Consider the following 56,621-nt stretch of genomic DNA (forward strand, 5'->3'; position numbering starts at 1 on the left):
AGCCGCCCCTCGTGCGTCTCGGCCGGATACGGGATGACCGTCGGCTCGTGCGCGTCCTGGTCGGGCACCAGCCACACCAGCGCCGCGTCCAATCGCTCGGCCAGCGCGGCCGCGGCGATCAGCTTCGCGAGGATGCCCGCGTGCCAGAGTTCGGCCTGGTGCCCCGACATGACGATCGGGCGGTCCGTCGGCAACCCCACCTCGGCCCGCGCCGCCGCGAGCGCGGCCCGCGGCGGCTCCAGCATCGCTGGCAGAGGCTCGATGGCCGACACCTCGATCGAGGCGACGTCGCCAGCGGCGCCCTCGGCGTGCAACTCCGTCATGCCCTCGGTCGCATCCGGTAGCATGGGCCGCTCCGTCCCTCGATCCGCGTGTGGATCAGCGCCGGGCTCACGCCGAACACGAGCAGCCCTGTGGCAGGCGATCCGCGCACCGCTCCAGCTCGGCGTGCAGCACCTCGCGGTAGTGCGCCAGCCGGTGGTCGCGATCGTCCAGCGGGCCGCCGAAGGACCGCGTCGCGTCGTTGTAGATCAGCCGCACCGGCACCTCGCCGATCCGCAGCCCCGCCGCCACCGCCTGCACCCAGAACTGCATCGGAAAGGCGTACCCGCTGACGTCCAGCGTGAGCCGTTGCAACGCCGACACGCGGTAGGCCTTGAAGCCGCAGAAGGCATCGGTCAGCGACAGGCCCAGCCGCCGGTTCAGTTCCTCGGTGATCGTCAGGTTGATGGCCCGGCGATCCGCCGGCGGCGCGTCGTTCTCGGGGTGCGCATCGAGGTACCGCGAGCCGCTGATCACGTCCAGATCGTCCCGCTCGATGGCCCGCAGGAAGTCCGGGATCGCCGCCGGCTCGTGCTGCTCGTCGCAGTCCATCGTGATGACCCAGTCGAAGCCGTCGACCGCCGCCCACCGGAAGGCATCCAGCAGCGAGTTGCCGTAACCCCGGTTGTGCGCGTGCCGGATGACCTCGACGGGATGCTCGGCCAGCATCGTCGGCGTCGCGTCCTGCGAGCCGTCGTCGATCACCAGCACGTCGGGCACCCGCTCCAGCACCCGCGAGAGCACCCGCCGCAGGTACTTCTCTTCGTTGTACACGGGGATTGCAAGCAGCGTGCGCACGTCTTCGCCTCCTCGCATCCGGCGTCCGTGCACCGATCGTCGCCGCGGGCCGCACACCGTCGATCGCGCCGCTAGGGCGACGCGGGGTAGTACGGGTCCTCGCTCTCCTGCCGCTCCCGCTCGTTGCGGGCCAGCGAGGTGTAGGCCTCGAAGCCGAACGGCAGATCGTCCTTGCTCTCGGTCGAGCCGCTCGGCCGACGCCGCGCCTGCTGCTGTGCGCGGCCCGCCGCCTCGATCTGCGCCATCAGCTCGGGCGTCAGCGCGTGGAACGCGCGGATCTCCGACACCGGCAGCGTGTACAGCTCGCCCGGCGGCGTGCGGATCTGGAAGATGCTGCACTCCACCGCCTGCGAGATCGCCCGCGCCGTCGGATCGCTGTTGATGCCGCACGCCAGCATCGGGTACACCTGGCCGATGGGGATCCGCTCGCCCCCGTGCGTCAGGATCGCCATCCGGCCGTCGAACAGCTCCGGCGCGGGCGGCGCCGCAGTGCCCACCGACGTCACGATCTGCTGGCCCGAGGGCAGCGTGTTGTTCGCCGCTTCCGCCCGACGCAGCCCCTCGATCGACAGCGTCGTCAGGATCTCGCGGCAGATGTCGTGCCAGAACGCATCACGCAGCAGCGAGGCACGCTCGAGCGACGGCGGACCCGGCCGAGGCCGGGGTGCCTCCGCCGGCGCGGGGGCGTTCGTGGGCGGCGCTGCTGGGGTCTCCGGCGACATAAGCGCAGCGTAGCGACCTGTCGCTTCGCGGGCCCGCCCGGTCGAGCATCCCCGATAGTCCCAAGTTCTTGGTTCGGCGGCGGGTCCTACAGGTCCGCCTCGGCCCGGGCCCGCGCATCGGCCAGCGATCGCCGCAGCGACTCGATCGCTCGCCGCCACGCGTCCCCTGCGTCGGCCTCCACGCCCGGTAGGTCGGCCTGATCGGGCGCCCGCGTCCGCAGCAACTCGGGCGTCCGCCTCGCGAGTTCCTCGAGCGCCCGCACCGCCGCCTCGCCCTCGGCGATGGGCCCCAGCGCCCGCCGCGCCCGCTCCACCCGCGCCCGCCGGTACGCGGCATCGCCCAGCCCGCTTCCAAGCCGCCGGCGGAGCGCCGCCGCCGCCCCCGCCTCCGCCGCCCGGGCCGACCCCAGCAGCGCACGACCGCGATCGAGGGCGTCCGCCAGCCCGTTCTCGATCGTGATCCGCCGAGTCCGCCGGGCGCGATCGACGTCGCCGGCGAGCGCCTGCCGGATGGCGTCGCGGGCGTGCCGCGCCTCGCCGTCGACGAGCTTCAGCGCGATCGCCATCTCGCAATCCACCCGGCCCGCAGACCCGCCGCCCGCCAGCGGCTCGATGAGCGTCACCATCACCTCGGCGTCCTGCGGCGCCACCGGCCCGACCACCAGCCTCGACGAACCGCCCAGCACGCGGGTCGCCCGGATCGTGCCCGAGGGCCTCAGCAGCGCATTGGCGGCCTGCTCGTCGGCCCCCCGCCGCTGCAGCGCCACCCACAGCCCCGAGTAGCGCTCCCGCAGCACCCGCTCGCCGTCCAGGTCCGCCGGCGCCAGCGGCTCGCACGCCGCCGGCCCCTCCCAGGCGGCGGCGACCGCGCCGGCCATCCACGCGGCGTCGGCACGCACCGCCAGCTCGAGCTGGCCCGCGCCCACCTCGTTATCGCCCCCGCCGGCCAGGAACACCCACACCGGCACGTCGGCCTCGTCCATCGACGAGCCCAGCCGCCACGCCAGATCCGACCGCACCGCGTTGCCCGAGAGCTCCAGCAGCACGCCGGCGGCGTGCTCCCCGCCCGCAACGCGGATCGCCTCCTCGATGCCCTCGGCCATCGCCGTCGTCTCGATGTCGTCCGCCACCCGGACGTGCACCACCAGACCCCGGCCCGGGCCCGGGTCTCGGCTTGTCCCTGCCCCACCCAGCACGGCCACCAGCGCGAGGGCTCCGAGAACCAAAACCGCTAACGCCTTGCTGCGTATGGACTTCTCGGACATGCTGGCACCGTCGTCCACGGGGAGGCCCTCTCGCCGGCGACCAGCATACCGGACGCGGCATGGTTCTGCGCGCGTTTTGCTCCGCGGCGGGTTGGCCCATGCCCTCACAACCCGGAGCGGTCCGCACGCGTCCACGCGAAATCGCGCCCACGAGCGAAGTCCGCCCCGTCGTCGGCCGATGCTACCGGCGGTGTGGAAGCCGGAGGTGTGGCCATGGCTGGCAACGAGCAGGGATTCGAGGATCTACGCCAGATCCTCCACAAGCTGGATCGATCGCTCGACGAGGCGCAACGCAAGCGGACCCATGGCCCGGGCGACGAGCCCGAGCCCCGCACCGCCCCCGAACCCACACCCGCCCTGACCGAGGATGCGCAGTCCGGCGCCTCCAACGGACGGCTCAAGGCCCGCCCGCTCCGCCGCGCCCGCCCGGAGAACTCCGGTTGGGTGCGATAGGGCGGCCAACCTCCCCGCCGGAGAGTCCACCATGCTGTCCCGCCTGTTTCGCAAGGATCCCAACGCCAAGAGGTCAAGCATGGACGCCGCGGATCTCGAAGCACTCGCCGCGCAGGTGGACCCCAACGACGGGCTCGCCTCCTTCGACCGCTTCGGCTCCACCATCGTCGCCACGCTCAAGGCCCGCACGCTCTCGGGCCAGGAAGCCGCCGCCCTCGTCGTTGCGCTCACCGACCGCATCACCGACGCCGACCCGCCCTGCCACCACGTCGTGCTCGACCTGCAGAACGTCGACTACATGGACTCGGCCTGCATCGGCGTGCTCGTCGAGTTGCTGACGCGCCTCCAGAAGGCCGGCGGCCGCGTCGCACTGGTCAACGCCGCCACCAACGTCGAGTGCCTCTTCAAGCTCACCCGCCTCGACCGCCTCTTCCCCATCTGCCGCGACGTCATGCGCGCCATCGAGGCCGTCGAACGCCACGCCGCCTGAGGACCTGGGTCGCGCAACGAACGTGGCCGGGCGAGCGCCCGGCCACGAGTACGATCTTCGAATCGTGCGCTCCGGGGGCGAACGCTCAGCGGCTGTCGGTCCAACCGGTGCCACCGGACTGCGTCGGTTTGCGGCTGCCGTCGCGGCCCGCGTACGTGACCGAGCCCTTTATGGCCCGCACGAGCTTCACGCCCAAGTCGGACTTGATGCAGTCCACGAGCTGCTGCCCGGCAGCCCCGTCGCCGACGTTGCACCCGATGATGCAGATTTCGGTGTTCGAGTCGACCTTGCCCTGGTCCTTCAGCCCATCGATGAAGTCCATGTAGTCGCCCAGCTTGGCGCCGGTCGCCGACTTGCCGATGGCCTTCTCGCCGTCGAATCCGTCGCCGTGGTTGCCGTTGCCGACCGAGATCAGCCCGTCAGCGCCGTGATTGGCAATGATGATCTTCTTGAGCGGCTTCGGATCGACGTCGCAGATCTCCTGGATCGCGTCGGCGACGTCGTCAACCTCAACAATGTTCTGGCCGGCCGATTCGTAGTAGTTCCAGCGCTGCCGCCAGGTCGAGTCCTTGTCTGAGATCACGATGTCGGCCTCGTGGATGTCGAAGGTACGCGTAGTCCCCGTGTCGGCGGCGTCATCGCCCTTCTTGAATTCTTCGATCTCGACGCCCGCCAGCACGGCCTTGATGCCCGGGCCGGTGGCCGTGTCCTCGAAGATGTGGTAAATGCCCGGGAAGTTGATCTCGACGACCCACTCGCCGGTGTCGTTGCAGAAGAAGATCGAGTAGTCGCTGCCGTACTGGTATGGATCGTCGTCGTCGATCGGCGACTGGATCTGCACGAAGAACGAATCGAGCGCGAACTGGACGGGCAGCTCGGGCAGTTCGATTCGGGGGTACTCATTCAGCGGGATCTCCGGGAAGTAGCGAGCTTCAAACTCGTCGATCAGCTGGAGGTCCGAGCACAGCGGTGGTTCGCAACCCGCGAGAAAGTCATTCTGGAAGGCCAAGAAATCGAAGATGTTGAGCGTGCCGTCGCCGTCCCAATCGGCCAGCGGGTCGCCCAGGTCGAAGAGCGATTGGAACTGCAGGAAGTCGAAGATGGTCAGCACGCCGTCGCCATCGAGGTCGGCGCGGCAGCCGGTTGGCTGGGCCTGGGCGGTCGTCGCAGCCGCCATGACGGCGCCCGCGATGCCCGCGAGCGCGAGCCGTCCCCACGAGTTCGTTCTACCCAGCATGACTTGCTCCTTCCGAATGTGAAGCTGGATCCAGCCTGCGGGTGGCCCATGCGGTGCATGCACTCTCCCGGGACCTCTGTTAGGAGGAGCGGGCTTGGCGGCGCCTACTCACGCCGAATCGAGTCGAAAATAAGGAAAAACCCGGCTTCGGCGCCGGGCTTCTCGATGATCATGCGTGGTGGGTCGCCAGCGCCCCGGCGGGGCGGGCCAGCTCAGGACTCGAATAGGTTCTGGAACTCGAGGAAGTCGAACAGCGTGAACGCGCCGTCGCCGTCCAGGTCGGCCCTCGGGTCGCCGTCCTCCCACAGGTTCTGGAACAGCAGGAAGTCGAACAGCGTCAACTCCCCGTCGAGGTCCAGGTCGGCCGGGTGCGGCGTGCAGCCCTCGATCTCGATCGAAACGTCGTCGACGCCCGCCTCGACCAGCGAGCCCGTCCGCGTGTCGTACGCGATCACCAGCAGCCGCATCTGGTCGGTCGGAGCAACGAAGTCGGCGATGCGGTACCGCTTCTGCTCCCATCCGACGGTCGGGCCGCGCAGGCGATCGATCTGCTCGAAGGTCGTGCCGTCGTCGTTGCTCAGGAACACGAGCAGCTCATCGTTGAGCGGGCCGCCCCCCTTGTCGTTGCTGTACCAGAAGTGCGCGGTCAGGTAGGCCTCGGCGTCCAGCAGCCCGAGGTCGGGCGCCGCATCGAGCAGCGGGCTGAGCAGCGACGTCGCGCCGTCGTCCACGTCGAAGCTGCCCGCCGACGAGCCCGCCCGCGGATCGGTCATCCACGCGTTCACGCCGTCGGGCGAGTGGTCGTCCTCGGGCTGCGCAGTCGTCGCCTCGGGATCGCCAAGCGCCCACTGCCCGGTGCTCGCGTCGTCGCCCGGCAGGCCCGCCGTCCAGCCGCCCACGCTCTCGCACGCATCCTCGAAGGTCGCCACGATCTCCGCGGCTCGCTGCTCGAACGCGCCGTCGGCCGGGAAGCGGTACGAGTCGCCCCCCACCGTCGAGGCCTCGACGTAGAACTCGCCGCGGGCCTCGCAGTCCATGGCGGGCAGCACGATCGCGAAGTCCTCGTCGCCCAGCGGCGTGATGCCGACCTCGACGAAGCTCTCGTCGGCCGACGCACGGAAGAAGCCCACCACCGACGCGGGGTCGAGCGCGTCCACGCCGTCGCGGATCTCAAAGCGCTGCGGGAACGCCTCGCCGATCGCCACGCGGCGGGGCTGGGGCTCGAGGTGGAACCGAAGCGGCTGGGCCAGCTCTTCGGCCAGCACCAGCACCGCCTGCAGCAGCTCCTCGCCCGTGGGGATGATCTGGTCGGGGTCGGGATCGAAGCCGCCCTCGCTCGCGCTATCGGGCCGCAGCTCGAAGGTCCAGCCCAGCGCGTCCAGCTCGCCATAGCCGTAGTCCTTGGCGGTGCCGCCCGCGACGTACAGCGTGCCGGCGCCCTGCCCGACCGTGTATCGCTCCTGGTTGGTCGCGAAGATGGCGTCGCCCATCGCGTTGCCGACCGCGTCGTAGTACGAGATGTCCGGTGGCGGCTCGAACTTGTAGCTCCACGCGCTCAGGATCAGCTGCCCGTACGTGTGGATGTCCAGGTGCGCCACAACGCGATCGCGGAAGCCCTCGACGTAGCTCGTAAAGACCTGGAGTTCCGGCTCGCTGAAGATGTCCGTGCCGCGGTAGGTCTGGCTGTCGGTGTTGCCGCTCGAACCAGGACCACCCCAGCCGACGTTCCAGTTGCGGTTGAGGTCGACGCCGAACGTGCCGTCGCCGTTGTCCCGGCGGTTCTTCCGCCAGAACCGTTCGTCGCTCCACGAGAACTCGAAGCCGTCGGGGTTCATCATCGGCGCGATGATGACCTCCAGCTCGTCGAGCAGCCGAGTGATCTGCGGATCGCTGCCATAGCCCGCCACGAGCTGCTCGAGCACGAAGGTCGTCGCCGCCGGATTGACCCACTCCCGGGCGTGCTGGCATGCGTTGATTAGCAGCACCGGCTTGTCGGTGCGGCCGTCGCCGTTGAGGTGCAGCACGGGCATGTCCCGTCCCTCGAGCGACTGGCCCATCACGCCCGTGGCCACCAGGTCCGGGTTCATGCCGGCGATCATCGCCCAGCGGTCGCGGTACTCCGCCAGCGTGCGGTACTCCTCGTACCACGTCACGTCGTCCTGCATGGACCGCGCCGCGATCCGCGCCCGCTCGGCATCCACCACCCGCTGCAGGTCCTCGGCCAGCACCTCGTGCTCGAGCCCGAGGTCCAGGAAGCGGACGAACTGCTCGGGATCCAGCCGCATGTCGATCGGCCGCATCTGCCGGATGGTGTGCGTCCAGATGTCTGCTTCGAGGTCCTCGATCGCCGCCATCACCCGCCGGCTCGCCGCGGGTAGCCGGACCAGCTTGTGGCCCGAGTACGGGCCGGCCACGTCGGCCTGAGCGTCCGCGGGAGCCGCCGGAACGAGCTGCTGGGCCGATGCCGGTCCCGCCACGGCCAGCACGCCGACCACGCCCGAGCACGCGGCGAGCAGCCGCCAGGAAGAATGAGCCATGGGGACCTCCAACTTGGGTCTCGGTAATGGGATCTCGAATCGGGTGGTTCGGCGGCGTCGCTACGCACCGGTCGCCGGTGCGACCGCCTCCGTCGCCGGGAACCGGATACGCGGCGGGGGGTCCGCACGTTTCCCCACCCGGCCGGGCCCGGGTTAGCCTGCACCACGGTGAACGCCCCTCCGCCCCCCGCATTACCGGATTCGGGAGACCAGCGGCGGGGCTTCGGACGCCCGGTGGCCCTCGCGGGCCTCGTCGCCGGCCCGTTGCTGGCCGTGGCGGCTTACCTCGTGGTGCCCGGCGAGTTCGCGCACGCTGGCGAGGCCATCGAGATCGGCCGCGCGGGCCGGGTCACCGCCGCGGTCGCCGTCCTGATGGCGACCTGGTGGCTCACCGAGGCCCTGCCCCTGAGCGCGACGGCGCTGCTGCCACTCGCGCTGCTGCCCATGCTCGGCGGACCGTCCATGCGTGAGGTCGCCGCGCCCTACGCCAGCCCGGTCATCTTCCTCTTCCTGGGCGGCTTCATGCTGGGCCTGGCCATGGAACGCTGGGGCCTGCACCGACGCATCGCGCTGCGCACGCTGCTGCTCTTCGGCTCCGGACCCCGCGCGATCGTCGCAGGCTTCATGCTCGCCACCGCCGTGCTGAGCGCCTTCGTGTCCAACACCGCAACCGTCATCATGATGCTGCCCATCGCCACCAGCGTGCTCGGCAGCCTCGCACTCCCCGGCGGCGACGCCGACCGCGGCCGCTTCGCCACCTGCCTCGTGCTCGCAATCGCCTACGCCGCGTCCATCGGCGGCGTCGCCACGCTCATCGGCACGCCGCCCAACGGCGTGCTCCGCGACGTCGTTCTCACCCAGACGGGTGTGCCCATCGACTTCGGCCGCTGGATGCTCTACGCCGCGCCCCTCGTTGCCATCATGCTGCCGCTCACGTACGTCCTCCTCGTCGGTCCGCTCTTCCGCGTCCGCGGCGGAGTCCGCGAGGCGCCAGAGTCAGGCCGCGCCGCCATCCGCCGGCACCTCGACGAACTCGGCCCGATGGCGCCCGGCGAGTGGGTGGTGCTAGTCGTCTTCGGGCTGGCGGCCGCGCTGTGGATCTTCAAGAAGCCGCTGCTGGCCCTGCCGCCGCTGGCGGCGCTCGATCTGCGGCTCGACGACGCCCAGATCGCCATGCTCGCCGCCGTCGCCCTCTTCGCCATCCCCGTCGATCGACGGGCCCGGACCTTCGCCCTCGACTGGCGGACCGCCGCCCGCGCCCCCTTCGGCGTGCTCCTGCTCTTCGGCGGGGGCCTCAGCCTCGCGGCCGCCATCCAGGCCAGCGGACTCGATCGCGTGATTGGCGGCCAGTTCGCGCTGCTCCAGGGGCTGCCGCCGTGGACGCTCATCCTCGCGGTCTGCCTGCTGGTGACCTTCCTGACCGAACTCACCAGCAACACCGCGACGACCACCGCCCTTCTGCCGGTCGTTGCGGCCGCCGCTCCGGTGGTGGGCGTCGACCCCGCGATGCTGATGCTGCCAGCGGCGGTCTCGGCCAGTTGCGCCTTCATGCTGCCCGTCGCGACCCCGCCCAACGCCGTCGCCTTCGCCAGCGGCCACGTCGCCATGCCCCAGATGGTCCGGGCGGGCCTGGTGCTCAACCTCACCATGGCCCCGATCGTCACGACCTGGGTGCTGCTCGGCGCGACGGGCGTCGTGCCAGCGGGCGATGCCGCGCCCTGATCCTTACGATTGCACTGGGCGGCTATGCAGGCGTCGAGTCGCCGAACTCGAACCGCCACCGGCGGATCGGCTGGCCGATCGCCCGCTGCAGCGCAAGAGCCCCCCCACCGCGGAGCCATCGCGAGGCCTCGTGCTGGTCGGCCGCATCCCGCACGCGGACCGCCAGCACGCCGCGGACCACGCCCTCCGCCGAGGTCGACGAGGAGATGCCCAGCGGCGCGAGCTCTGCCCACGCATCGGCCAGGCGATCACCCGTCCGAGCGGTGGCCTGGTACCGGGCGGCCGCCCGCCGCACCTGCCGGCGGATCTCCACGTCGCGACTCCGGGTCCGCCACTCGCGGAGCTGGGCGATCGAGTCGATGCCGCGGTCGTTGATGGAGGGTAGCCTGGGCATGATCTTGCATTCGGGTATTGTTTGATTCTCGATACAGAAAATTAGATAAATGTTTGGATCTGTGTTCGGCGTCGTCGCGCAGCATAGGTCTATCCTGCGGCGTGCCGACCCGCATCACGCTCTCGGGCCTCACCAAGACCTACGGCCGTGGATCCAAGGCCACCACCGCCGTCGACGCGGTGGACCTGGCCATCGAACCGGGCGAGCTGTTCTTCTTGCTGGGCCCCTCGGGCTGCGGCAAGACGACACTGCTCCGCATGATCGCCGGCTTCATCCAGCCCAACGCGGGCACCATCCGGTTCGATGATCGCGATGTGACCGGCCAAGAACCAAACAAAAGGAACACGGGCATGGTGTTCCAGAGCTACGCGCTCTGGCCCCACATGACCGTGGCCGACAACGTCGGCTTCGGCTTGAAGACCCGGACCATCGGCCGCCAGGAACGGCAGGTCCGGATCGACGAGGCGCTCGCCGATGTCAAGATGTCGCCCTACGCCGCGCGCCGCCCCGGCGAACTCTCGGGCGGCCAGCAGCAGCGCGTGGCGCTGGCCCGAGCCCTCGTGGTCCGGCCCAGCGTCCTTCTGCTCGACGAGCCCCTCTCGAACCTCGACGCGGGCCTGCGGGCCGAGCTCCGAGACGAGATCCGACGCATCTGCAAGGACAGCGGCATCACGTCCATCTATGTGACGCACGACCAGAAGGAAGCGCTGAGCATCGGCGACCGGATCGCGCTGATGTCCGGCGGCCGGATCGTCCAGTCCGGCTCTCCATCGGAGCTGTACCGCCGGCCACGGGATGCCTTTGCCGCTTCGTTCCTGGGCGAAACCAACCTTCTCTCCGGCAGATCGATGGCGTCGGTCGCTCCCGAGGAGCCAGTGGAGGTCTCTACGCCGATGGGTGTTCTACGTGGAACGGCCGCCCACGCGCTGCGTGCCGACGAGACCGTGGGGGTGTCCATCCGCCCCGAGGCGCTCTCGATCGCCACAGACGGGCCCTTTGTGGGCACAGTCCAGTCCACGACCTATCTCGGCGACACGGCCCAGCATCGCGTTCGCATGGGCGATGGCCTGACGCTCACGGTGTCCCAGTTCGCCCCCGCAGGCGAGATGCCGAGCGGCCAGGTCCGCCTCAGGACAGACGCCGCCGACGTCGTCGTCTTCCCGGGCTAGCCGGCAGGTACCTCGATCGAGAACGTGGAACCCCGATCCGGCGTCGATTCGACCGCTAGGCTGCCCCCCCACAGGTCGCAGAGCTGCCGCGAGATTACCAGCCCGAGGCCGCGCGACCCACGGGGCGGATGGCCGTCCCGGATCGCCCGGACGTCTCTTTCGTCCAGCCCCTTGCCTCGGTCGGCCACACGGATTGTCCATGTGGCCTTCTGCCAGGCGGTTGCGGGTCGATAGGCCGCATCGAGCCGGACGGTGCCATCGGCATTCGATGCCCGCACGGCGTTGAGGATCAGGTTGATCAGCACGTGCTCGAGGGCGGGGGCCGGCACGATCGCGATGCCCTCGTCGTGGAATGCGAGCTCGATTCGCACGCTCGCGGCGCTCGCCGCTTGACGCGTGCACTCGACGGCCGCCCTCATCGCATCGGCCACGTTGCACGTGGAACCGACCCGATCGGCCTCCTTGGACAGATCCAATAGCAGGCCGCAGATCGAGACGGCTCGCTGGCATCGATCGATGGTCTGCTCGAGGAGATCGTCCCGCAGCTGCGAGTCGTCGTCTCGATCTCGCAGCACGTCGGCGAGGCCAACGATCGGCGTCAGCAGGTTGTTGACCTCGTGGGCGATGGCGCCGGCCATCGGTTCGATGCTGGCATCGTCATCGGGCGTGGGCTGGCGGGAAGATGACACGTTGCTGTATCGACGCCCGGTGGGCGGCTCATAAGGCCGATGACCGCCGTTCATGCGCCTTCGCCGCCGCAAGCCGATACGGTACACCATGCCGAATCCTCGACCGCGCAAGCTTGGCAGGGGCCTCACAAGCCTCATCGATCAAAAGCCAAACGAAATACAAACACAGGAACAAGAATTGGATGCGTCACCATCCGAGTTGCGGATGGTCGAGATGCCGATTGATCAGATCGAGCCCAACCCGATGCAGCCCCGCCGCCGCTTCGATGATCGCCGGCTTGCCGAACTGGCGGCCTCGATCAAGCAGGCGGGGGTGATGCAGCCGATCGTCGTCCGGCCCCGGCCCTCGGGCGGCTATCAGATCGTGGCGGGGGAGCGACGCTGGCGGGCGGCTCGGCAGGCGGGCCTGGCGTCGGTGCCCGCGGTGGTCCGCGAGCTGGACGATCGCCGAACGGCGGAGCTGGCGCTCATCGAGAACGTGCAGCGGGCCGACCTGAACCCGATCGAGAAGGCGATCGCGTTCCGGACGCTGATTGCCCGCTTCGAGCTGACGCAGGCGCAGGTGGCCGAGCGGGTCGGGCTCGATCGCTCGAGCGTGACCAACCTGCTGCGGCTGCTCGATCTGCCAGACGACCTGCAGCAGCTGATCGCGGACGGCAGCCTGTCGGCGGGCCACGGCAAGGTGCTGGTGTCGGTTGCGGACGCCGACGCGCGGCGGGAGCTGGCGGAGCGCTGCATCGCCGAGCAGCTCTCGGTCCGACAGGTCGAGAAGCTCGCGCGGGACGCCGGAGAGACGAAGCGCAAGCCCGAGCGAGCCGACTCCAATCACAACGCGAACATCGCGAGGCTCGAAGAGGTGTTAGGCGAACAACTCAAGACCAAGGTCCGCATCGATGCGCGGGGCGATGGGACCTCCGGCCGGCTCGTGCTGGAGTTCTACAGCCTCGAGCACTTCGACGGCCTGCTGCAGCGGCTGGGCTGTTCGTCGAGCTAGCGCGCGTCGTGTTTACTTGAGCAATCGCGCAAGGTAACATCTCTACCTTTCACTTCGCTGGTCGCATCGTTGTACCAAGCGACATTTCTCTGATTCTCTGGAGTTCAAAACATGGCTAAGAAGAAGCGAGCGCGCCGCTCTAAAGCTGTTGACTTGGGTGGCGTCTCCATCGAGCAGCTGCAGGCCGAGCTGGAGCGACGCGAGGCGGAGGCCGAGGAGCTGGAGGCCGAGCGCGCGGAGCTCGTGGACCGCATCGACGAGATCGATGCGCACCTCGCCGAGATCGATGCGCTCGCGGCCGGCGCGGGCACGAGCCAGGGCGGGCGCAGCAAGAAGAAGAGGCGCACGTCGGGCCGCAAGAAGACGACCAAGCGTGGAGCGCGTCGCCGTCCGAAGAACGACATGAATCTCGTGGACGCGCTCGCGCACACGCTCAAGGGCAAGACCATGTCGGTCACCGAGGTCGCCGAGGCGGTGCAGAAGAACGGCTACAAGACGACGTCGCCCAACTTCCGGACGATCGTCAACCAGACGCTCATCAAGCACAAGGGCACGTTCAGCAAGCAGGGCCGCGGGCTGTACACCGCGAAGTAGCGCACGCTTTCGACACCCGACCTCTTGGCCGGTACACCGGGTGCCTCCCCTCCGCAGCTAGAAGCCCGCGGGGGGGCCCTTGGTGGCCGAGAGATCCACGATGCGCCCGGGGTCCAGCGGCAGCACGACTCGGAATGCGGTGCCCTGTCCGTCCTGCGACTCGATGCGGATGTGGCCGCCGTGGTCCTCGATGATCCGCTTGGTGACGGCGAGGCCGAGCCCGGTGCCCCTGGTGCCCTTGGTGGTGTGGAAGGGCTCGAAGACGGCGGCGTGCCGCTCGGGCGGGATGCCCGGGCCGTTGTCGACCACGACGATCTCGGCGGCGCCGGGCGTCCTCGGGCCCCGGCTGTCGGGCTCGTGGTAGTCCACGCGGACGGTGATGCTGCCGGTCTCGTCGGGAACGGCCTCGAGCGCGTTGGTCAGCAGGTTCATGACGGCCTGGTGGATCAGCGACGGATCGATCGGCACGGGGGGGATGTCGTCGCCGGCGTCGACGAGGAGCGCCACGCCGCGTTGCTCGCACGGGGTGGCGAGGAGCTGTGCACAGTCGTCGAGCAGCGTGCCGAGCGAGGTCAGCTCCAGCTCGACCTGCCGCTGGCGGCTGAAGGCGAGCATGTTGGTGGTGAGCTGGACGATGCGGTCGAGGTTGCGGCGGAGGATGTCCCAGCCCTGGCTGGCGATGCCCAGGTCGTCGCGGTTGAGGCCCATCTCGACGAGGTCGGCGCCGCCGCTGAGGCCCTGGAGGATGTTCTTGATCGAGTGGCTCAGGCTCGCGACGGTCTCGCCCATGGCCGCGAGCCGTTCGGCGTGCAGCTTATCGTGGTGCAGGCGGAGGTTGGCCAGTGCGATGCCGGCCTGCTGGCCGACGGCGTTGAGCAGGCGGAGCTGCTCGTCGTCGAAGGTCTGGTCGGCGGCCGAGGTATCAATGTAGATGGCGCCGAAGGTGGTGGTGCGGTGCTGCACGGGCACGCAGATGGCGCTGCGGATGCGGAGCGCCTGTACGGAGTCGCCGGCCGAGAACCGCGGATCGCCCATGGCGTTGGTGGAGAGCACGCCCTCGCCGTGGCGGACGGCGTGCTGGAGGATGGTCTGGCTGACCTGGATGCGGTCGGCGTCGAGGCCGGGCAGCAGCTCGCGCTGCTTGATGGCCGCGGGACGGAGCTCGCCGTCCTGGTCGAGGAGCATGAAGACGCCCCGCTCGGGCTGGAATTCCTGGAAGATGAGATCGAGCAGGCCGTGGAGCATGGCGCCTCGGGTGGCGGCGCGGGCGGTAAGCTCGGTGATCTGGTAGACGACGCGGAGGTGGTCGAGGGCGCCATCCTTGGCGTCGGCGATGCGGCTGCTCGCGGGGTCGTCGGTGCTGGCCTGCACGGAGGATTCGACGCTGGTGGCCATGTCGATGGGGTCGAGCAGGTCGATCATGTCGAGCTCGTCGACGATGCTGGTGCGTCCGAAGGCCAGCACCGTCTCGCCGACGCGGATCTGGTCGCCGCGGCGGAGGCGGACTCGGCCTCGGATGGCCAGGCCGTTGACCAGCGTGCCGTTCTGGCTCTTGAGGTCCCGGAGGTACCACTCGCCGCCGTCGGGGGTGAGCTCGGCGTGGCGTCGGGAGACGGCCTGGTCGGAGAGGGGCAGGGCCTCGCTGGAGCGGCCGAGCAGCTGGGGCTCGTCGGCGGGCAGCTCGAAGCGTTTTCCGGCGTCGGGGCCCTCGATGACGGTGAGCAGCAGCATGGCGTTGGTATACGCGGCCCGCGGGCGGGCGGTCGCGGTCGGGTGCGGTGTGGTGGAGCACAACTCGGCGCGATGCGGCATATCGTGCGGCGATGGCGCGGCGTGCGGCAACCAGGGCCCTGGACGGCGGCGAGCGGGTGGTCGTCCTCAAGGGGCCCGATGCCTTTCTAAGGCAGCACTACTTCGAGCAACTCCAGGAGATGGTGGCCGGGCGGACGGGGCTGGACGTGCAGACCGTGCGGTTCGAGGGGGAGTCGGCCGAGCTGGGCGACGTGCTCGACGAGTGCCGCAGCCTGGGGCTGCTGCCGGTGCACAAGCTGGTGGTGGTGGACGCGGCGGACAGGTTCGTCCGCGAGCGGACGCGGCCGGGCCTGGAGAAGTACGCCGCGGAGCCCGAGGAGCGGACCACGCTGGTGCTGCGGGCCGAGGCGTGGCGGCCGGGGCGGCTGGACAAGGCGGTGGAGAAGGTCGGCGCGGTGGTGGACTGCAAGGCGTCCACGCCCGAGACGGCGGCGCGGTGGGCGACGGGGCGGGCGGAGTCTGCGCACGGCGTGACGCTGCCGGCCCAGGCGGCGTGGCTGCTGGTGGACCTGGTGGGGACCGACCTGGCGCGGCTGGACGGCGAACTGGCGAAGCTGGCGATCGAGTGCGGCGGCGAGGGCTCGATCACGCCGGAGGCTGTGCGGTCGCTGGTGGCGTCGACGCGGGAGGCCGAGAAGCCCTGGCCGCTGCAGGATGAGCTGCTCACGGGCGACCCGGCGCGGGCGCTGGGCTACGTCGAGCTGTGGATGGGGCACGCGCCGCGGGATCGGGCCGTCCCCGCGCTGTGGGCGTGCGTGGACCTGACGCGGGTGCTGGCGACGGCGGCGCGGATGGCCGAGGGTGGTACGCCGGAGGGCGTGATCGCCAAGCACCTCAAGCTCTGGCCCCAGCAGAAGGGGGCGGCCGTGGTGGGGGCGGCGCGGCGGCTGGGTGCGGCGGGGTGTGCTCGGCTGCACGAGCGTGCCTGCGAGGCCGACGCGTCGGCCAAGCGGGGCACGCCCGCGCGGCTGGCGCTCGAGGCGCTGTGCATCGAAATCGCAAGCGCCGTCGGCGGCCGCGCCGATGCACGGTGAGGGGCGGAGCCCCTTCGCGGAACCGGCGTGCGCGCCGGGCGTTGCGCCGCGTTCCCTGTGCGTCGGAGGACGGCCGTGCCGAAGTGTCCGCGTCTATTTGTGCTGTTGGTGGTGCTGCTCGCCGCGGTGAGCGCGGGCCCGCTGCTGGCCGGGTGCGCCGCCAACGGGGGGGCTGGCGTCGGTAATTCCGGCCCGAGCGCCGCGCTCGAGGATCTCGCCGATGAGCCTGCGCGGGTTGCGGCGCCCTCGCCGCCTGCATCGCAACCGCAGGAATCCGCCGCGGGCGACTCCGAAGACTCACTGGCGGCGGCGGCGCGGCGCTCGGCGGACGACCTGGCGGCGCTGTTCGCCGAGGGTTCGCTGGGGTCGCCGCAGCGGGGTAACGACGACGCGGGCGGTGCGACGCCGACACGGTCGGCCATTGATCGCTGGGGCGCCGACGACGACGCCCGGCGGGACGCCGCGGGCGAGACAACGGGCGGCGGCGAGGTGCCGAGCGACATCGCCGCCGTGGAGGCCGAGGTCGCGGACGCTGGCGAAGCCCCCGTGGCGCCCCAGCCGGTCGATGCGGTGCGGGCGATGCTGGACAAGCTGGAGGCCGACGCGGGCGATCCGGAGCTGGCGCTCTCGGCGTGGGTGCTTTCGCAGGCGGTGCGTTCGTACGCGGGCGTGGACGACGGCGCGACGGCCGGACAGTCGATGAACCCCGCCGAGCGTCGGCTGATGGGGGCCCTGGAGCCGGTGATGCACGCGCTCTGGGCGGCGGCGCGTCGGGACGCGCCAGACCGGGTGTCCGAGGCGATCCGCGAGGCGGACGTCGAGCTGGGGCAGGTGCTGTCGGTGCGGATCGCCGACGTGGCGCTCGCCCGCGAGATCCGCGGCTACGGGTCGTACACGCCGATGGCGTCGAACCGGTTCGTCGCCGGTCGGCCCGCGCGGGCGCTGGTGTACACCGAGCCGGCCCGTTTCGTGAATGCGCCGGCGTCGCCCGAAGCGGGCGACGGCGAGCTGGGGGCCTACGAGGTGAAGCTCGGGCTGGAGCTGCGGCTGTTCAACGAGCGGGGCTCGATGCTGGCGTGGCGGCAGCCCGAGGAGATCGTGGTGGATCGCAGCGATCGGCGGCGTCGGGAGATGCACCTGGGCACGCTGATCGAGCTGCCGTCGTCGCTGACGGTGGGGCGGTACCAGTTGAAGGTGATCCTGCGGGACCTGGCCGACGACTCGGTGGACGAGCGAGTGATCCCCATCGAGGTGGTGGCGGACCCTCGGCTGGCGGTCGAGCCGACGCGGGCCCGGTAGGCATCGCTATAGATCTACGTCGTACCGTGCCTCCGGTAGGTCTGGGTTCCGCGATGGCGGGGCCTGCCGGGCTGGCAGGGATGGGGCGTCCTTGGTGGCAGCGGCGCTCTTTTGGAGACGGCCTGGGGCGATCCTGGGTGGTTCTCGGATGGGTCCTGGCCCGTGGGGGCCGCGAGATGAGATTGGGCAATTGGCACGGCGGATGCTGCCGATAGCCCGGAACAGGCCGGTGCGATCGGGGCTTGGTGCTCGGTGAGCGTCGGCGGCCCGTCCGGGTGGAGAGCCGCGGGCGGCGATATGGATTGGGCCCTGGTCGGGTCTGATCCGGCTGGAGGTTCGGCATGTTCGAGCGGTTTACCGACCGAGCCCGCAAGGTGATGGGGCTGGCCAACCAGGAAGCCCAGCGCCTGAATCATGAGTACATCGGGACCGAGCACATCCTGCTCGGGCTCGTGAAGGAGGGCTCCGGCGTCGGGGCCAACGTGCTCAAGAACCTGGACGTGGACCTGCGGAAGGTCCGCCTCGAGGTCGAGAAGCTCGTGAAGGCCGGCCCCGAGATGGTGACGATGGGCAAGCTGCCCCAGACGCCGCGGGCGAAGAAGGTCATCGAGTACGCGATCGAGGAGGCCCGGAGCCTCAACCACAACTACGTGGGCACCGAGCACCTGCTGCTGGGCCTGCTGCGCGAGCAGGACGGCGTGGCGGCGCAGGTGCTGCGGAACCTGGGGCTCAAGCTCGAGGAGGTCCGCGAGGAGGTGCTCAACCTGCTCGGCGCGTCGGGCGAGGGCGGCAGCGAGGAGGGCTACGCCGGCGCGGGCGTCTCGGGTGGCGGACAGGCCGAGGGCGGCCGCCGCGGCAAGAGCCGCACGCCGGCGCTCGACAGCTTCGGCCGCGACTTGACCGAGCTGGCCAAGGAGAGTTCGCTGGATCCGGTGATCGGCCGGGCGAACGAGATCGAGCGCGTGGTGCAGATCCTGTGCCGCCGGACGAAGAACAACCCGGTGCTGCTGGGCGAGGCGGGCGTCGGCAAGACGGCCATCGTCGAGGGCATGGCGCAGCGGATCATCAGCGGCGACGTGCCCGAGATCCTGCACGAGAAGCGGATCGTGGTGCTCGACCTTGCGATGATGGTCGCCGGCACGAAGTACCGCGGGCAGTTCGAGGAGCGGATCAAGGCGGTGATGAACGAGGTTCGCCGCGCCAAGAACGTGATCCTGTTCATCGACGAGCTGCACACGCTGGTGGGTGCGGGCGGGGCCGAGGGCGCCATCGACGCCAGCAACGTGCTCAAGCCGGCGTTGGCTCGCGGCGAGATCCAGTGCATCGGCGCGACCACGTTCGACGAGTACCGCAAGTACATCGAGAAGGACGCGGCGCTCGCGCGACGGTTCCAGTCGATCCCGGTGGACCCGCCCAACGACGAGCAGACCGTCGAGATCATCAAGGGGCTGCGGGATCGCTACGAGCAGCACCACCGCGTGCGGATCACCGACGACGCCGTGCGTTCGGCCGTGGAGCTGAGCGGTCGGTACATCTCGGGGCGGGTGCAGCCCGACAAGTCGATCGACGTGATCGACGAGGCGGGCGCGCGTGTCCGGATCAAGAGCATGAGCAAGCCGCCAGATCTGGCCGAGATCGAGAGCGAGATCGAGCGGTTGGGCGTGGATAAGGACGAGGCCGTCAAGGCCGCGGACTACGAGCGGGCCGCCGAACTCCGCGACCAGGCCGAGCAGCTCCGCAAGAAGAAGGAGGAGATCCAGAAGTCCTGGCGCGAGAAGAGCAAGGAGATCGACGGCACGGTGGACGAGGACATCATCGCCGAGGTGGTGTCGAGCATGACCGGGGTGCCGCTGCAGCGGCTGGAGAGCGAGGAGGCCGACCGCCTGCTCAAGCTCGAGGACGAGCTGCACAAGAAGGTCATCAGCCAGGAGGAGGCCATCAAGGCGGTGTCGCGTGCGATCCGCCGGGCTCGCGCCGGGCTGAAGGATCCGAAGCGGCCGATGGGCTCGTTCATCTTCGTGGGGCCCAGCGGCGTCGGCAAGACGCTGCTGAGCAAGGCCCTTGCGGAGTTCATGTTCGGCGACGAGGAGGCCCTCGTGCACCTGGACATGAGCGAGTACATGGAGAAGCACAACGTCAGCCGGCTGATCGGTGCGCCTCCGGGCTACGTCGGGTACGAGGAGGGCGGCCAGCTCACCGAGCGGATCCGGCGGCGGCCGTACTCGGTCGTGCTGCTGGATGAGGTCGAGAAGGCCCACCCCGACGTGTTCAACATGCTGCTGCAGATCATGGAGGAAGGCCGCCTGACCGACTCGTTCGGCCGCAACGTGGACTTCCGCAACACGGTCATGATCATGACCAGCAATATCGGTGCGGACCTGATCAAGGGCGGCGGCGGCTTCGGCTTCCAGAAGCGGACCGCGGACGTGGACTACGACAACATCAAGGGCATCCTGATGAAGGAAATCGAGCGGTTCTTCCGCCCCGAATTCATCAACCGCCTGGATGACACGATCGTGTTCCGGCCGCTCAATCGCGACGACCTGGTGCAGATCATCGAGTACGAGGTTAAGAAGGTGGCCGACCGGCTCCGCGTGCAGGACATCGTGATGGAGCTGGACCAGCCGGCCAAGGACTTCTTGATCGACAAGGGGTACAACCCCGACTTCGGCGCGCGGCCGCTGCGCCGCGCGATCGGGCAGTACATCGAGGATCCGCTCAGCGAGATGCTGCTCAGCGGCGAGATCTCGGGGCGGACCACCGTGAAGGTGACCCGCAAGGGCGAGGACGAGAACCTGTTCTTTACCGCCGAAGCGCGGCCCGACGAGGGCGGCTCGGACGGCGAGGACGACGGCGACCAGCCGCAGGGCAACGGCGACCAGCCGGTGTCGGCGGGGGTCGAATCGACCTAGGCGTCACGGCGTATTGAGCACGGGGAGCGGCGTAGGCCCGGTCATCTTCGGATGGCCGGGCTGCGTTCGTTGTGGTGTGGCGGGCGTTCGTCGTGGTTACTCGCAGCCGACGTCGAAGAGGTTCTGGAAGCAGAGGAAGTCGAAGAGCGTGAGCTCGCCGTCCTCGTCGCAGTCGGCGGCGGGGTCGCCGGCGTCGAAGGCGTTCTGGAAGCCCAGGAAATCGAAGAGGGTGAGTTCGCCGTCGCGGTCGAAGTTCGCGAAGCAGTCCAGCACGCCGAACGAGATGTTGTCGATGCTGAAGAGCCAGAGCGAGCCGCCGCCGGAGTCGATCTCGATGCGATCGACCGAATCGAGCCCATCGAAGGCGACGCCGCGCTGCCAGTCGTCCCCGGTCTGGGGGAGCAGGTCGTCGTCGACGAGCGTACCACCCGCGTAGAAGCGGATTGGAGAGTCCGAGCCCGGCATGCCCGCCGTGTGCCAGTCGAACTCGATGTGGCTGAGGGGCGGGTCGAACTCCATGATGAGCGTGAGGTCGCGGTCGAGGCCGAGGCCGCCCTGCGTGGCGTTGCAGATCGACAGCGTGCCAAAGTACGTCTGCCAGTTGCTGATCGAGGCGGTGCCGCGGCCGGTGGAGAAGGTGATGCCCAGATCGGCGAACTGGGTATCGATGGGCTCGCCCTCGAGGCGTTCCTCGAAGTCGATCTGGGCGGATGCGGCGCCGCCGGACAGCAACAGGGCGGCGATCGCGATGCTCGTGCTCTTCATGGGGTGGTTCTCATGCGTGGCGGGGTTCTCTCGGGCGGGCTCGGTCCGTTCTGTTCTTTCAAGCGACGGCATGAGCGGCGAACATCAAGGATCATTCTTCGGTGGTGCACGGTGTCCGCATCTGAGGCTTACTCGCAGCCGACGTCGAAGAGGTTCTGGAAGCAGAGGAAGTCGAAGAGCGTGAGCTCGCCGTCCTCGTCGCAGTCGGCGGCGAGGTCGCCGGCGTCGAAGGCGTTCTGGAAGCCCAGGAAGTCGAAGATGGTGAGCTCGCCGTCGCGATCGAAGTCGACGAAGCAGGTGGTGAGGAAGCTGGCGCCGGTGAGGGTGATGGTGTAGCTGCCGCCGGTGCCGAAGGCCGAGCCGTCCCAGTTGACGAGCTCGAGGGTGGAGACGGGCTGTCGCTGGTCGCCCCGGCCCGGCCAGGTGTCGAAGCCGAACATGTCGACCCCCGCCGAGTCGAGGGGGTCGTTGTTGAAGCCGCTGATGGCGAGGTAGTAGACGCCGGCGTCGAGGCCGGCGGCGATGGGGCCGTCGCCGTTGAGGAATGACTGGAGGGTGCCGGTGGTGATGTCGTCGTCGTTCTCGGTGACGCCCAGGCCCTCGTCGTCGAAGAGGAATAGCTGGGTGTCGAAGCTGGCTCCGCCGTCGGTGCTGGCGGAGAAGTCGTCGAGGTCGGTGATGATGAAGGCGTAGAGGTCGACGTCGGTGGCGAGTGTGCCGTTGATGGTGGTCAACGGTCCGGAGCCGTCGGTGGTCTGGGCGTCGCCGATGCCGTCCTGGCCGGCGTCGTCGATCTCGTTCCACTCCTGAGCGTGCGCCAGACCGGCGGCGAGGGTGATGGCGGCGATCGTCGTGGTGGTCTTCATGGCTGTCACTCTCTCTCGTTGCGGAGTCGTGCCGGTGTGCGACCCAGCGGGTGGGCGTATGGCGGAAGCGTACCGGCGTGCTGCGGCGGGGATCGCGGCGTGGCGCACGAAAACACCCCGTTGCCGGGGTGTTTCGTGCATTGCGTGGTGTTGCGCGGTCGCGTTATCGGCGGCGGCGCGAGGCCAGCAGGCCGCCCATGCCCAGGAGGGCGAGCGAGGCCGGCGAGGGGATGGCGAATCCGGCACCGGTGAGGGCGATGGTGTAGTCGCCGCCGGAGCCGAAGCTGGCGCCGTCCCAGGTGTCCAGGGCGAGGGCCGAGACGGGCGAGCGCTGGTCGCCGCTGCCGGGCCAGGTGTCGAAGCCGAACATGTCGATGCCGTCGGCGTCGAGCGGGTCCTGGTTGAACTCGGTGACGGCGACGTAGTAGAGGCCGGGGCCGCTACCGGTGGCGATGAGGCCGTCGCTGTTGAGGACCGACTGGAGCGAGCCACTGATGGAATCGTCGTCGTTCTCGGTGATGCCGGTGCCGTCGGCGGCGAAGAGGAACAGCTGGGTGTCGAAGCCCGCGCTATCGACGGTCGAAGCGGTGAACGCGTCGACGTCGGTGATCATGATGGCGTACAGGTCAACATCGGTGCCGAGTGTGCCGTTGATGGCGGTCAGCGAGCCCACGCCGACGGTCTCCTGGGCGGCGGCGATGCCGTCCTGGCCGGCATCGCCGACTTCATCCCAAACCTGGGCGTTGGCGATGCCCGCCGCGGCGAGCACCGCGACGGCGGTAGCAGTGGTGCGCATGTCTGTCTCCCCTATGAGGAACGAATGGACTCCGCGCGAGCCCTCCCCGGCACGCGGACGGAATGGGCCCAGTATGGGCGGATCCGCGGGCCAATGCAAGCCAGAAGGCTGTGTGCTCGGGAAATTTCCGATGTTTTCCTTGCTGTTCTCGGAATCGTTATGTTCCGAGAACGCGCTGTGACGGGCGGCGGTGTTGAAGGTCTGCGGCGGGTTGTGGCGGGCCTTCCTCGCGGGCCTGGAGGGCCGTTATGATGCCGCCATGCCCGTTTTTCTGCGGTGGCTGCTGCGGCTCGGCCCCCTCAACCCGATCGCGGTGCGGCTGGTGGAGAATGGCTCCCGGCGGTCGCGGCACATGTACGTGCGGTCGGCCTACCTCGCGCTGCTTGTCCTGGTGATGCTGTGGACGCTGCTGGTGCAGACCGGCGGGGGCGGTTCGGCAAGTTTTCGGGAGCTGGCCGAGGCGGGGGCGTCGACGTTCTCGTACGTGGCCTACCTGCAGATCCTTCTGATCTGCGTGCTGGCGCCGGTGTTCATGGCCGGTGCGATCGCCCAGGAGGCCAGCCCTCGGACGTGGGAGGTGCTGCTGACCACGCCGCTGGGCAAGCTCCAGATCGTGCTTGGCAACCTGCTGGGGCGGCTGTTCTTCGTGCTGGCGCTGCTGTTCGCGAGCCTGCCGCTGTTCGCGCTGACGCAGTACTTCGGGGGCGTGCCGGGGTCGAGCATCCTGGCGAGCTACGTGGTGGCGGGGGCGGCGGCGGTGCTGGTAGGGACCATCGCGATCGCACTGGCGGTCAGCCGGGTGGCGGGCCGGCGGGCGGTGTTCGCGTTCTACGTCGCGGTGGTGACCTACCTGGGGGTGACCGCGGGCATCGACGCGTGGCTACGGCAGCGGGGCTGGGGCGCGGGCGGCGGCGACGGCGTGACCTGGATGACGGGCATCAACCCGTTCCTGGCGCTGCGATCGCTGCTGAATCCGACGACCTATCCACGGGCGCCCGAGGGCACGCTGGGCGGGCTGGCGGCGTTCTTCCTCGAGTCGCCGGTGACGGCCTGGGTCTCCCTGTCGGTGGGGCTGAGCCTGGTGCTAGTGGTGGCTTCGACGGCGACGGTCCGCAGCGGCGGGCTCGTGGGGGCTCGGGCCGTCGGCGGCACGCCGTGGTACCGGCGGATGCTGGGCCTGGGCGGCGGTGGTGGTGGTAGCGAAGATACGAGGCCCTCGCGGCTGGTGTGGCACAACCCGATCGCGTGGCGGGAGGCCGCGGCGCGGAACGCGACGCTGGGGCGGATCGTGGCGCGGTGGGCGTTCATCGTGCTGGGCATCGGACTGGGCGCGACGCTGGTGGGGCTGTTCGCCGCGGGATCGATGGGAGCGGCGGACTACCAGCTCGCGCTGCTGGTGCTGGTGCTGGTCGAGCTGGCGGTGACGATGCTGATCGCGATCAACATGTCGGCGACGGCGATCAGCCGCGAGCGGGAGGACGGCACGCTCGATCTGCTGCTGACCACGCCGATCACGCCGGGCGAGTACTTGGGCGGGAAGCTGCGGGGGCTCGTGGCGTACCTGCTGCCGATGCTGTCGGTGCCGGTGGTCACGCTGCTGCTGGCGGGGTTGCACTCGCTGGCGGCGGGCTCGACGGTGCCGACGGGGGCGGCGCTGGGCTTCCCGGTGCCGGTGGTGCTGCACGAGGCGGGGCTGCTGCTGGCGTTGACGGCCGGGCCCTTCCTGGCGCTGTGCGTGATGATCGGGCTGCACTGGTCGTTGAAGAGCAAGGGCGCGATCGCGTCGGTGGTGGGCGCGGTGATCGTGGTGTTCCTGGTGGCGGCGATCGCGGGTGGCTGCGGGCTGAACGCGGGCGCGGAGATTCCGGTGGTCGGGCCGGTGCTGGCGGGGCTGAGCCCGTACGCGGCGGTGTTCGCGATGATCGAGGTCGAGCCGGGGATGTTCGAGACGCTGGACGCGGGCGGGCAATCGCCGCTGACGACGGCACGGGTGGCGTTGCTCTCGGGCACGGCGTTGTCGGCCATCGCGCACCTGCTGGCGGTGTGGAGCATCCACGCGCAGATGGTCAAGCGATTCGACATGACCGTGCGGAAGCTGGCTGGCACGAACTAGCGCGGCGGGCGCGCCGGTGGGCGGCGCGGAGGGTTGCATCGAGCCATGCCGACGGTGGCCGAGAACAAGCGGCGATGGGCGAGCCACGCGTGGCGCGAGGGCGGCGACGAGTGGTCGACGCTAGCGGGCGGCAGCGCGCGGTGGTGGCACGGCATCCTGCTGCCGCGGCTGATGCCGATCCTTGCGGCACTGCCCGAGCGGGCGCACGTGCTGGAGATCGGCCCCGGACACGGCCGGTGGACGCGATTCCTGCTGGACCACGCTCGGGAGGCGACGCTGCTGGACCTGGACGAGGGCTGCCTCGACGCGTGCGTTGCGCGCTTCGGGCAGCGGGTGCGGCCGGTGCTGGGTGATGGCTGGACGTTCTCGGGCGACGCGGCACGGGTGCGCGGGCCGGTGGACTTCGTCTTCAGCTACGACAGCCTGGTGCACGCCGAGATCGAGGCGCTCGGCTCCTACCTGCGAGAGATGGCGCGGGTGCTGCGGCCCGGCGGCTTTGCGTTCCTGCATCACAGCAACCTGGGGGCGTTCGTGGGACGTGAGGGCAAGCCGGCGGTGTCGCCGACGCACTGGCGGGCGACGAGCGCGGACGCGGCGGGGGTTCGATCTCGCGCGGTGGCGGCGGGCCTGGGGGTGCCGCTGCAGGAGCTGTGCACCAAGGGCGGACCGAACGATCGGGCAATGATCGACTGCATCACGCTGCTGAGGAAGCCGGAAGTGGGCGATCCGACGAGCACGCCCGGCGGGGCGACGATGGTGCTCGAGAATCTCGATTTCTGGCAGGAGATCCAGGCGCTGGGCCGCGCGGGGCGGGCCTACGACGCAGCGGTGGACCCGCTGCACCGCCCGGCGCACCTCCCACCGCTGCTCGAGGGCGAGCGGGCGACGCTCCGCGCGCGGGCGCTCCGCGGCTGAGCTAGGTGAGCAAGCCGGCGAGGGCGGCGCGGATCTGCGCGGGCGGATCGCCGGCGTGGTCGACGTGGACGGCCTGCCAGCCCAGCGCGCGGGCGGCGTCGACGTTCTCGGCGGTGTCGTCGAAGAAGGCGATCTGGTCTCCGGAGGCGTCGGTCGTGCGTTCCAGGGCGCGGTAGATGGCCTCGTCGGGCTTGGCGACGCCCAGAAGGTGGCTGGCGACCTGGTGGCGGAGCATGCCGGCGGCGGCGAACTCGTCGCGGCGGGCCCAGTGGCGGTGGTTGGTGTTGCTCAGCAGCGCGGTGGTGATGCCCGGGGCGGCTCGGAGGTCCTCGACGAGCGCCCGCGCGCCGTCGTACTCGCCGAGCAGCCAGGCATCGTGGATGCGGGTGATCTCGCTGGCGTCGTAGCCCGGGGTGGCCTCGGCGACGCGGGCGAAGAAGTCGCCGCAGCTCAGCTCGCCGGCGTGGTAGCGGAGTGCGAGTGCGTGTCGCTGTGCGCGGAGGTGGTCGTCGGCGCTGCCGCCGCGCACCTCGATGCCGGCGGCGGCGCAGCCCTCCTCCCAGCCGCGGCAGATGCGGAGCAGCACGCCGCCCCAGTCGAGGCACACCACGCGGACGCGGTCTGCGTCGATCGGGGTCACGGCGATGGATCCGGCTCGGGCTTGATGATCTCGCGAATGACCTCGGTGGCGAAGGCGCCGCGGGGCAGCTCGAAGGCGCAGCGGACGTAGACACCGTGCTCGTCGGCGCCGCCCTCGGCGTCGGGGTTGCGCAGCGGGACGCGGAGGGGCCGCCGTGCGCCGTCGATGAGCCGGGGGTTGCGGGCGGCGAAGGCGTCGAGCTGCTCGAGGGTGATGCCGGCGTCGTGCAGGGCGGCGCGTTCCATTTCGCCGGTGGCGCCGGTGGCGCGGCGCATGGCGGGTCCCCACATCGGTCCGGTGGGGCTGACCTCGACGCGATCGAGACGGGCCTCGAGCTCGGGCTTGGCGAGCTCGTCGGCGTCGGCGACGAAGGTGGTCTGCCGCGCGGCGTGCACGGCCGCGACGTCGCCCTCGCGGAGAGTGTCGAGGCTGCCCTCGGCCAGTCGCCGGCGGAGCACGGCGTTGAAGACCCAGGACTGCAGCGCGCTGCACAGGAAGGCCAGCTCGGTCTTGCCGAGGGACCAGATTGCCCGCGGCGGCGGCGAGCCCTGGGCGAGCGCATTGAGCACGCGGCGTTCGCCGTCGGCGGAGGCGGGCAGCGCGTGCAGGGCGTCGCGGAGGTTGCCCTGGGCGTAGAGGGTGCGGGATTCGTCGGGCTCGTGGCCCTCGACCGGACCCAGCAGCAGGTCGCAGGCGGCCTGAAGATCGCCGGTGACCAGGGCGCGGCCCACGAGGTGGTTGGCGCCCAGCGTGCCGAAGCGCTGCGGGCCGAAGGCGTTGGCGGCGCCGCGGCGGGCGAGGATGGCCAGGGCCTTGTGGGCGTGCAGGGCGTGCTGCATCTGTGTCTGGCGGATGCGGATGGAGAAGCCGTTGCCCTCGAGGTGGCCTCGGCGGATCTTGCTGGCGTGGCGATCGATCCAGAGGATCGTGACGCGGTCGTGGCGGAGGGACGGGAAGTCCTCGGGCCGCCTGCCGGGCACGTGCACGGTGGCGTGCTGGCGGGTGATGGCGCGCTTGTCCTTGAGGCCGGCGTAGCCGACGTCCCGGGGGCGGACGCCGAAGTGGTTGGCGAGCACGCGGGCCATCTGGAGGGTGGACATGTCCCGCTTCTCGACGAGCATCATGAGGTGCTCGCCCTCGCCGGTGGGTGCGTAGAGGGGCAGCTCCTCGACGAGGAAGTCCTCGGGGCGCTGCTTGATGACGCCGCCGACGGGGGTGACGCCCGCGGTGCGATACGTCGCGGCGATTCCTGCTGCGGTCGGGCTGGCGGGGCCTTGCGGCGGGTCGTCCTGCATCAGAACGGCGGCTGGGGTTCGTCGTCGTCCTCGTCGTCGAGTTCGAACTCCTGGCCCATGTCCATGGTGGGGGGCTCGGTGGCCGAGGCGAGGACGTGCTCGGCGACCTCGATGGGTACGCCGGTGGCGACGCCGAGCGCGATGGCGTCGCTGGGGCGGGCGTCGATGGCGACCAGGTCGCCCGACTCGTCGCGGACGTTGAGGACCGCGAAGAAGGTGTGGTCGGCCAGGTCGGTGATGGCGACCGACTCGAGGGCGGCGCCGAGGTGCTCGAGGACCGAGGCGAGCAGGTCGTGGGTCTGCGGCCGCTTGACGGGCACGCCGCTGAGGCGGCGCTCGATGGCCTGGGCCTCGGGCAGGCCGATGACGATGGGGAAGCTGCGGAGGTCGTCGTCCGCGGCGCCGTTGTCGGCGACCTCGCGGAGCTCGATGACCTGGTAATCGGTGAGCTCGCGGATGAGGATCCGGGCGAGTTCCATGCGCACCGCCATTGCCGCCTCCTGCCCGCGGGGTGCGGGCCCGTGGGGGATCGAAGGCCGCCGGCGCGGGGGGGTCAACGGCGGCCGTACCATCCCGCGTGCTGCGCGTCCGACGCACGAGCGGCGAGCCCCGGGTGGAGATGGCGCCGCTCATCGACGTGGTGTTCCTGCTGCTGACGTTCTTCGTGTTCTCGATCGTGCTGCTGACGCGCGTGAGCGTGGTGGAGCTGGACCTGCCGGTCCTGGGCGCGGGCGGGGGCGACGCGCCGCCGCGGGCGGTGATCGTGGCGGTCGACCGTGCGGGGATGGTCTTCGTGGCGGGGCGGGAGGTCGGCCCGTCGGGCGAGGCGGGCAATCCGCTGCCGCAGTCCACGCGGGGGGCCCTGGCCGGGGCCGTGCGGGAAGAGCGGGACGCGATCGTCGGGGCCGGTGGGGGCGACCCGCCCATCCGGTTGGAAGTCGACGAATCGGGGGCTTCGGGGGCCATGCTGCGGGTGCTGGACGCGATCCGTGCCGAGGGCTTCGGGGCGGTCGAACTCGTGGGTCGGCCGTCGGCGTCCACCGGCGAGCGGGCCGGCGACCCCGGCGGCGAACAGCCCGGCGGGCCCGGTTCGTAGCATTGGGCATGGCCAGGGGTGCCAACAGGGGTGCCGAGCGGGGTGCGGCCGCCGGCCGGTGGGCGGTGGCGGTGCCCGTGAGCGTGCTGGCGCACGTGGCCCTGGCGGTGCTCGTGTGGCAGCGGGCCGACGCAGCGGCGATGGCCGCCAGCGCGAACGCGAGCGGGCCGGAGATCCCCATCAAGCTGGGCATCGATCGCAGCGAGGCTGTGACGCCGACGTGGCTGGGCTTCGAGACGCCCACGCCGCACTCGGCTCGGCTCTCGACGACCGAGCAGTCGCCGCTGACCAGGGCCGAGGGGGAGGCACGGGACGACGAGGCGAGCGCGGCAGCGGCATCGGAGCCGCAGCCGCCGGCGTTCAGCGAGGCCGAAGTCGCCGAAGCGATGTCGCGGATGGTGGGCGACGCGGGCGAGCTCATCGCGCAGCTGCGTGGCCGGTTCGCGGCGGCGCGGGCGGAGGCTGCGGAGCGCGCCCGGGACGCGGCGCGGGAGGCCGCCCGCGAGGCGGAGGCCGCCGAATCGACGCCGCGGCCCGAGTCGACGTCCCAGACCGGGGATGACGGCGAGGGCGAGGGCAGCCCGGGCATCGAGGATGACCGCGAGGCCGACGCGACGAGCCGCACGGTGGAGATCGAGCGGGCGCAGCTGGGGCGGGTGGTCGCCGCCGAGGGGCTCCGCATCAACACGTCGCGGCTGGAGCTGACCGATCTGCAGCGGTTCATCGGCCGTCCTCCGAGCCCGCTGGTGGAGCTGTTCTTCGATTACCGTGGTCGGGTGATCTCGGCGCGGATCCCGCCGGGGCGGGGCACGGGGCGGAGCGACATCGACGCGTCGCTGACCAACGCGATGTACGAATGGACGGCGATGGGTGCGCGGATCGAGGCGATGGTCGAGGGCGACGAGCCGCTGCTCGTGCGGATGAGGATTCGGTTCTGATGATTCATGGCGCAACGGTCTTCGTGTTGGTCGCGCTGCATGCCCTGCAGCAGGGGCCGATTGCGCCCGAGCCGATCGGGCCGCTGCCGCCGCCCGCGCCCGATGTCCTGCCGCTGGAGCCGCAGTGGTTCGGCGTGCGCGAGGCCGAGGCGGACGAGGATGGCGACGGGCGGCGTCCCGAGTCGCGGCTGAGGCTCACCGCGGAGAACGCGCGGACCGAGGCACCGCCGGCGCGGGTGCTCTCGGTGTTCACCGACGAGGCGTACCGCGCCGCGCGGGTGCGGGCGTTGCTCGAGCGATCGGCCGGGCTCGCCGGCTGACCGCATCCTCTAGTGCTCGTCCCACCAGCGTTCGAGTAGGTTCGTGGCGGCGCCGTTGTAGAGCGTGCGCAGCTCGTCGGCGGGCATCGCGGATCCGGGCAGCGGGGGCGAGGCCATCTCGTCGTATCGATCCGGATCGACCATCGCCAGGTCGGGGTCGGCGATGGGGCTGGGGCCGTCGTGCTCGAACTCGAAGAGCGTGCGGAGGGCGTAGTAGCGGCTGGCGTAGAGGTCGAAGGCCTCGCGCTCGCTGGCCGCCTGGTGGGCGCCGAACTTTTGGTTCTGCTCGTCGCTGGCCTCGAGGTGGTCGTCGAGGGTGACGATGTCCGAGCCGAAGACGATGCGGCCGGCCCACCTGGCAAAGAAGGCGACGAGTTCGTCGCGGGGGTGGGCGCCCAGCTCGCGAACCATCCACTTGGTGGCCGAGGTGTCGAGGTAGTAGTTGTCGTGCCGCGAGAGCAGGCCATCGAGGAAGGCGAGATCCTCGGGCGAGCCGCCCATGTGGGCGCCGATCCAGGGCACCGGGAAGTCGTCGAGCATCCGCTCGAGGGGCTCGTACTGGTCGAGCTTGGTGCCGTACTTGCTGCTGTCGGCGTACTTGGTGGCGAACCAGGTGTCGGGGTCGGCCACGTGGGTCTTGAACATGTAGCCCATCTCGACGGCGGCGGCGGCGAGTTCCCGGCGGAGGGGGCTATCGAGGCGGATGATGTCGGCGTCCTTCTCGGGGTCGAGGAAGTCGCGGAGGCGGGGAGCGACCCAGAACTTGAGCAGGCGGGCACCAAAGTCCTCGTGGAAGATCCGCATGTTCTCGAAGAAGCCCTCCCGCATGGCGCGGCTGCGGTTGTCGCTCATGTAGTCCGGTATGGCGACGAATCGGGCCCGATCTCCGAGCACGCTGCGAACATCGGCGGCCTGGGCGAGCTGCGTCTGCGTGTAAACCCGCACGACTCCATAGGCGTCCATGGCCTGGCGGTAAATCTCGGTGGCCCTTCTGCCATTGATATGGGCGTGCGCGTCGATGATCGGGGCGGGGGGCGATCCCATGCGCCCGGCCTCGGCGCGATAATCCAGGCCATGCAGGTTCGCGGGTGTGGGGCGTGCGTGGGTTGCCTGGGAGGACGGGGCGGTAGGCCGTGGCATCCACGATGATAAACCGCGTGCACGCTCCACCCGCCCCGCGGCGGCGAACCCCAAGGCCCCGGTCGCACATCGTGCTGGCGCACGACTGGCTGTGCGGGCTGCGGGGGGGCGAGCGGGTGCTCGACCGCATCGCGTCGGTCGCCGGCGAGATCGGCGAGGTTCGCGACGTGCTGGCGATGTTCGACGATGGCCGGCCGCTGACGCCCGCCATCGACGGACTCCGGCACCACGTCGCCTCGCTCGGGCGGATGCCCGGGGCGCAGCGGCTGCGCCGGTGGATGCTGCCGCTGTACCCGGCGGCGGTCTCGCAGCTGGGCGAGATTCTGGCGCGGCTGCACAAGGATCGGCCGATCGACCTGGTGATCTCGACCAGCTCGGCGGCGATCAAGGGGCTTCGGACGCCCGCGGGCGTGCCGCACCTGTGCTATTGCCACTCGCCCGCCCGGTACCTGTGGTCGAGGCAGGAGGACTACGGCGGGGGGATGGCCGGCCGGCTTCGGCTGGCGGGGCTGGCGGCGTTCGGTCCGCCGCTGCGCGCCTGGGATCGCCGCAGCGCGGACAACGTCACGCGGTTCGTGGCCAACTCGACGCACGTGGCCGAGCAGATCCAGGAGTTCTACGACCGCGATGCGACGGTGGTGCATCCGCCGGTGCGGACCGAGGTGTTCACGCCCGATCCGTTGCGCGGGCGGGGTGGCCACTGGCTGGCGGTGGGTGCGCTCGAGCCGTACAAGCGGTTTGATCGCGCGATCGAGGCCGCACGGGCGGCGGGACGGGAGCTGCGGATCATCGGCGGTGGCTCGCAACGCGAGCGGCTGGAGCGACTCGCGCCGGAGGGCGTGCGGTTCCTCGGGCACGTTGACGAGGCGCAGCTCGTCGACGAGATGCGGGCGGCGGGCGTGCTGCTGTTCCCGCAGATCGAGGACTTCGGCATCGTGGCCGTGGAGGCGCAGGCGTGCGGGCTGCCGGTGGCGGCGACGGCGCGGGGCGGCGCGACCGACATCGTGATCGACGGCGTGACGGGCGCGCTCTGCGATGGCACGCCCGACGAGCTTGCGCGGGCCGCGGAGCGGGCCGAAGCGTGCGATCCTCGGCTGTGCTGGGCGAACGCGCAGGACTACCGCCAGTCGCACTTCGACGAGGCGATGCGCGAGGAGATCCGCAAGACGCTGCGGGCGAGCTAGTGGTCCAGCGGCTCGATGTCGGCTGCGCGGAGCGGCGCCGGCGCGTCGCCTTCCGCGTAGACCGCAAGCACGCGGCCGATGTACAACTCGTGGTCGGCCTCGAGGTCGACGTGACGGACGACCTCGCAGTCGAAGCCCAGCGGCGCATCGCGGAGGATGGGGGCGCGGGAGACCAGCGTGCGGACGGCGACGGCGTCGAAGGGATCGAAGAGTCGGTCGGCGGGGGGCTGGCCGCCGAAGCGGCGGCGAGCGACGCGGTCGTCGGGCCGCAGCGCGGTGATCGCGAAGCTGCGGGAGTCGCGGATGAGCGGCTCGATGGGGTGGCCCTTGTGCATGGGCACGGCCAGCAGGACGGGCTCGGCGGCGCACTGGTGCACGCCGGCGGTCAGCGTGGCGGCACGGCTGGCGTCGTGGCAGCTGGAGATCAGGAAGACGCCCGACGAGAGGCGGCCGCAGGCGTCTCGGATGTGTTCGGGATTGGTCGCGTCCATGCGGCGGAGTTTATGGCGGCGCGGACGGATCGAGCCAAACCGAGGCGTGATCGGCAGTTGGCTCGCGGGGATCGGCGGATCGCGGTGAAGTTTGTGGTCCGGAGTGTCGAAACAGTGTTGCAAAGTGGGGTAGGGTGGGGCATAATCCCACTCCATGACCCCGAGCGTGCAGCACGATGCTCTTCACCGGATACGCCGAGCACACGATCGATGCGAAGCAGCGCCTGGCGCTGCCCAAGAAGCATCGCGCCCAGTGGGATGCCGAATCCCAGGGCGAGACGTGGTACTGCGTGCCGTGGCCGAGCGGGGTGCTGCGGCTGTACCCCAAGAAGGTCTTCGAGCGTCTCGCCGAGCAGTCGGCCGAATCCCTGACGCCCAACGAGGACGAGGGGGAGCTGGAGGCGACGCTGTTCGGCCTGGCCGAGGAGCTGAGTGTCGACGGCCAGGGCCGGATCGTGGTGCCCAAGGACCATCTGGAGATGGCGGGGTTGGGCAAGGCGGTCGTGGTCGTGGGCGTTCGGAACCGGCTGGAGGTCCACGACCAGGACGAGTGGCGTTCGGCGCGGCGGGATCGGTTCGCGGCGTTGCCCAAGCTCGTGCGGAAGGTGGACGGCAAGTGATCGGCGTGCTGGCCACGAGCCGCGGAGCGGAGGGGTGCGTGCGGGCGTCGGAGGAGGCCGCCCCCGCCCCCGGCCGCTCGGCGGGCCGGGGGTGGCGTTCCAGCGGAGGGGTTCTGATGGAGAGGGGTATGAGGCGGAGAGGTCTGAAAGAGAGAGGCGTGAGCTCCGGCTGACGCGTGGCGCGGGCCGCCCGACGGCGGCTCGACGCTCTTGGTCCGCATGGCGGCGGACTTGCGTACGAGGCAGAGACCGGGGCTCATGGATGGGCCCCGCCCTGCCGCCTTGATCGGGGGCTTTGCACCGAGCCTTTCGCGACGAACCACCATCGGCCCCGCGGCATGTTCCCACCACCCACCCCCCTCTTCGGAGGGCGCTGCGGGCCACACCACCCAGCCCGCTCCGGTCTTGCCGGGGCGGGTTGTTGTTTCGGAGCCACCGGGCACCGGGCTCGGGCATGGGGCATGAGGCGTAGGCAACGGGCACGAAGCGGCAAGAGCGGGGTGTGGAGCGATCGTGCCATCCGACCCATCGCCGATAGCCCTTGGTCCGGGGTCCGCGTGCTCACGTACGCGGCTCGGGAAGGAGTCGGGCGGCCCGGGTGGGTTACTCGGTGCCCTCGTGCTCGAGCGCGACGGAGTTGATGCAGTAGCGTTGGCCGGTGGGGGCGGGGCCGTCGTCGAAGACGTGGCCCAGGTGGGCGTCGCAGCGGGCGCAGCGGACCTCGACGCGGCGCATGCCGTGGCTGGTGTCGAGGTGCTCGGTGACGTGGCGGCCGACGGCGGGGGAACTGAAGGCGGGCCAGCCGCAGCCCGAATCGAACTTGGCGTCCGAGGCGAAGAGCGGCAGGCCGCAGCAGACGCACTTGTAGACGCCCGGCTCCTTGTGGTCGTTGTAGACGCCGGTGAAGGGGGCCTCGGTGCCCGCCTGGCGTGTGACGCGGTACTGCTCGGGGGTGAGCCGCGCGCGCCACTCGGCGTCGGGCTTCTCGACGTGGTTGATGGGGGTCTCGGGGGTGGTCACGCCTCGACCTCGACGCCCCGCCAGAAGGCGATGTAGCCCTCGAAGTCCTTGGCCTGGTCCTTGGCGTCGGGGTAGTACCAGGCGGCGTGCTCGGCGGTCTTGCCGTCGACGACGACGTCGTAGTAGCGGGCCTCGCCCTTCCACGGGCAGGTGGTGCGGACGTCGCTGTCCTGGACGAAGTCCTTGTTGAGCGACTCGGGCGGGAAATAGTGGTTGCCCTCGACGATCTTGGTGTCGCTGGATTCGGCGATGACCTGGCCGTTGAAGATGGCTCGTGCCATGGAGATTCCTCCCGGAGTTGGGTAACGGATTGGGGGGTCTGCTAGCCTCGCAGCCTATGAGCGATCCCTCTGTGCTGCCCTACCGGCTTGCGTGCCTGTGCGACCTTCGGGACGCCTCGGGGCGTGTCCTTCTTATTGAGAGGACGAAGTCGCCGAATCTGGGATTGTGTTCCCCGATAGGTGGAAAGCTGGAGATGGATCGGGGGGAGTCCCCGCACCAGTGTGCGCGGCGAGAGATCCAGGAGGAGGCCGGGATCGACGTGCCCACCGAGCGGCTGCGGCTGCTCGGGCTGGTCAGCGAGCGGGCCTTCGAGGGCACGGGCCACTGGCTGATGTTCTACTTCCGGGTGCTGGGGCCGGTGGAGGTGCCCGAGCGGGACATCTCGGAGGGGCGGCTGCGGTGGTTCGAGCGGTCGCGGGTGGCCGGATTGCCGCTGCCCGAGACCGATCGGCGGGTGATCTGGCCCCTGGTCGATCGGCACACGCTGGCGGATCACGGCGAGGCGGCGGCGGACGCGGCGTCGCTGCCGGGGTTGTTCTCGGTGCACATCGACTGCAGCGGGCCGGCGATGCGGTGGGAGGTGGAGCAGGTGGGGCGTGCCGACGCCGATGGGGGCGATGCTCCGGCCGCGGATGCCCGTTCCTCGGATGCCCGGCCTGCGGATTCCCAAGACGCGGGTAGGGCGGCCTCGGGCGAGGGGGATTGAACCGGCGCTCCGATGGGCCGAAGTATATCTTGTGGCACGCATGACTTGGTTGGCGACATGACCCGGCTGGCGAGGCATCTGGTGTCGAGCAGGCTGCGGCCCGCGCGGGTGGCGGCCGTGCTGCTGTCGATGGTCGCGCTGGTCGTCTCGACGGGGCTGCAGCAGGCCGGGCCCGATGGGGCGGGTGCGGCGGGCGCCGTTGGCGCCGTGCCGGCGTCGCGGCAGGCCGAGAAGATCCACGTGCTGCCGCTGCGGGGGCCGATCGACAAGTTCAGCATGTTCGGGCTCAAGCAGCGGCTGGAGCGAGCGGCCGACGAGGGCGCGACGGCGGTGGTGATCGAGATCGACACGCCGGGGGGCGAGGTCGGCGCGGTGCTCGAGATCAGCGACCTGATCAAGAAGTCGGCGCCGCCGAACACGGTGGCGTGGATCAACAACGAGGCGTTCAGCGGCGGGGCGATCGTGGCGCTGGCGTGCCCGGGCATCGTGACGAGTGACCCGGCCAAGCTGGGCGATGCGTTGCCCGTGCAGGTCGCGCCGGTAGTCGGGCTGATCCCGCTGCCGCAGGAAGAGCGGCAGAAGATCCTGGCGCCGCTGCTGGTAGACCTGATCGATTCGGCGCGGCGGAACGGGTACGACGAGAAGCTGGTGCAGGGCTTCGTGTCGCTGGGCGTCGAGCTGTGGTTGATCGAGCGAACCACGCCGGGCCCGCAGGGCGAGCCGGTGGGCGAGCTGCTGTTCATCGATCTGGCGGAGTACGAGTTCCTCTTCGGCGAGCCTCCGATGGTGCGGACGCCGGCGATCCCTTCGGCGCGTACGGCGGCCGACGCCGAAGCGGGTGGAGGAGACGCGGCGGTAAGCGAAGCGATCGGCACGCAGGCGACCGACGGGCCTTCGGGCGTGCAGGGCGCTCCGGGGCCGGACGATCCGACGCGCTTCCAGCCGGCGGCTCCCGGGCTGGAGGGCCTCGACGATCGTGGGAACCTGTCGCTGGGTCTGGAGGTTGCGACACGGCGGCCCGTGCTGAGCGAGGCCGACCGGGGCGGCTGGCGCGTGGTCGAGTACGTCGCCGACGGGCGCGCGCCGGTGACGATGACGGCCGACCAGCTGGTGCGATTCGGGCTGGCGACGCAGGTGATCGAGACGGATGAGGAGCTGAAGGCCTACTTCGGGGCGTCCGAGCTGGTGCGGTGGGAGGAGAGCGCGTGGATGGCGCTGGCCCGCTTCATGGCGAGCATCTACGTGCGGGCGATCCTGCTGGTCGTGGCGGTGGTGGCGTTCTTCATCGAGATGGCCAGCCCGGGGCTCGGCGTGCCGGCGGTTGTTGGCGTGGTGGCGATCGCGCTGTTCATGGCGCCGCCGGCGATGGTGGGCATGGCGGGGTGGTGGGAGTTCGCGGCCATGGGCCTCGGGCTCGTGCTGCTGCTGGTGGAGATCTTCCTGATCCCGGGCGTGGGCGTCGTGGGCGTGATCGGCGCGGGGCTGATGTTCGTCGGGCTGGTGGGCACGTTCACCGGCGGCGGGCGCTTCACGAGCACGGCGGAGATCCTGGCGGGGCTGGCGGCGGTGACGCTCTCTCTGGCGACGGCGGGCGTGGTGCTCTTCTTCGTGCTGAGGAACTTCTCGAGCATCCCGGTGTTCAACCGGCTGGTGCTCGCCAACGCACCGGCGGAGGAGCCGAGCGGCATGCTGGGCGCGATGGCGACGCCCGCCGCGGTCGGACCAGCGGTGGGCGACGAGGGCGTGGTCATCAGCGAGCTGCGGCCGTCGGGGCGTGCTCGCTTCGGCGACGACGTGGTGGACGTGGTGTCGGTCGGTCCGATCGTGCCGCCCAACGCGCGGGTCCGCGTGCTGGAATCCGACGCGTTCCGCGTCGTGGTCGAGCCCCTGGGCGGGGTGGAGCGGGCCTGATAAGCGGCCCGCGGGGAGGCGGCGGTTGGATCAATTGCTGTTCTGGGGCTTCCTGCTGCTGGGGGCGGCCGCCTTGCTGGGCGTGATGGAGCTCCTGATTCCCTCGGCCGGGGTCATCGGCATCGTCGCGGTGGCCGTCGCGGTGGCGGGGGTGGTGTGCCTGTTCATCGCGGATACGGCGTGGGGCGTGGTGGGCACGGCGATCGTGCTGGTCGCGGGCCCGGTGGGCACGTGGTACGGCTTCAAGATCCTGCCGTACACGCCGATGGGCCGCGGGCTGATCCTGTCGGACCGCGACCCGGAGGACGACGAGGAGGGACCGCCCGAGTCGCCCGTTGCGGCTCGGCTGGCGCTGGTGGGGCAGGAGGGCGAGGTGCTGACCGACCTGCGGCCGGTGGGCGTGGTGCTGCTGGAGGGCACGCGTCTGGATGCGGTGGCCGAGACGGGGTACATCCCGGCGGGCTCGCGGGTGCGGGTGGTGGCGGCGGATGGGCTGCAGCTGACGGTCCGGCTGGCCGACTCGGGCGGGTCGCGGCCATCCCGGGCGTGATGGCGTAGGGCGCGGCGGCGCTTATAGTCGTGGCGAACCGCCGGCGTGGCGTCGGCGGTGGGCTTGGAGGTGTAGCGATGCCAAACTGGGTCTGGTTCGCCGGCGGCGGCGTGCTTCTCGTCGTCCTGCTGATCATCGTGGCGATCATGGGCCGGTTCATCAAGATCTGGATCCAGGCGTTGGTGTCGGGCGCCCGGGTGAGCTTCTCGGCGCTGATCGGCATGTGGCTGCGGAAGGTGGACATGAACATCATCGTCTTCAGCCGCATCCGCGCGGTGAAGGCGAACCTGAACATCTCGACGGACCAGCTCGAGCAGCACTACTTGGCGGGTGGTCGCGTGCCCAACGTCATCAGCGCGATGATCGCGGCGAGCAACGCACGGATCGACCTGCCGTGGAACGTGGCGACGGCGATCGACCTGGCGGGCCGCGACATCCTCGACGCGGTGAACACCAGCGTGAACCCCAAGGTCATCGACTGCCCGGGCCCGAACCAGCCGCGGCCGACGATCGATGCCGTCGCCCAGGACGGCATCCAGCTCAAGGCCAAGGCCCGCGTGACGGTGCGGACGAATCTGGCGCGCCTGGTCGGTGGTGCGACCGAGGAGACGATCATCGCCCGCGTGGGCGAGGGCATCGTGACGACCATCGGCTCGGCGCAGGACCACAAGGCCGTGCTCCAGGATCCCGACAACATCTCCAAGGTGGTGATGGAGAAGGGGCTGGATGCGGGGACGGCCTTCGAGATCCTGTCGATCGACATCGCCGACATCGACGTGGGCGACAACATCGGCGCCAAGCTTCAGACGGACCAGGCCGAGGCGGACAAGAAGCGGGCCCAGGCCGAGGCCGAGAAGCGGCGTGCGATGGCCGTGGCGGCCGAGCAGGAGTACAGCGCCGAGGCGCAGAAGAACAAGGCACTCGTGGTGCTGGCCGAGGCGGAGGTGCCCAAGGCGATGGCCGAGGCCTTCCGCAGCGGCAACCTGGGCATCATGGACTACTACCGGATGCGGAACATCCAGGCCGACACGGCGATGCGCGGCTCGATCGCGGGCGAGGACAACGGCGAGCGCAGGGAGAGCGACCCGACGCGGTAGATCGCGCGGCCGCTGTGGCTCGCGTCGCCGCGGCCTAGCCGGGCCCCGCGGCGTTCCCATCTTCTTGCAGATCTAGGTCGATCGGCGTCGTCGTCTCGAGGATCTGCTCGAGGCGGGCGGCCATCAGCCGGGCGAGGCCCTCGTCGAGCGGGGCGGTCATTGCAAGGTCGATGCGGGCGGTGCCGAGGCGATCCTGGACGGCGTCCGATGCGCGGGTGAGGCGGACGGTGCCGGCGTCGAGCGTGCCGGGCAGCGGGTCGCGTCCGGGGCGGCCGCGTGGGCGGAACAGGCCCGCGCCGCCGTAGACGGCGATCGAGCCCCGATTGACCACGACGTGCTGGACGACCGCGTTGGCGGCGCGGCTGGACTGGGGCGTGCGGCCCCGGATGGGGCGGGTGAACATCCGCACGCGGGTGATCTGGCCCGTGATTTCGTCCAGCGGCGTCGCGGGATCGAGCTGGGCGATGCCGAAGTCGGTCGCGAAAAGCTCGGCGGAGCTCTCGTCGCCGTGGCGGTAGGCGAGCAACGCTGGGGCGTACTCGAGGGTCTGCCGCTGGCTGTCGTCGCGGCTGGGGCCGTCGGTGGCGAGGCGGATGCGATCGGGCCCGATGCTGCAGCCCGTGAGCGCGAGGCAGGCGGCGAGCACTAGGAGGCAGCCGCCGAGCGGGCGACGATACGTGTTTGCACGTTGATAGGTCATGGGTGCATCCGTGCGGCTGGGTCGCTCCTTGGATGTGCGTGCGGGGGCGTGTGTCGGTGGTTGCGGGCCAAATGCTGGTGCGGGTGCGGTTTGTCGAAGCCCGAGCGGCATGCGATGGTATAGATACCCATGCGAATCGCGATCCTGTCGTTGGTGGTGCTCGCGTTGGCGGCTCCGGCGGTTGCGCAGTCGGGCGTTCGGGCAAAGGCGCCCGGCTTCTCGCGCGGCGGGGTGGCCCAGAAGCTCGGCTCGCCGGGCTTCGTGGGCCGTGGGTCCTTCAACGGGGGCGTGCGGAGCCGGTCGTCCGGCGCGTCGTTCCGCACGCCGATTCGGACGAGCATCGGCGGCACGGTGGTGCGTTCGTCGGGATTCGATGGCTTCGGCCGGCGGGGCTTCACGGTGGGCGGGTCGGGGCTGCGGCTCGATGCCGATTTCGGCGACGTGGATGCCCGGCTGAGCTTCGGGGCGGGGTTGCTCGTCGGCAGCCGGCTGACCCGGAACCGTTTTATCGTGTTCCCGCGGCTCGTTGGCTTCGGCTTTGGCTCGTCCTTTGGCTATTGCGGCAGCGGCCACTTCGGCGACGGCTTCCACGAGCGTCGGCCGGTGGTCCAGGGGCCCACGGTCATCGTGATCGACCGGACCGGCGTGACGACGAACCAGCTGCCGCCGAACGACGTGGTGACGCCGCAGGCCGAGCCCGAGCCGATCCCGGATCGGGAGCTGGGCACGCTGGCGCTGCGGGCGGGGGAGTGGGCCATCGCGGCCGACGCCCTGGCGCGGCACGTGCTGGTGGAGGACGGCGACCACGCCGCCCGGCGTCTGCTGGCGGTGGCGCTGGTGCTCGACGGGCAAGTCGAGCTGGGCGTGGCGGTGCTGGCGGCGGCCTACCGCGGCGATCCGGGTCTGGCGGCCCGGCCGTTGGGCCGGGAGCTGGTGGGGTCGCTCTCGACCTGGCGGCGGGCGCAGCGGAGCGTGCAGCGATGGGCGATGTCGAAGCGGACGGCCTCGGGCTGGCTGGCGGCGATCGCGTTCACGCAGGCCGAGCTGGGGGCCCGCACGCAGCTCGACCGGCTGGAGCGGGCGCGGCGGCTGGGGCTCGACGTCGACGTGGCCGACGGGATCGAGCAGTACTACGAGGGTCTTCGGGGATCCGCGCCGAGCGGGCGGCCGGTGTCCGAGGTCGTCGCGGCGGCCGTTGGGGCTTCCGGGGGCGATTGATCGCGTCTGCCGGCTTGTCGTTCGTCTCCTTCCAGTCCTAGCATCTCGACCCTTTCGGGGTGGTGGCCCCGGAGGAACGTTGCGGGTTCTGGCTCGCGACGCACATCGCAACGCCGTACGCACCACCGCGTCGCGTGCCGCCGATTGGCCGGCGGGCGCCCCGCGGGGCTCCGGATTCGGGGCCCCGGGCGAGGGTGGGAGGTGAGGATCCATGGCCAAGCGCGAAGTCATCGACACGTTCAAGATCATGGCCCCGGGTGGCTCGGCCACTCCGGCTCCGCCGTTGGGCCCGGTGCTGGGCGCCAAGGGCGTGAATCCCGGGCAGTTCATCCAGCAGTTCAACGCGGCCACGGCGCAGCTCAACGGCAAGGTCGTGGGCTGCGTGGTGACGGTGTACAGCGATCGCTCGTTCGAGTTCGAGGTCAAGAGCTCGCCGGCGTCGGTGTTGATCAAGGAGGCCGCGGGCCTGGACAAGGGCGCCGGCACGCCGCAGACGCCGATCGGTTCGATCACCGGCGACCAGTGCCGCAAGATCGCGGAAGAGAAGATGGCGGACCTGAACGCGACGTCGATCGAGGCGGCGATGAACATCGTCGCCGGCACCGCCCGCTCCATGGGCGTGACGGTGGAGGGCTGATCGGATGGCACGAGTGAGCAAGCGTCGCCGTGGCAACCTCGAGAAGGCGCCGACCGACGAGCTGGAGCCGAAGACCGCGATCACGACGGTCAAGGGCTTCAAGGGCCCGCGGTTCGACCAGTCGGTGGAGGTGTGCATGCACCTGAACATCGACACGCGGCAGGCCGACCAGGCGCTGCGCGGCTCGGTGAGCCTGCCCAAGGGCATCGGCCAGACCAAGCGGGTGATCGCGTTCTGTCAGGAGGACGTGAAGGATGCGGCCATCGAGGCGGGCGCGATGAAGGCCGGCGGCGAGGAGCTCGTCGCCGAGATCGAGGGCGGCTGGATGGACTTCGACGTCGCGGTGGCCAGCCCCGACATGATGCGCGTTATCAGCAAGCTGGGCCGGGTGCTGGGCCCCAAGGGGCTGATGCCCAGCCCCAAGGCGGGCACGGTGACGCCCGACGTGCCGACGGCGGTCCAGGAGTACGCCGCGGGCAAGGTGGAGTACCGGGCCGATTCGGGCGGCAACATCCACGGCGTGATCGGCAAGATGAGCTTCGCCGAGGGCGACCTGCTGGAGAACTACGAGTACTTCGTGCAGGCCATCGAGAAGATCCGGCCATCGGCTGTCAAGGGCGAGTACATCAAGAAGATCACCATCAGCGGCACGATGACGCCCGGCGTCCGCGTGAAGCACGAGACGGCCGAGGCGAGCTGAGCGGCGTAGGCGACCGGGTGCCGAGCGCATCCGCCCCGCGGGAACCGAGGTGCAGATATGTCCAAGCCCGTGAAAGAGATGATGATGGCCGACTACTCGGCCAAGGTGGGCGATTACTCCGACGCGATGCTGGTGAGCATCCGCGGCTTGAGCGCCAACGACACCAACGCGCTGCGGAAGGAGCTGGCCAAGGCCGACATCTCCATCACGGTGCTGCGGAACAACGTGGCGCGGAAGGCCTTCGAGGGCACGGGGCTCGAGCCGCTAGGCGAGCTGCTGACCGGGCCCAACGCGCTGGCGTACGGGGCCGAGACGGTGGTCGAGGTCGCCCGCAAGCTGGTGGACATCGCCAAGGACCTGCCCGAGGTCGAACTGCGGGGCGCGGTGCTCGACGGCGAGCTGTTCGCGGGCGACGAGGGCTGCACGCGGCTGAGCAAGTTCCCCACGCGGGACGAGGCCATCGCCCAGGCGGTGGGGGCCATCCTGTCGGCGGGCGGCAACCTGGCGGGCGCCCTGAAGGGCCCGGCGGGCCAGATCGCCGGATGCCTGAAGGCCCTCGAGGACAAGCTGGAGAAGGGCGAGGCGATCGAGAAGATCGCCGGCTGACGAAGCGGATCATGGCCCGGGCCGCGGGAACGCGGCGGCGGGCGATTCTGGAGCTGTCGGAGGCAGCGACACCCAACTGGCCCCGGGCGTGCGTGCCGTGGGGTTAAAGCGCCGAGCGGTTCGGCCCCTCTTGGGTGCGTGGGCTTCGACCAAGACCGAATGGACGTGCGACGATGAGCGACGAAGGCGGCACCGCGACCAAGACGTTCGACGACAAGATCACCAAGATGGGCGACGAGATCGTCGGCCTGAGCCTGAAGGAGGCCGTCGACCTGGCGGACTACCTGAAGGAGACCTACGGCATCGAGCCGGCGGCGGGCGGCGCGGTCGTGATGGCCGGCCCGGCCGACGGCGGCGGCGGCGCAGCCGAGGAAGAGAAGACCGAGTTCGACGTCGTGCTCAAGAGCGACGGCGGCAACAAGATCCCGGTCATCAAGGTCGTCCGCGAGGCCACGGGCCTGGGCCTGAAGGAGGCCAAGGGCATGGTCGACACCCTGCCGGCCAAGGTGAAGGAGGGCCTTCCCAAGGAGGAGGCCGAGGCCCTGGCCGAGAAGCTCAAGGAAGCCGGCGCCGAGGTCGAGGTCGCCTGATTCCGCGTCGGGCTCCCGCGTTGGTTGGGGGCCCGGCCGGGGCGTGGTCCTGGGGCGCGGTCCTGGGTGGTGGAGCGGGCCGGGATCGCCGGCCTGCGGGCCGGTGGCGGAGCCCGATTCCTGGGCGGCGGCCGGCTTATTGGGAAGACTGGGTCAATTGGCTAGCGAGTCGGGCCGGGGTTGTCAAGCAAAATCCGCCGGACTACAGTATCAATTGCGTCATGGAACGAGACGGGCTGGCGGCGATCCGAACAGCACGAGGTAGGCTCTGAGGACCCCCGCGGCCGCAACGGCGGGCGGGCGCGGTCCCTTCACCATCGCGAGGTGATCGATGGCGGCGATGAGCGTGCGCAGCTTTGCAAAACGAGGCGATCTTGCACCGGTGGGCGATCTGACGATCGTGCAGCGGCTGGCCTACGAGCGATTCCTGCAGCTCGACAAGGGGCCGGATGACCGCGACCCGACCATCGGCCTCGAGGCGTTGATGCGCGAGGTGCTGCCGATCGAGAGCTACGACGGCACGATGCGGCTGATCTACGTCAACTACGACCTCGACGAGGCGCGATACACCGTCGACGAGTGCCAGGAGTTGCGGCTGACGTACGGCATGCCCTTCAAGATCCGCGTGCGGCTGGAGCGCGAGGGCCGGCCCGACATGCCCGAGGAGGACATCTACCTCGGCGAGTTCCCGATCATGATCGGCGGCGGCGAGTTCATCGTGAACGGGGCAGAGCGGGTCATCGTCAGCCAGCTGCACCGCTCGCCGGGCGTGGACTTCTCCAAGAGCGAGGAGGAGACCGATCGCCCGCTGCACAGCGCTCGGATCGTGCCCGAGCGTGGTTCGTGGATCGAGATCTCGGTCAACAAGAAGGACCAGCTCGAGATGCGGATCGACCAGTCGCCCAAGATGGCGGCGACGACGTTCCTGCGGTGCCTCGATCCGTCGGTCGCCAAGACCGAGGATCTGCTGAGCCTGTTCTACGAGATCAGCGACGTCAAGACGAACGCGCTGCACGAGGAGGACTTCGCGGCGGCGCCGATCGTCGATACCGAGTCGGGCGAGATCCTGGTCGATACGGGCTTCGCGATCGGTGCGGAGAACCTCGAGAAGATCCAGGCGTCGAGCCTCAAGACCGCCCGGGTGATCCAGAATCCGTCGGATGCGCTGATCCTCAACACGGTGGCGGCGGAGAACCTGCGTCGGATCGCCGAGGACTTCGGCATCGAGGATCCCCACGAGCAGGCGATGCTCAAGCTGTACACCAAGCTGCGTCCGGGCAACCCGCCGCAGGTCGAGAAGGCCCGGCAGCTGTTCGTCGAGAAGTTCTTCGACGACAGCCGGTACCGCATCGGCCGAGTGGGCCGCTTCCGCATCAACCGCAAGTTCGGCTTCGAGGATTCGGTCGATAGCAACTTCATCCGCGCCCAGGACCTGCTGCGGATCATCCAGTACCTGCTGGACCTGCGGAGCAACCGGCTGGACCCCGAGACCGAGCAGCCCGTCGCCGTCACCGACGACATCGATCACCTGGGCAACCGCCGGCTTCGGACGATGGACGAGCTGGCGGTCGACGAGATCCGCAAGGGCTTCCTGAAGCTGAAGCGGACCGTCCAGGAGCGGATGAGCGTCAAGGATCCCGACGAGCTGACCAAGATTGCCGATCTGGTCAACAGCAAGAGCATCAGCAGCGCGATCGACTTCTTCTTTGGTCGCAGCGAGCTGAGCCAGGTGGTCGACCAGACCAACCCGGTCTCGACGCTGGTGCACGAGCGGTGCCTCAGTGCGCTGGGCCCGGGCGGCCTGAACCGCAAGCGGGCGGGCTTCGAGGTCCGCGACGTGCACATCAGCCACTACGGGCGGATCTGTCCGATCGAGACGCCCGAGGGCACGAACATCGGTCTGATCGCCCGCATGGCGATCTACTCGTCGATCGACGACTACGGCTTCTTGAGGACGGCCTACCGCGTCGCCAAGAACGGCAAGTCGACCGAGGAGGTCGTGCACCTGCGGGCCGACGAGGAGATGCGGGCGGTGCTGGCGCCGGCGGACGCGCTCGATCCCTCGGGTGCGTTCAAGGGCGGGACGGTGCTGGCCCGCGTCGGCGGCGAGCTGGCCGAAGTCGGCGCGGACACGGTCGAGTACATCGACATCTCGCCCAAGCAGATCGTGGGCATCTCGGCGGCGTTGATCCCGTTCCTCGAGCACGACGACGCCAACCGGGCGTTGATGGGCTCGAACATGCAGCGGCAGGCGGTGCCGCTGATCAAGCTGGATCCGCCGTGCGTGGCAACGGGCATGGAGAAGCCCGTCGGCTACAACTCGGGCATGACGATCAAGGCGCGGCAGGGCGGCGTGGTGACGCACGTCGACGCCGAGCGGATCATCATCGACAACAGCGACGAGTACGAGCTCCGCAAGTTCCGCGGCATGAACGAGCGGACGTGCATGAACCAGAAGCCGGTGGTCCGCCCGGGCGACGTGGTGGAGCAGGGGCAGGTCATCGCCGATGGGCCGGCGATCAAGGACGGCCAGCTGGCGATCGGCAAGAACGCGCTCGTGGCGTTCAACACCTTCGACGGGTACAACTTCGAGGACGCGATCGTCATCAGCGAGCGGATCGTGAAGGACGACGTGTTCACGTCGATCCACATCGACAGCTTCGACGTGGAGATCCGCGACACCAAGCTTGGCCGCGAGGAGTTCACCCGCGATATTCCGAACGTCAGCGAGAAGGCGCTGCGGAACCTCGACGAGGACGGCATCATCCGCGTGGGTGCGCGGGTGGGCCCGGGCGACATCCTGGTCGGCAAGGTCAGCCCGAAGAGCAAGACCGAGCTGACGCCCGAGGAGAAGCTGCTGCACGCGATCTTCGGCCGCGCGGGCGAGGACGTAAAGAACGACTCGCTCGAGGTGCCCAGCGGCGTCGACGGCATGGTCATCGGCGCCAAGAAGTTCAGCCGCCGGCTGCACATGAACGAGGAGCAGAAGAAGCAGCTCAAGCAGCAGATCGCCGAGTACGAGGCGGCGCAGGACGCCAAGGCGATCGAGATCTTCGGCGAGATGATCGAGGCGATCAACGACGCGACCGGCACGGAGCTGGTCGATCCCAACACGCGGCAGAAGGTGGCGGCCAGCGACATCCCGGAGGTCGTGCTCGAGCAGATCAAGACCTTCGAGCTGGGCTGGGTGAAGGGCAACAAGGAGGCCCGCGAAGAGGCCGAGATCAGCTACAAGCAGTTCTGGCCGCGGATCGAGGCCATCGAGAAGGAGAAGCAGCGTCGCGTCGCGCACATGAAGCGGGGCGACGAGCTGCCGGCGGGCGTGCTGGAGATGGTCAAGGTCTACGTGGCGACCAAGCGGCCGCTGAGCGTGGGCGACAAGATGGCCGGCCGGCACGGCAACAAGGGCGTGATCGCCCGCATCGTGCCCGTCGAGGAGATGCCGTTCATGGAGGACGGCACGCCGGTGGACGTGATGCTCAACCCGCTGGGCGTGCCCAGCCGGATGAACGTGGGCCAGATCCTCGAGCTGCACCTGGGCTGGGCGGCGCAGGTGCTGGGCTTCCAGGCGGTGACGCCGGTGTTCGATGGCGCGACCGAGGACGAGATCCACGCGGCCATCGAGGAGGCCAACACCTACGTCGAGGACCGCTGGGCGAAGCTCGAGGAGGAGGGCGGCCACCCGCACCACCGCGAGCTGCTCGCGCGGATGCCCAAGGGCGGCAAGATCCAGCTCTACGACGGCCGCACGGGCGAGCCGTTCCAGCAGCGGACATCGGTGGGCTTCATGTACATGCTGAAGCTGCACCACCTGGTGGACGACAAGATCCACGCCCGGGCGACGGGACCGTACTCGCTGATCACCCAGCAGCCGCTGGGCGGCAAGAGCCGCACGGGCGGCCAGCGTTTCGGCGAGATGGAGGTGTGGGCGCTCGAGGCGTACGGCGCCAGCTACATCCTGCAGGAGCTTCTGACGGTGAAGTCCGACGACGTGGAGGGCCGCACCAAGATCTACGAGAGCATGGTCAAGGGCACGCACAAGCTCGAGGCCGGCATGCCGATCGCGTTCGACGTGCTGTGCAACGAGCTGCGGGGCCTGGGCATGAACATCACGCTGGAGAAGCGGCAGACGGAGCTCGGCAGCCTGCTGTAGCTCGTCGATTGCGCGGCAGGGTCGTCGAATGGGATTGGCCAGGATATTGCAGCACATCTGGAACCATCCGATGAACGAGGGCGGCCGCGTGGCGGCGGTGGGCCGCTTTGCGCGATGGCAGCTGGGCTCGCGGCTGCTCGGCCAGCCGTGCCTGCTGCCCTTCGCAACCGACGGCGTGCTGGTCACCAGCCGCGGGGATACCGGCGCAACGGGCAACTACTACTGCGGCGTGCACGAGTACCCGGACATGCCCTTCGTGGCGCACGCCCTGGAGCCGGGCGACCTGTTCGTGGACGCGGGCGCCAACGTCGGGGCGTACACGGTGCTGGCGGGTGCGGTGGCGGGTGCGGACGTCGTGTCGTGCGAGCCCGTGCCGTCGACGTTCTCGAAGCTGCAGCGGAACGTGGCGGCCAACATGCTGCAGGATCGCGTGACCGCGTGCCACACGGCCGTGGGCCGCAAGCCGGGCGAGTGCCGGATGACGTCGGGCCGCGACGCGATGAACCACGTCGTTGCGGAGGGCGAGGCGGCGTCGGACGTGGTGACGGTGCCGGTCTCGCGCATCGACGACCTGGTGCCGGCGGGCCGCGCACGCATGATGAAGATGGACGTCGAGGGCTTCGAGAGGGAGGCCCTCGCGGGCGCCGAGCGGCTGCTGTCCGAGGCGTCGCTGCTCGCGGTGCTCATCGAGATGAACGGCGCAGGTCGTCGGTACGGCGTGGAAGATGCCGAGCTGGATGAGACGCTGCGGAAGGCGGGGCTCGCCCCCGCCACGTACGACCCGGTGGAGCGGGCGTTGACGCCGGCGTCGACGTTCGGCAGCCGGGGCAACACGCTGTACGTGCGCGAGTCGGAGGAACTGGCCGAGCGGCTCCGTCGCTCGGAGCCGCTGCGGGCCTTCGGGCGTGCGGTGTAGCGGGCTTGCCGGAGGAGCATGGAGCGTGCCACGCCGTGGGTGAATCCGCCGCCGCCAGCTTCGACCGGGCGGTCCTCGAGGCCGCCGACGCCTGGCTGAAGGATCGCCGGCCGCGGATGCCGCGGGGCGTGGGCGTGACGAAGGTCACGCGGCCGCAGGGTGGCGGCCCGATCACGGTGGTGGTCGGCTGGACGTGGGGCCTGGGCGGGCCGGTGGACATCGGGGCCGAGCTGGATGGGCTCGGCCGACATCTGAGCGACGCGTTCCGCGATTCTGGGTGCTTCACGGGCATCCGCGTCGCGGTGGACGAGGGCCTGCTCGCGCGCGAGCGGGCGGCAGACGGGGCCCGGCAGCGGGCCGACGACATCGACACTGCAGCCGCACGCGGCTGAGGGGGTCCGAGCATGGCCGAAACCGTGTACGACCGCATCAACGACTTCACGGCCGTCAAGGTGACGCTGGCGTCGCCCAACGACATCCGGGCGTGGTCCTACGGCGAGGTGAAGAAGCCCGAGACGATCAACTACCGCACGTACCGGCCCGAGAAGGACGGCCTGTTCTGCGAGCGGATCTTCGGCCCGGAGCGCGATTACGAGTGCGCGTGCGGCAAGTACCGGGGCGTGAAGTACAAGGGCATCATCTGCGATCGCTGCGGCGTGAAGGTGACGCACAGCCGTGTTCGCCGCAAGCGGATGGGGCACATCAACCTCGCGTCGCCGGTGGTGCACATCTGGTTCTTCAAGAGCATGCCCAGCCGGCTGGGCACGCTGCTCGGGCTGAAGACGACCGAGCTCGAGCGGGTGATCTATTACCAGGACTACGTGATCATCGAGGCCGAGCCCGGGCTGGAGCTCGAGGACGGCACGAAGATCGAGCCCCGCACCATCATCACCGAGGAGAAGTACCGGGCGGCGGCGAGCCAGTTCGGCAACGCCTTCCGGGCGATGATGGGCGCCGAGGCGATGCGGGAGCTGATCGATCGGCTGGACCTCGACGAGATCGCCGGGCAGCTTCGGCAGGAGCTCCGCGAGACGCGGAGCAAGCAGAAGATCAAGGACCTGGCCAAGCGGCTCAAGCTCGTCGAGAACATCCGCAAGAGCGAGAACGATCCGTCGTGGCTGGTGATGGACGTGATCCCGGTGATCCCGCCGGACCTGCGTCCGCTGGTGCTGCTGGAGAGCGGCAACTTCGCGACCAGCGACCTGAACGACCTGTACCGGCGGATCATCAACCGCAACAACCGCCTCAAGAAGCTGATGGACCTCAACGCGCCGGAGGTCATCATCCGCAACGAGAAGCGGATGCTGCAGCAGGCGGTGGACAACCTGTTCGACAATGCCCGCTGCCGGCGGCCGGTCGTGGGTTCGAGCAACCGCACGCTCAAGTCGCTCACCGACATGATCAAGGGCAAGCAGGGCCGCTTCCGCGAGAACCTGCTGGGCAAGCGTGTCGACTACTCGGCCCGGTCGGTCATCGTCGTGGGTCCGGAGCTGAAGCTGTGGCAGTGCGGCCTGCCCAAGAAGATCGCGCTGGAGCTGTACCAGCCGTTCATCATCCGCAAGCTGCGGGAGCACGGCTACGCCGACACGATCAAGAGCGCCAAGCGGATGCTCGAGCGTCGCGACGCCGAGGTGTGGGACATCCTCGAGGAGGTCATCGACCAGCACCCGGTGCTGCTGAATCGCGCCCCGACGCTGCACCGCATGGGCATCCAGGCCTTCGAGCCGGTGCTCGTGGAGGGCAACGCCATCAAGGTGCATCCGCTGGTGTGCACGGGGTTCAACGCCGACTTCGACGGCGACCAGATGGCGGTGCACCTGCCGCTGAGCGTGGAGGCGCAGGCCGAGGCGCACGTGCTGATGCTCAGCACGCACAACATCTTCAGCCCGGCGAACGGCGACCCGATCATCTCGCCCAGCCAGGACATCGTGCTGGGCGTGTACTTCATCACGCTGATCGATCCGGCGCCTGTGACCGACGAGACCGAGCTGCCGGTCTTCAAGGACCGCAAGGAGGCGATCCTCGCCTACGAGCACGGCAAGATCGGGCTGCACACGCGGATCAAGGTCCGGCTGGATGGCTTCGACGCGGTCGTCAACCAGGAGAAGGGCGCCGTCGAGAAGCTGCCCGAGAACAAGCGTGCGGTGACGACGGTCGGCCGCTGCCTGTTCAGCGAGATCCTCGAGCCGGGCATGGCGTTCTACAACTGCTCGCTGGGCAAGAAGGGCTGCGCCCGCGTGGTCGATGACGTGTTCGGCGTGGCCGGCAAGCCCGCGACGATCGACCTGCTGGATCGGCTGAAGGAGATCGGCTTCAAGCGGTCGACGATCGCGGGGCTGAGCTTCGGCGTGACCGACCTGCGGGTGCCGGCGGCGAAGGTGGACCACCTGGCCGAGGCGCAGAAGAAGGTCGATCGCGTCGAGAAGAACTACGACCGGGGCATCATCACCGAGCGCGAGCGGTACAACCAGCTGCTGGACATCTGGGCCAACTGCCGCGAGAAGGTGACCAAGAGCCTGATCGAGACGCTCAAGAACGATCGGCGGACCGACGACGGCGAGTACCTGCCGATCGACGACAAGGACGCGCAGCGGTACATGAACCCCGTGTACCTGATGAGCGATTCGGGCGCCCGCGGCAACGTGAGCCAGATGATGCAGCTGGCGGGCATGCGTGGCCTGATGGCCAAGCCCAGCGGCGAGATCATCGAGACGCCCATCCGCGCCAACTTCCGCGAGGGGCTGAGCGTGCTGGAGTACTTCAGCTCCACGCACGGTGCCCGCAAGGGCCTGGCCGACACCGCGCTCAAGACCGCCGACTCGGGCTACCTGACCCGCAAGCTGTGCGACGTGGCGCAGTCGGTGATCATCGGCGAGAAGGACTGCGGCAGCCGCCGCGGCATCCCGAAGCGTGCCATCTACAAGGGCGAGCAGGTCGACGTGCACCTGAGCGAGCAGATCGTCGGCCGCGTGAGCGTGCACACGATCAACGACCCGGTGACTGACGAGCCGATCGTTCGGACCAACGAGATGATCAGCGAGGAGGCGGCCCAGCGGGTCGAGGACCTGGGCATCAACGAGGTGATGGTCCGCAGCCCGCTGACCAGCGAGAGCCGCAGTGGCTGCTCGGCGCTGGATTACGGCATGGACATGTCGACGGGCAAGATGGTCGAGGACGGCATGGCGGTGGGCATCATCGCCGCCCAGTCGATCGGCGAGCCCGGCACGCAGCTGACGATGCGGACGTTCCACACGGGCGGCATCGGCACGCGTGACGTCGCCGAGAGCGAGATCCGTGCCGCGGCCGGCGGTGTGGTGGAGCTGCGGGATTGCGCCGAGGTGGAGGGCGAGGACGAGGACGGCAACACCGCGCTCATCTCGCTGAAGCGCAACGGTGAGATCGCGATTCTCGATGCCAGCGGCAAGGAGCTGGACAAGAGCAAGGTGCCCTACGGCGCGCACATCTACGTCAAGTCCGGCGAGCAGGTGAAGAAGGGCACGCCGCTGGTGCGGTGGGACCCGCACCGCACGCCGATCCTGGCCGAGAAGGGCGGCGCGGTGCAGTTCGTAGACATCGAGATCGGCCAGACGGTCCGCGAGGACGATGCCGGCTCGGGCAAGAAGGCGCTGGTGGTCATCGAGCACAAGGGCAGCCGCAGCCCGCAGATCAACGTGGTGGACGAGAGCGGGCAGATCCTCGACTTTCACTACCTACCGGCGAAGGCCCGCATCGAGGTGGAGGACGGCCAGCAGATCAAGGCCGGCCAGATGATCGCCCGCCAGCCGCGGCAGGCCGAGCGGAGCCAGGACATCGTCGGCGGCCTGCCCCGCGTGACGGAGATCTTCGAGGCCCGCAAGCCCAAGGACCCGGCGTTCATGGCCGAGATCTCGGGCCGGGTGGAGATCTACTCCGACAAGCGGAAGGGCAAGATCACGATCCGCGTGGTGAGCGACTCGGGCATCGAGAAGGACCACCACGTGCCCCGCGACAAGCAGCTCCGCGTGCACACGGGCGACACCGTGACGGCGGGCGACCAGCTGACCGAGGGGCCGCTGGATCCGAAGGACATCCTGCGGATCAAGGGCGAGGAAGCGGTCTGGCTCTACATGATCGAGGAGGTCCAGAACGTCTACCGGGCGCAGGGCGTGAAGATCAACGACAAGCACATCGAGCTGATCCTCAGCCAGATGATGCGCAAGGTGCAGGTGCAGAACGCCGGCGACACCGAGCTGCTGCCGCAGGAGGTCGTCGATCGGTTCATCTTCCGCCAGCAGAACAACGAGATCCTGAACATGGGCCGCGTGGTGGAGGCGGGCGACACCGACCTCCGCGTCGGGCAGATGTACCACAAGGACGAGATCCGCGAGGCGAACGCGCGGGCCGAGGCCGAGGGCAAGGAGGCCGCCAAGGCCAAGAAGCCCAAGCCCGCGGTCGGCCGGACGCTGCTCCTGGGCATCACCAAGGCCAGCCTGCAGAGCGAGAGCTTCCTGTCGGGCGCCTCGTTCCAGGAGACGACCAAGGTGCTGACCGAGGCGGCCCTCAAGGGCGCGCAGGACCACCTGGTGGGCCTCAAGGAGAACGTGCTGCTGGGCCACCTGATCCCGGCGGGCACGGGCTTCCGCCCCTACCAGGACATCCGCGTGAAGCCGCTGGTGCAGCTGGCGCCCGTGGGCGTCGACGAGGCGGAGTTCGAGGATGGCGACGCCGCCCCGCCGGAGCTGGCCAACGGCGACGCCGGCGTCGACGTGATCCCGCAGGTCGAGGTCAAGGACTTCGTGATCGGCGAGGCGGCCGAGCAGGGCTCGCGCGAGTAGGTCGACGCGACGAGTCGGAGCACGAACTCTCATGCACCCGGCGACGCACGCGACGTCGCCGGGTGCTTTCTTTCTGGCTCCGTCGCGTGGAATTAGCCGGCGTCTAGTCGCGGGAGCGGTCGTAGGACTCGGACGCAGTCTCGGCCACGCTGTCGGCGTGCCGTTGCTCGGCGGCCTGGGCGATCTGATTCAGGGTGCGGCCGTTGAGCAGCGGGATGGACGTGCGGCCCGTGGAGAGCACGACGCGGACGTAGGGCTTGCACATGCCGCAGCCGCGGCAGCAATTGGTCCGCTCGCTGAGCTGGTCGAGCGATAGGTCCTCGGTGCGCGCAACGTCGCGGAGTTCTTCGAAGGACCGATCGAAGCACACGCAGCGATCGACGCGCACGCGCTGACCCGAGGCATCCAGCTTGAGCATAGCCGCGTCGTAATCCATATCGATGTCGAGTATATCGGAGGGCGCGAGATGATGCCCCATCACCACGCCGACCAGTCGGGGACATACCGAGGATCGTTATGGATGCCGACAGATCCGATACCCTGATCGGGCTGCGTTAGCCACTCTGCCCGCGCCACGTGGCCCCTGGCGCTGCCGTCGGCGTGGACGGCGGCGCATCGGCCGCCGATGCCGCGTCCGCCGTGGCGGAAGCAGCTGGTCGGGAATTCGTTCTTGCTCCAATAACCGGGGCGCTGGTAGAGCATGGGCGGATCGAGCAGCGCGTTGTTGGTCGGCTGGATGCCCGGCCCGCGGGACAGCAGCGTGTCGGCGAAGACCATGACGCTGGAGGGTCGCTCGATGTTGCCGAGGCTGCGCCAGGGCCTGTGGCCGATGTTGAGACCCCATCCGGGCGTGTGCGAGGGGCTGAGGTAGTAGCCGTTGTAGCCGTAGGTGGGGGAGAACTCGCCGGTGCGTCCCTGCGGGGTGAACGAGCCGCGGGGCTGCTCGGCGCACTGGTAGATGCCGCCGTCGCGGAGCGGTGCATCGAGGTAGCCGGTCAGCAGGCCCCGCGCCGGATCGATGCGGCCGGTGGTGCTGCCGTCGCTGCCGAACCAGAAGATGTTGTCGCCGCCGCCGGTGAGTTCGCGATCGGTGTAGGCGAGCGGCAGCACGCGCTCGGCGGCGTCGTTGGCGTAGAGGAACCACGCCGACCCGAGCTGGCGGAGGTTCGAGAGGCACTGCGTCTCGCGGGCGAGCGACCGCACGCCGCCCAGGGCGGGCAGCAGCAGGCCCATGAGCACCGCGATGACGGCGATGGCGACGAGCAGCTCGACGAGCGTGAACGCCGGCCTGGTGCGGACGCCGCGGGTCATGGGCAGCCACCCTCGAAGGCGACCTGGAAGCACAGGATGTCGAAGACGTCCAGCGAGCCCGAGCCGTCGCAGTCGGCCGCGAGGTTGCCGGCATCGAAGGTGTTCTGGAAGCACAGGTAGTCGAAGACGTCGACGGTGCCCGAGTCGTCGCAGTCGGCTAGGCAGTCGCCGCCTGCGTCGAATGCGGTGACGCCGCTGCGACCGATGCTGATCGCCATGCCCTCGCCGACGGCGGGCGAGCCGCCGCCGAAGGGCGATGCGCCGAGCACGAAGCCCGGGGCGCCGGGATGCGCGTCGAGATCGAGGAGCACGAGCCCGTTGCCCCCGCCGAAGGGATCGCTCGCGTCGGCGGGCACGCCGACGAGCAGTGCAGTGCGGCCGGCGGCCGTGATCACGGCGGGCTGGTGATCCCAGCCGCCCAGGCGGATGTACTCGCCCGGATCGATCTTGCCGTTGCCGTCGGCGTCGTGCCACGTGTCGTCGACGAGGTCCCAGATGCGCTCGGCGGCGGAGCCGAGATCCTGGAAGAGCTGCACGGTGGCCAGCGAGCCGAAGCCGTCGAGCCCGCCGCTGAGCACGATGCGGCCGTCGGGGAGGGGGATGGGCGTCGAACTCGAGCGGGCGGCCGGCGTCGACCAGCGTGGCAAGCCCGTCGATGCGGCGAGCTTGACCAGGTTGCTGTTGCTCCGCCCGCCGAAGAAGTTGTAGCTCGCGGCGAACAGGCCGCCGGCGCTGGTGCTCACGCCGCCGAAGAAGCCGATCTCTTCGGCGTTGGGCGTGGACCACAGCGGGGGCGACACGGGCGCGCCCTGGGCGCCCCGCACGAAGGCGGAGATGGCGCCGCGGGGATCAATGAAGTCGGGCGAGACGAGGGCCGCGAAGACGACGAGGCCGTCGACGGCGGGCGTCGCGCCCGAGGCCGACCCGATGGAGACGCGGCCCACGACCTCGCCGGGGTCGAAGGGGTTGGCGTTCGCATCGAAGGGGTCGGCGTTGATGCTTACGAGCTCGGCCAGGCCGCCGAAGGGGTCGTAGGTGGTGATGAAGACGCGGGCGGGCTGGCCCAGGATCGCGGGCGAGGCGTTGACGACGCGGCCGCCGAGCTGCGTCCGCCAGCGTTCGTGGCCGGTGAGCAGGTCGAGGCCGAGCAGTTCGCGGTCCGAGGCGACGACGACGAGGTCGTCGAGGATCGCGGGGCTGGACCAGGAGTCGAGCGCGGGCGGGGGCACGGGCGTGTGCCAGCGTTCGTTGCCACTCGCAACGTCGAGGGCGATCGCGTGGGCCTCTCCTCCAAGAGTGCCCACGACGATCGCAACCCCGACGCGCGAGATCACTGGGGATCCCTGGCCGAGGGACGCGAACGCGCCCCCGGCGTCGTACCGCCAAGCGGGATCGCCCAGACTGGGGAGTTCGGACACGGCCGCCCGCGCGACGCGCTGCGGCGTGCGGGCCGCGTGCGTCCACGAGTCCTGCGCGTGCGCCGAAGCGCACGCGGCCGAGAGCAAGAGTGTGGCCATCCTCACGGGCAGCCAACTCCGAAGTCGTTGATGAAGCACAGGAAGTCGAAGACGTTGAGCACGCCGTCGCCCGTGCAGTCCGCGCGGGCGTCGCTCGCGGCGAATCGACTCTGGAACGCCAGGAAGTCGAAGACCGTGAGTTCGCCGTCGCCGTCGGTGTCCGCGGGGCAGGTTGCGCGGACGTCGGCGAAGCCGTCGACCTCGGGCGTGGCGCCGACCGTCGGCGTGATGCGGACGAAGCTGACCTCGACCAGGCCGACCGAGGCGATGTC

The 56,621-nt window shown here is 69.9% G+C and carries 53 protein-coding genes (2 of these 53 cut by a window edge); 29 read left to right on the top strand and 24 right to left on the bottom strand.

What is annotated here, in order from left to right; all coding sequences use genetic code 11:
* The 4 genes from AAFX79_10560 to AAFX79_10575 all read right to left on the bottom strand — a co-directional run.
* On the bottom strand, positions 1–347 hold the beginning of the coding sequence (locus AAFX79_10560) for a hypothetical protein (GenBank protein MEO1009001.1). Its footprint begins 1,036 nt before the window's first position; only the first 347 of its 1,383 coding nucleotides appear in the window; it begins with the start codon at positions 345–347; the stop codon falls past the left edge of the window.
* Between the two features lie 43 nt (positions 348–390).
* A complete protein-coding gene (locus AAFX79_10565) occupies positions 391–1,119 on the bottom strand; it encodes a glycosyltransferase family 2 protein (GenBank protein ID MEO1009002.1) in 729 nt (242 codons plus the stop codon).
* A 71-nt stretch (positions 1,120–1,190) separates the two neighbouring features.
* Positions 1,191–1,841, bottom strand: coding sequence for a hypothetical protein (locus tag AAFX79_10570; GenBank protein MEO1009003.1), 651 nt, complete (start codon positions 1,839–1,841; stop codon positions 1,191–1,193).
* Between the two features lie 86 nt (positions 1,842–1,927).
* Positions 1,928–3,106 carry a hypothetical protein gene (locus tag AAFX79_10575; protein MEO1009004.1) on the bottom strand — a complete coding sequence of 393 codons (1,179 nt, stop codon included), beginning with the start codon at positions 3,104–3,106 and terminating at the stop codon, positions 1,928–1,930.
* A gap of 213 nt (positions 3,107–3,319) precedes the next feature.
* Between AAFX79_10575 and AAFX79_10580 the strand changes: the two genes are divergently transcribed.
* Both AAFX79_10580 and AAFX79_10585 read left to right on the top strand, forming a co-directional pair.
* Positions 3,320–3,559: a hypothetical protein gene (locus AAFX79_10580; protein MEO1009005.1), complete on the top strand. Its 240-nt coding sequence runs from the start codon at positions 3,320–3,322 to the stop codon at positions 3,557–3,559.
* A 31-nt stretch (positions 3,560–3,590) separates the two neighbouring features.
* The gene (locus tag AAFX79_10585; protein MEO1009006.1) at positions 3,591–4,049 is read left to right on the top strand and encodes an STAS domain-containing protein; all 459 of its coding nucleotides are present in this window, start codon (positions 3,591–3,593) and stop codon (positions 4,047–4,049) included.
* An 85-nt stretch (positions 4,050–4,134) separates the two neighbouring features.
* Here the strand turns inward: AAFX79_10585 and AAFX79_10590 are convergent, their stop codons facing one another.
* Positions 4,135–5,286, bottom strand: coding sequence for a GC-type dockerin domain-anchored protein (locus tag AAFX79_10590; protein ID MEO1009007.1), 1,152 nt, complete (start codon positions 5,284–5,286; stop codon positions 4,135–4,137).
* A 212-nt stretch (positions 5,287–5,498) separates the two neighbouring features.
* On the bottom strand, positions 5,499–7,823 hold the full coding sequence (locus tag AAFX79_10595; GenBank protein MEO1009008.1) for a M14 family zinc carboxypeptidase: 2,325 nt from the start codon (positions 7,821–7,823) through the stop codon (positions 5,499–5,501).
* A 168-nt stretch (positions 7,824–7,991) separates the two neighbouring features.
* On the opposite strand from AAFX79_10595, the gene AAFX79_10600 reads away from it, so the two are divergent.
* Complete coding sequence (locus AAFX79_10600) at positions 7,992–9,545, top strand: DASS family sodium-coupled anion symporter (protein MEO1009009.1); 1,554 nt, start codon at positions 7,992–7,994, stop codon at positions 9,543–9,545.
* 22 nt (positions 9,546–9,567) lie between these two features.
* Here AAFX79_10600 and AAFX79_10605 read toward each other — a convergent pair whose 3' ends face one another.
* Positions 9,568–9,939 carry a hypothetical protein gene (locus tag AAFX79_10605; protein ID MEO1009010.1) on the bottom strand — a complete coding sequence of 124 codons (372 nt, stop codon included), beginning with the start codon at positions 9,937–9,939 and terminating at the stop codon, positions 9,568–9,570.
* Positions 9,940–10,040: 101 nt separating this feature from the next.
* On the opposite strand from AAFX79_10605, the gene AAFX79_10610 reads away from it, so the two are divergent.
* Complete coding sequence (locus AAFX79_10610) at positions 10,041–11,108, top strand: ABC transporter ATP-binding protein (GenBank protein ID MEO1009011.1); 1,068 nt, start codon at positions 10,041–10,043, stop codon at positions 11,106–11,108.
* On the opposite strand, the gene AAFX79_10615 is transcribed toward AAFX79_10610, so the two are convergent.
* Entirely contained in the window at positions 11,105–11,797 is a 693-nt protein-coding gene (locus AAFX79_10615; GenBank protein ID MEO1009012.1) for a HAMP domain-containing sensor histidine kinase, read from the bottom strand. The two genes, AAFX79_10610 and AAFX79_10615, sit on opposite strands and share 4 nt — an antisense overlap.
* Positions 11,798–12,011: 214 nt before the next feature.
* Between AAFX79_10615 and AAFX79_10620 the strand changes: the two genes are divergently transcribed.
* Together AAFX79_10620 and AAFX79_10625 are read left to right on the top strand one after the other, a co-directional pair.
* Positions 12,012–12,791 carry a ParB/RepB/Spo0J family partition protein gene (locus AAFX79_10620; GenBank protein ID MEO1009013.1) on the top strand — a complete coding sequence of 260 codons (780 nt, stop codon included), beginning with the start codon at positions 12,012–12,014 and terminating at the stop codon, positions 12,789–12,791.
* Between the two features lie 111 nt (positions 12,792–12,902).
* The gene (locus AAFX79_10625) at positions 12,903–13,385 is read left to right on the top strand and encodes a hypothetical protein (GenBank protein ID MEO1009014.1); all 483 of its coding nucleotides are present in this window, start codon (positions 12,903–12,905) and stop codon (positions 13,383–13,385) included.
* Positions 13,386–13,442: 57 nt separating this feature from the next.
* Here AAFX79_10625 and AAFX79_10630 read toward each other — a convergent pair whose 3' ends face one another.
* Positions 13,443–15,116, bottom strand: coding sequence for an ATP-binding protein (locus AAFX79_10630; protein MEO1009015.1), 1,674 nt, complete (start codon positions 15,114–15,116; stop codon positions 13,443–13,445).
* Between the two features lie 92 nt (positions 15,117–15,208).
* Between AAFX79_10630 and holA the strand changes: the two genes are divergently transcribed.
* From holA to AAFX79_10645, 3 genes are all read left to right on the top strand, one after another.
* Positions 15,209–16,231 carry a DNA polymerase III subunit delta gene (holA, locus tag AAFX79_10635; GenBank protein MEO1009016.1) on the top strand — a complete coding sequence of 341 codons (1,023 nt, stop codon included), beginning with the start codon at positions 15,209–15,211 and terminating at the stop codon, positions 16,229–16,231.
* Positions 16,232–16,306: 75 nt separating this feature from the next.
* On the top strand, positions 16,307–17,530 hold the full coding sequence (locus tag AAFX79_10640; GenBank protein ID MEO1009017.1) for a hypothetical protein: 1,224 nt from the start codon (positions 16,307–16,309) through the stop codon (positions 17,528–17,530).
* A gap of 341 nt (positions 17,531–17,871) precedes the next feature.
* Positions 17,872–20,442 (top strand): ATP-dependent Clp protease ATP-binding subunit, encoded by a 2,571-nt coding sequence (locus tag AAFX79_10645; protein MEO1009018.1) that lies wholly within the window; start codon positions 17,872–17,874, stop codon positions 20,440–20,442.
* Between the two features lie 96 nt (positions 20,443–20,538).
* Here the strand turns inward: AAFX79_10645 and AAFX79_10650 are convergent, their stop codons facing one another.
* The 3 genes from AAFX79_10650 to AAFX79_10660 form a co-directional block, all read right to left on the bottom strand.
* Positions 20,539–21,207 (bottom strand): GC-type dockerin domain-anchored protein, encoded by a 669-nt coding sequence (locus tag AAFX79_10650; protein ID MEO1009019.1) that lies wholly within the window; start codon positions 21,205–21,207, stop codon positions 20,539–20,541.
* A gap of 128 nt (positions 21,208–21,335) precedes the next feature.
* Positions 21,336–22,073 (bottom strand): DVUA0089 family protein, encoded by a 738-nt coding sequence (locus tag AAFX79_10655; protein MEO1009020.1) that lies wholly within the window; start codon positions 22,071–22,073, stop codon positions 21,336–21,338.
* Between the two features lie 163 nt (positions 22,074–22,236).
* Positions 22,237–22,869 (bottom strand): DVUA0089 family protein, encoded by a 633-nt coding sequence (locus AAFX79_10660; GenBank protein MEO1009021.1) that lies wholly within the window; start codon positions 22,867–22,869, stop codon positions 22,237–22,239.
* A 259-nt stretch (positions 22,870–23,128) separates the two neighbouring features.
* Between AAFX79_10660 and AAFX79_10665 the strand changes: the two genes are divergently transcribed.
* Positions 23,129–24,982, top strand: coding sequence for an ABC transporter permease subunit (locus AAFX79_10665; protein MEO1009022.1), 1,854 nt, complete (start codon positions 23,129–23,131; stop codon positions 24,980–24,982).
* 45 nt (positions 24,983–25,027) lie between these two features.
* A complete protein-coding gene (locus tag AAFX79_10670; GenBank protein MEO1009023.1) occupies positions 25,028–25,897 on the top strand; it encodes a class I SAM-dependent methyltransferase in 870 nt (289 codons plus the stop codon).
* A gap of 1 nt (position 25,898) precedes the next feature.
* On the opposite strand, the gene AAFX79_10675 is transcribed toward AAFX79_10670, so the two are convergent.
* Genes AAFX79_10675 through AAFX79_10685 form a run of 3 tightly spaced genes read right to left on the bottom strand, consistent with a single transcriptional unit; the run spans position 25,899 to position 28,323 of the window.
* Positions 25,899–26,537 carry an HAD-IA family hydrolase gene (locus AAFX79_10675; GenBank protein ID MEO1009024.1) on the bottom strand — a complete coding sequence of 213 codons (639 nt, stop codon included), beginning with the start codon at positions 26,535–26,537 and terminating at the stop codon, positions 25,899–25,901.
* Positions 26,534–27,832, bottom strand: a complete 1,299-nt coding sequence (truD, locus tag AAFX79_10680) for a tRNA pseudouridine(13) synthase TruD (GenBank protein ID MEO1009025.1) — start codon at positions 27,830–27,832, stop codon at positions 26,534–26,536. Before truD ends, AAFX79_10675 begins: the two co-directional genes overlap by 4 nt.
* Positions 27,832–28,323, bottom strand: a complete 492-nt coding sequence (locus AAFX79_10685; protein ID MEO1009026.1) for a bifunctional nuclease family protein — start codon at positions 28,321–28,323, stop codon at positions 27,832–27,834. The genes truD and AAFX79_10685 overlap by 1 nt, the downstream gene beginning before the upstream one ends.
* Positions 28,324–28,409: 86 nt before the next feature.
* Between AAFX79_10685 and AAFX79_10690 the strand changes: the two genes are divergently transcribed.
* Genes AAFX79_10690 through AAFX79_10700 form a run of 3 tightly spaced genes read left to right on the top strand, consistent with a single transcriptional unit; the run spans position 28,410 to position 30,186 of the window.
* A complete protein-coding gene (locus tag AAFX79_10690; protein ID MEO1009027.1) occupies positions 28,410–28,928 on the top strand; it encodes a biopolymer transporter ExbD in 519 nt (172 codons plus the stop codon).
* A gap of 8 nt (positions 28,929–28,936) precedes the next feature.
* A complete protein-coding gene (locus AAFX79_10695; GenBank protein ID MEO1009028.1) occupies positions 28,937–29,866 on the top strand; it encodes a hypothetical protein in 930 nt (309 codons plus the stop codon).
* Positions 29,866–30,186: a hypothetical protein gene (locus tag AAFX79_10700; protein ID MEO1009029.1), complete on the top strand. Its 321-nt coding sequence runs from the start codon at positions 29,866–29,868 to the stop codon at positions 30,184–30,186. Before AAFX79_10695 ends, AAFX79_10700 begins: the two co-directional genes overlap by 1 nt.
* 9 nt (positions 30,187–30,195) lie before the next feature.
* On the opposite strand, the gene AAFX79_10705 is transcribed toward AAFX79_10700, so the two are convergent.
* A complete protein-coding gene (locus tag AAFX79_10705) occupies positions 30,196–31,149 on the bottom strand; it encodes a hypothetical protein (GenBank protein ID MEO1009030.1) in 954 nt (317 codons plus the stop codon).
* Between the two features lie 194 nt (positions 31,150–31,343).
* Between AAFX79_10705 and AAFX79_10710 the strand changes: the two genes are divergently transcribed.
* A complete protein-coding gene (locus tag AAFX79_10710; protein ID MEO1009031.1) occupies positions 31,344–32,510 on the top strand; it encodes a glycosyltransferase in 1,167 nt (388 codons plus the stop codon).
* On the opposite strand, the gene AAFX79_10715 is transcribed toward AAFX79_10710, so the two are convergent.
* The gene (locus AAFX79_10715; protein MEO1009032.1) at positions 32,507–33,001 is read right to left on the bottom strand and encodes a flavin reductase family protein; all 495 of its coding nucleotides are present in this window, start codon (positions 32,999–33,001) and stop codon (positions 32,507–32,509) included. The two genes, AAFX79_10710 and AAFX79_10715, sit on opposite strands and share 4 nt — an antisense overlap.
* A 176-nt stretch (positions 33,002–33,177) precedes the next feature.
* Here AAFX79_10715 and AAFX79_10720 point away from each other — a divergent pair, with 176 nt between their 5' ends.
* Entirely contained in the window at positions 33,178–33,621 is a 444-nt protein-coding gene (locus AAFX79_10720; GenBank protein ID MEO1009033.1) for a hypothetical protein, read from the top strand.
* Positions 33,622–34,224: 603 nt separating this feature from the next.
* Here the strand turns inward: AAFX79_10720 and msrB are convergent.
* Positions 34,225–34,641, bottom strand: a complete 417-nt coding sequence (msrB, locus tag AAFX79_10725) for a peptide-methionine (R)-S-oxide reductase MsrB (GenBank protein MEO1009034.1) — start codon at positions 34,639–34,641, stop codon at positions 34,225–34,227.
* On the bottom strand, positions 34,638–34,922 hold the full coding sequence (locus AAFX79_10730; protein MEO1009035.1) for a DUF427 domain-containing protein: 285 nt from the start codon (positions 34,920–34,922) through the stop codon (positions 34,638–34,640). The genes msrB and AAFX79_10730 overlap by 4 nt, the downstream gene beginning before the upstream one ends.
* A gap of 56 nt (positions 34,923–34,978) precedes the next feature.
* On the opposite strand from AAFX79_10730, the gene AAFX79_10735 reads away from it, so the two are divergent.
* The 4 genes from AAFX79_10735 to floA all read left to right on the top strand — a co-directional run bounded on the left by AAFX79_10735 (position 34,979) and on the right by floA (position 39,187).
* Entirely contained in the window at positions 34,979–35,629 is a 651-nt protein-coding gene (locus tag AAFX79_10735) for an NUDIX domain-containing protein (GenBank protein MEO1009036.1), read from the top strand.
* An 81-nt stretch (positions 35,630–35,710) separates the two neighbouring features.
* A complete protein-coding gene (locus tag AAFX79_10740) occupies positions 35,711–37,540 on the top strand; it encodes an NfeD family protein (protein ID MEO1009037.1) in 1,830 nt (609 codons plus the stop codon).
* Positions 37,541–37,565: 25 nt separating this feature from the next.
* Positions 37,566–38,090, top strand: a complete 525-nt coding sequence (locus tag AAFX79_10745; protein ID MEO1009038.1) for an NfeD family protein — start codon at positions 37,566–37,568, stop codon at positions 38,088–38,090.
* Positions 38,091–38,167: 77 nt separating this feature from the next.
* Complete coding sequence (gene floA, locus AAFX79_10750; protein MEO1009039.1) at positions 38,168–39,187, top strand: flotillin-like protein FloA; 1,020 nt, start codon at positions 38,168–38,170, stop codon at positions 39,185–39,187.
* 34 nt (positions 39,188–39,221) lie between these two features.
* On the opposite strand, the gene AAFX79_10755 is transcribed toward floA, so the two are convergent.
* Positions 39,222–39,887 (bottom strand): hypothetical protein, encoded by a 666-nt coding sequence (locus tag AAFX79_10755; GenBank protein MEO1009040.1) that lies wholly within the window; start codon positions 39,885–39,887, stop codon positions 39,222–39,224.
* Between the two features lie 129 nt (positions 39,888–40,016).
* Here AAFX79_10755 and AAFX79_10760 point away from each other — a divergent pair, with 129 nt between their 5' ends.
* The 9 genes from AAFX79_10760 (at position 40,017) to rpoC (ending at position 53,521) form a co-directional block, all read left to right on the top strand.
* Positions 40,017–41,105, top strand: a complete 1,089-nt coding sequence (locus AAFX79_10760; GenBank protein MEO1009041.1) for a hypothetical protein — start codon at positions 40,017–40,019, stop codon at positions 41,103–41,105.
* Positions 41,106–41,316: 211 nt separating this feature from the next.
* A complete protein-coding gene (rplK, locus tag AAFX79_10765) occupies positions 41,317–41,742 on the top strand; it encodes a 50S ribosomal protein L11 (GenBank protein ID MEO1009042.1) in 426 nt (141 codons plus the stop codon).
* 4 nt (positions 41,743–41,746) lie between these two features.
* Entirely contained in the window at positions 41,747–42,442 is a 696-nt protein-coding gene (gene rplA / locus AAFX79_10770) for a 50S ribosomal protein L1 (GenBank protein MEO1009043.1), read from the top strand.
* Positions 42,443–42,499: 57 nt separating this feature from the next.
* On the top strand, positions 42,500–43,048 hold the full coding sequence (gene rplJ, locus AAFX79_10775) for a 50S ribosomal protein L10 (GenBank protein MEO1009044.1): 549 nt from the start codon (positions 42,500–42,502) through the stop codon (positions 43,046–43,048).
* A 173-nt stretch (positions 43,049–43,221) separates the two neighbouring features.
* A complete protein-coding gene (rplL, locus tag AAFX79_10780) occupies positions 43,222–43,638 on the top strand; it encodes a 50S ribosomal protein L7/L12 (protein ID MEO1009045.1) in 417 nt (138 codons plus the stop codon).
* A 340-nt stretch (positions 43,639–43,978) separates the two neighbouring features.
* On the top strand, positions 43,979–47,791 hold the full coding sequence (gene rpoB / locus AAFX79_10785) for a DNA-directed RNA polymerase subunit beta (GenBank protein ID MEO1009046.1): 3,813 nt from the start codon (positions 43,979–43,981) through the stop codon (positions 47,789–47,791).
* Positions 47,792–47,861: 70 nt separating this feature from the next.
* The gene (locus tag AAFX79_10790; GenBank protein MEO1009047.1) at positions 47,862–48,707 is read left to right on the top strand and encodes an FkbM family methyltransferase; all 846 of its coding nucleotides are present in this window, start codon (positions 47,862–47,864) and stop codon (positions 48,705–48,707) included.
* 35 nt (positions 48,708–48,742) lie between these two features.
* Positions 48,743–49,099, top strand: coding sequence for a hypothetical protein (locus AAFX79_10795; GenBank protein MEO1009048.1), 357 nt, complete (start codon positions 48,743–48,745; stop codon positions 49,097–49,099).
* Positions 49,100–49,111: 12 nt separating this feature from the next.
* Positions 49,112–53,521: a DNA-directed RNA polymerase subunit beta' gene (rpoC, locus tag AAFX79_10800; protein MEO1009049.1), complete on the top strand. Its 4,410-nt coding sequence runs from the start codon at positions 49,112–49,114 to the stop codon at positions 53,519–53,521.
* Between the two features lie 103 nt (positions 53,522–53,624).
* Here the strand turns inward: rpoC and AAFX79_10805 are convergent, their stop codons facing one another.
* The 4 genes in view from AAFX79_10805 to AAFX79_10820 are tightly spaced (at most 59 nt apart) and all read right to left on the bottom strand, a layout consistent with a single transcriptional unit that may run on beyond the window.
* Entirely contained in the window at positions 53,625–53,939 is a 315-nt protein-coding gene (locus AAFX79_10805) for a (2Fe-2S)-binding protein (protein ID MEO1009050.1), read from the bottom strand.
* A 59-nt stretch (positions 53,940–53,998) separates the two neighbouring features.
* Positions 53,999–54,832, bottom strand: a complete 834-nt coding sequence (locus tag AAFX79_10810) for a type II secretion system protein (protein ID MEO1009051.1) — start codon at positions 54,830–54,832, stop codon at positions 53,999–54,001.
* Positions 54,829–56,349 carry a PQQ-binding-like beta-propeller repeat protein gene (locus tag AAFX79_10815; protein ID MEO1009052.1) on the bottom strand — a complete coding sequence of 507 codons (1,521 nt, stop codon included), beginning with the start codon at positions 56,347–56,349 and terminating at the stop codon, positions 54,829–54,831. The genes AAFX79_10810 and AAFX79_10815 overlap by 4 nt, the downstream gene beginning before the upstream one ends.
* A 2-nt stretch (positions 56,350–56,351) precedes the next feature.
* A protein-coding gene (locus AAFX79_10820) for a GC-type dockerin domain-anchored protein (GenBank protein ID MEO1009053.1) crosses the window boundary here: on the bottom strand, positions 56,352–56,621 show its end. The gene runs 639 nt beyond the window's last position; the window shows 270 of its 909 coding nt (coding positions 640–909); its start codon lies beyond the right edge, outside the window; it ends in the stop codon at positions 56,352–56,354.

The sequence above is a fragment of the Planctomycetota bacterium genome, assembly GCA_039819165.1.
Classification (GTDB): Bacteria; Planctomycetota; Phycisphaerae; order Phycisphaerales; family UBA1924; genus JAHCJI01.

Coding starts and splice junctions, on each gene's coding strand:
- AAFX79_10570 (MEO1009003.1), bottom strand. CDS start 1,841: ATGTCGCCGGAGACCCCAGCAGCGCCGCCCACGAACGCCCCCGCGCCG.
- AAFX79_10575 (MEO1009004.1), bottom strand. CDS start 3,106: ATGTCCGAGAAGTCCATACGCAGCAAGGCGTTAGCGGTTTTGGTTCTC.
- AAFX79_10580 (MEO1009005.1), top strand. CDS start 3,320: ATGGCTGGCAACGAGCAGGGATTCGAGGATCTACGCCAGATCCTCCAC.
- AAFX79_10585 (MEO1009006.1), top strand. CDS start 3,591: ATGCTGTCCCGCCTGTTTCGCAAGGATCCCAACGCCAAGAGGTCAAGC.
- AAFX79_10590 (MEO1009007.1), bottom strand. CDS start 5,286: ATGCTGGGTAGAACGAACTCGTGGGGACGGCTCGCGCTCGCGGGCATC.
- AAFX79_10595 (MEO1009008.1), bottom strand. CDS start 7,823: ATGGCTCATTCTTCCTGGCGGCTGCTCGCCGCGTGCTCGGGCGTGGTC.
- AAFX79_10605 (MEO1009010.1), bottom strand. CDS start 9,939: ATGCCCAGGCTACCCTCCATCAACGACCGCGGCATCGACTCGATCGCC.
- AAFX79_10620 (MEO1009013.1), top strand. CDS start 12,012: ATGCCGATTGATCAGATCGAGCCCAACCCGATGCAGCCCCGCCGCCGC.
- AAFX79_10625 (MEO1009014.1), top strand. CDS start 12,903: ATGGCTAAGAAGAAGCGAGCGCGCCGCTCTAAAGCTGTTGACTTGGGT.
- AAFX79_10630 (MEO1009015.1), bottom strand. CDS start 15,116: ATGCTGCTGCTCACCGTCATCGAGGGCCCCGACGCCGGAAAACGCTTC.
- holA (MEO1009016.1), top strand. CDS start 15,209: ATGGCGCGGCGTGCGGCAACCAGGGCCCTGGACGGCGGCGAGCGGGTG.
- AAFX79_10645 (MEO1009018.1), top strand. CDS start 17,872: ATGTTCGAGCGGTTTACCGACCGAGCCCGCAAGGTGATGGGGCTGGCC.
- AAFX79_10650 (MEO1009019.1), bottom strand. CDS start 21,207: ATGAAGAGCACGAGCATCGCGATCGCCGCCCTGTTGCTGTCCGGCGGC.
- AAFX79_10655 (MEO1009020.1), bottom strand. CDS start 22,073: ATGAAGACCACCACGACGATCGCCGCCATCACCCTCGCCGCCGGTCTG.
- AAFX79_10660 (MEO1009021.1), bottom strand. CDS start 22,869: ATGCGCACCACTGCTACCGCCGTCGCGGTGCTCGCCGCGGCGGGCATC.
- AAFX79_10665 (MEO1009022.1), top strand. CDS start 23,129: ATGCCCGTTTTTCTGCGGTGGCTGCTGCGGCTCGGCCCCCTCAACCCG.
- AAFX79_10670 (MEO1009023.1), top strand. CDS start 25,028: ATGCCGACGGTGGCCGAGAACAAGCGGCGATGGGCGAGCCACGCGTGG.
- truD (MEO1009025.1), bottom strand. CDS start 27,832: ATGCAGGACGACCCGCCGCAAGGCCCCGCCAGCCCGACCGCAGCAGGA.
- AAFX79_10685 (MEO1009026.1), bottom strand. CDS start 28,323: ATGGCGGTGCGCATGGAACTCGCCCGGATCCTCATCCGCGAGCTCACC.
- AAFX79_10695 (MEO1009028.1), top strand. CDS start 28,937: ATGGCCAGGGGTGCCAACAGGGGTGCCGAGCGGGGTGCGGCCGCCGGC.
- AAFX79_10700 (MEO1009029.1), top strand. CDS start 29,866: ATGATTCATGGCGCAACGGTCTTCGTGTTGGTCGCGCTGCATGCCCTG.
- AAFX79_10705 (MEO1009030.1), bottom strand. CDS start 31,149: ATGGACGCCTATGGAGTCGTGCGGGTTTACACGCAGACGCAGCTCGCC.
- AAFX79_10715 (MEO1009032.1), bottom strand. CDS start 33,001: ATGGACGCGACCAATCCCGAACACATCCGAGACGCCTGCGGCCGCCTC.
- AAFX79_10720 (MEO1009033.1), top strand. CDS start 33,178: ATGCTCTTCACCGGATACGCCGAGCACACGATCGATGCGAAGCAGCGC.
- AAFX79_10730 (MEO1009035.1), bottom strand. CDS start 34,922: ATGGCACGAGCCATCTTCAACGGCCAGGTCATCGCCGAATCCAGCGAC.
- AAFX79_10735 (MEO1009036.1), top strand. CDS start 34,979: ATGAGCGATCCCTCTGTGCTGCCCTACCGGCTTGCGTGCCTGTGCGAC.
- floA (MEO1009039.1), top strand. CDS start 38,168: ATGCCAAACTGGGTCTGGTTCGCCGGCGGCGGCGTGCTTCTCGTCGTC.
- AAFX79_10755 (MEO1009040.1), bottom strand. CDS start 39,887: ATGACCTATCAACGTGCAAACACGTATCGTCGCCCGCTCGGCGGCTGC.
- AAFX79_10760 (MEO1009041.1), top strand. CDS start 40,017: ATGCGAATCGCGATCCTGTCGTTGGTGGTGCTCGCGTTGGCGGCTCCG.
- rplK (MEO1009042.1), top strand. CDS start 41,317: ATGGCCAAGCGCGAAGTCATCGACACGTTCAAGATCATGGCCCCGGGT.
- rplA (MEO1009043.1), top strand. CDS start 41,747: ATGGCACGAGTGAGCAAGCGTCGCCGTGGCAACCTCGAGAAGGCGCCG.
- rplJ (MEO1009044.1), top strand. CDS start 42,500: ATGTCCAAGCCCGTGAAAGAGATGATGATGGCCGACTACTCGGCCAAG.
- rplL (MEO1009045.1), top strand. CDS start 43,222: ATGAGCGACGAAGGCGGCACCGCGACCAAGACGTTCGACGACAAGATC.
- rpoB (MEO1009046.1), top strand. CDS start 43,979: ATGAGCGTGCGCAGCTTTGCAAAACGAGGCGATCTTGCACCGGTGGGC.
- AAFX79_10790 (MEO1009047.1), top strand. CDS start 47,862: ATGAACGAGGGCGGCCGCGTGGCGGCGGTGGGCCGCTTTGCGCGATGG.
- rpoC (MEO1009049.1), top strand. CDS start 49,112: ATGGCCGAAACCGTGTACGACCGCATCAACGACTTCACGGCCGTCAAG.
- AAFX79_10805 (MEO1009050.1), bottom strand. CDS start 53,939: ATGCTCAAGCTGGATGCCTCGGGTCAGCGCGTGCGCGTCGATCGCTGC.
- AAFX79_10810 (MEO1009051.1), bottom strand. CDS start 54,832: ATGACCCGCGGCGTCCGCACCAGGCCGGCGTTCACGCTCGTCGAGCTG.
- AAFX79_10815 (MEO1009052.1), bottom strand. CDS start 56,349: ATGGCCACACTCTTGCTCTCGGCCGCGTGCGCTTCGGCGCACGCGCAG.